The following is a 57671-nucleotide window of genomic DNA, read 5'->3' on the forward strand; positions in this document are numbered from 1 at the left end:
ATTGATCAGTTTTAGGGCGCTCTCGTGGTCCAAGTCGGTGAGTGATTGGTCGAGTCGCACTCCGCTATCGCTGAGATAAGAGTCAAGGCGGTTGACCGTTTGGGTGCAGCGTTTGACTGTTTTACGATGCATGTGGAAGCAATCGCGACGCTCCTGGGTTTTGGGGTCAGGAACCCAGACTCGCTTAGCCGTGCCGGAGAGGAAGGCTTTGCCGATGCGAATAGCGCTGATTTTGTCATTGTTGGCATGGGCTTCCTTGAGCTTGCCCATATGGCAGCTTTCCAACACCAGAGCGGTGCGACCAATAGCTTCCAGTCGTCGTACGACATCAAAGCTATTGCCCGAAGCCTCTAAAACGATGCAGTCCTCCGAGGTGGTGTGTTTCTGAGCCCAGCTCACTAACTGGCCCATGGGCACTTGGTTGAAGGTTTTTTGAGTAATGGCTTCAGCGGGAGTCCGGCCCTGCAGCAGGGCCGCCGTGAAGCTGTCCGGATGGGAATCAAAGCCGACTACGCGGCCTGTGAGGTTTTTGAATATCGTCTCAATCGAGTCCATATGCTTATTTGGAAGAGCAGGCGGACGGAAACGGGTCAGGCGATTTACATGCACTCAGGTATGCGGGGCGGTCCCCATGTAGGTGCTTTTCGCCGATCTCATTCGCTAAGTCGGAGTATTACTCCAAGCGTCCATATCGAGGGTCTCCCGTAATGCCGCCAGCTAGTTAGCAAGACCAACTGGCCCTTATGGTGGCCCCGTTTCCGTCCGTTCTGCAATGCTGCCTGAGTTTTTCAGGACCGCTGGACAAAACTCATACCTACGCGAAGGACGCAATGTGAGATCCGGGGGGGAGATCCGAACACTAAACTCGATTGGATTGGCCTCGATCAACTTTGCCGTTCTTCGGTATCGGACATCGCGTCCTTTGCGTCCATCGCAGTTCAACAGTCTCTCATGGCCCGGCCCGGTTTTCATCGGCGTGGTGGCTTCGTTAACCTGACCTGCTTCTCCGCCTGCTGCGTTCGGGGCTGGGGAATCGTCCAACATGGATGACGCTACAATGTAGTGTGGGCCGTGTCGGCCCATCGGTTTGGGAGCGTCCGAGGTCGGACGTCGCTACAATTCCATTCGTCGAACCGCCTCGGTGGCGGTTCGACGAATGCTAAGCAAAGAGATCCAAGATGGGTTTGCCGTGGCCGTCGCGGGTGACGTAGAAGGGGCGCTTCTCGATCTCGTAGGCTAGCTTCGGGGAGATGCCCATGGCGCGGTAGATCGTGGCATGGAGATCCTCGATGACGACCTTTTTGTCCACATGCTTGCATGGGCGTTCATCCGCTGTCTTGCCATACAGGAAGCCCTTCTTGATGCCGCCGCCAAAGAGCAGCACGCTGCCGGCGTCGGTGAAGTGACGGTGCATCCCGTAATGCTTGATGTCCTCAATCTTCTCCGGCACATCGACTTGATCCTTGATGGGCTTGTCCGGTCTTCCCTCCAAAATGGCGTCGCGGCTGAACTCGCTGGCAAGCACGATGAGCGTGCGGTTCAGCAAGCCTCGTTCTTCGAGATCGCGGACGAGTTGAGCTACGGGAGCGTCGATTTGCTCCTTCATCGCCTTCAGCTTCGTATGGCCATTCTCGTGGGTGTCCCAATTGAGGAAGGGGATGTACTCCGTCGTGACTTCAATGAACCGGGCGCCGACCTCGGTCAGGCGGCGAGCCAGCAAGCAGCCCAGACCGAAGCGGCCGATGTTCTGTTGTTCGTAAGTTCCAAAACGCTCGCGAGCGGCGGCAAACTTCTTTCCCGGCTCATAGCTAGGCGCGTATTTGCGAATGTTTTCCAAGGGTTCCAACGAGAGGTCGAAGGCCTTGGCGGCGGGGGAGCTGAGCAGGCGGTGGGCGTTGTCCAAGGAGCGAAGCAAGGAATCGCGCTGATACTCACTGCCGTTCTGATAAACGGGGTTCGCATCGAGGAGACGCCGGAAAAAGCGGTCGCGGTTGGAAAAGCGATCCGGGCTCATGCCTCCGGGAGGGCGAACCGCCTCGGCGGCCTGATCGGGGAACGGAATGTTGAACGGGCCGAACTCGCTGCCCAGAAACCCGGCCGTGGTAAACGCTTTGACCTCTTCGGATTCACCGATGTCGAAGCGCTGTCCAATGTTGATGAACGAGGGGACGGCGGAATCGCGCGGTCCCAATGTTCGAGCCAGCACGGCACCGATGTGAGGTGCGGCCACGGTTTGCGGCGGCGCGTAGCCCGTATGCCAGTGGAACTGGTGACGAGAATGCAGGATGAAACCCAGGTCCCCGGCAGTGTAAGTTCGGATGAGTGATCCCCGGTCCATGACGCCGGCGATCTTCTCCAGTCCCTGCGAGAATTTGATGTGATCAACCGCGGTGTCGATTTGGGGAAAAGTGCTCAGCACCTTGTTCGGAGCCAGCCCCTTTTCGAACGGGGTGTAGCGCTTGGGGTCGAAGGTCTCGGTATGGGCCATGCCACCGCCCATCCAGAGGATAATCAGCGTGTCAGCCGTGGCGGAGAGCTTTTCGGCATCTTCCGCGAGGACGACCCGTGGGTGCCCCGCCGCCAGGGCCGACAGCGTCGCGGCGCTCGCTGATTTTAGGAAATCTCGTCGGTTCATAGTCGGGTGGAGGGTCGAGGATCGTTATTGCTTGGACTAATAGATCAGCTGGAATTCAGGCAGCATCGCGATGGCCCAGAGCAAGTCTTCCACGTGCTCGGGTTTGACTTGTGGCCCCAGGAGATCGTTCGCCAGTTCCTGCTCTCGTGCCGTGGGTGGACGTCCTAGTCCACGTTGAAAGATCTGCTGGCTCAGCTCGCGCGGGACTGGCCCCGGCTTGGCGGTCCACTTTGAGGCTCCGGCCTTGACCAGGCCGGCCAGGGTTTCTCCGTTAGAAAGTTCGAGGGCTTGGAGCGTCGTGGCCGCGGAGGTGCGGGACGTCATGACTTGCTCGCGGTTGGGGCGTCCCAGGGCGGTGGTCAAAGGATCGGCCGGGACCAAGCTGGCGCGGATGTGGCCATGCGCCGCCTCGAGGCTCAGGGCGCGGGTCAGTGCGGCCAGTCCACCCGTCCAGGGAGTTTGGGACTTCACGATGGAGCCAAGCTCGACGGCGGGGAGCCATGCGGAGGCACCAAAGTCGGGCTTTTTCCAATCGGCGGGATTGTTGGTCGTGCAGGTCCAGGTTCGATCGGTGTAGAGCTCCAGGAGCTGGGTTCCCGTTTCGAGGCGCGCGAAGACGATCACGCCCGCTGGGCTGGCGGGATCCTCGGGCTTCTTGTCTTTCTCAGGCGGCTTGGGTGCAGCGTTGGCGGCCTGGACGGCAATGAGGTTCACACCGACCTTCAGATGCGGCTTTAGGTTCGCGTGGCTGGCGGTTTTAAGGTTCTTGCCGGAAAGCACCTGAGTGCCGTTTACAAACACCGTCCAGGAGTCGTCGGCCAAGGCAACCACCGTCGCTCGATCCGGAAGGGCTTCGAGCGTGAAGGTTTTTCTGAGAAACAGATCGCCGGGCGCCGCCTTGGTTTCCGCCCCGGGATGCGACCAAACCCATTGGGCCTGGGAAGGCACTCGGACCGTTTCCAGGAAGGCTTCGGAGGCTCCCGCGGCCAGATCGAATTCATTGGCCGGCTCGCTATGCCAGACACCCGTTAACGCGCCCAGGGCGTCGCGGAACTGCTCGGCGCTCAGACGGCGAATGGCGGGTCCCTGGAACACGAACTGTGCGTCGGGAGTTTCGCTCAGGTTCACCGCTGGAAGCTGGTAGGCTTGGGACGTGAGAATTCGTTTGAGCGTGTGCTTGAGATTGTAGCCATTGGCGACCAAGTCCTCCGCCAGCCAATCGAGCAGGTCGGGGGACCAAGCTTTTTGCTCCATATCGTCGATGGGCTCCACCAAACCACGACCCAGGAGCCGAGCCCAGATGCGGTTGACGACGGTTCGTGGCAGCCGACCATTCTCCGACTGGGTCATGATCTCGGCCAGCCGCGCCGTGCGATTGGTCTTGGGCAGGTCTCCCGCGATGGCTCCGAGCTGCGGGTAGAGGAATTGGGTGACTGCTTTCTTTCCGATCGGCTTATCACACTGAACCAGTTCCAGGGGTTCGTCCGCATAGAGATTCGCCATGCCATAGCAATCGGCCAGCGCCCAGTCGTCGATAAAACTGTCGTGGCAGGAGGCGCACTTCAGGTTCACGCCCATGAAGATCTGAGATATATTTTGCGCCGCCTGCATGGGAGGGGTTTGGCTCGCGTTGACGACACCTCGCCAGACGATTCCCTTGGTGAAGCCCTCGGTCTCTGGAGTTGGGTGGACCAGCTGTGCTACAAACCGGTCGTAGGGCAGGTTGGTGGCGAGCGCGGAATGCAACCAGGTAGAGATTTGCTTGCGGCCGCCATCGATGTAACCGGTGCCGCGATAGTCATTGCGCAATAGGTCATTCCAGAAGGAGAACCAGTGAGTTGCGTAGGCCTGATTATCGCCCAGCAGGCGATCGACCAAACGCTCGCGTTTGGCGGGCTCCGAGCTGGCCAGAAAAGCGGCCAGCTCTTCGGGTGGCGGAAGGAGGCCGATCACATCCAGGTAGACGCGGCGGGCAAAGGTCCGGTCGTCGACGACTTTTTCAGGATGGATGGCGGCCTTCCGCAGCGAAGCAGCCAGGAGTCGGTCGATCGGATGCTGAGATCCCTCGGCGGTTGGAAGCTCGACCCGGCGAGGCTCGAGGTTGCGAGGTGGCTGTTTGGCAAAGCTAATGTCGGAGTCCCACGCCAGGCCCTGATCGATCCACGCCCGTAGCAGCCCCACTTGGAGCGGGGTGAGCTTGGTTCCCTTTTCCGGCATGATGCTGTCGAGGTTGAAGCCGGAAACCAGTTCGATCAGATAGCTCTCGCCGCTGTTACCGATCACGACCGATGCCCCCGAGTCTCCTCCCTTGAGCAGGGACTCCCGCACATCCAGGTTGAAGCCCCCTTTCGATTTGCCTTTGCCATGGCACTTAACGCAGGAGGTTTCCAGGATCGGCTTGATATCCGCGCGGAAACTCACCGTGCGCGTGGCTGCAGGCGGCAAGGCGGCGATTTTTTCGGCGGAGAGCTTGGCTTGAAGAGAGCCCCCCGTGAGCAGGCCGGTCGCCGCCAGAATCCAGATGAGTTGCCGCGGATGCATGATGAGATGTCGTTCAGCCCCGGAGCGTCGCCCCTAGGCCGGTTTGAAATTGAGCCACCACTTTGTCGTGAGTTATGTTGACCTCGGAATCGGTTAGGGTGCGGTCGGCCGCTCGGTAGGTGAAAGCGTAGGCGACGCTTTTCTGACCAGCGGGCAGGTTCTTGCCGCGGAACACATCGAAGAGTTCCACCGACTCGAGGTTCGAAGGTTTGGTCTGCCGGACAGCTTGAAGGACTGCCTCGTGGGTCACGGGTTCGGGCACCAGCATGGCGATATCCCGCCGGATGCTGGGGAATGCCGGCAGCGGCTTAAACGATTTGGTCGGGTTCCGCTTGGCCAGCAGGAAGTCCAGGGAGAGTTCAGCCAGAAACACGCGATCCCGCAAATCATACTGTTTGGCGAGCAGCGGCGAGAGCTGTCCGAATTCACCCACCACGAGCTTGCCCAGCTGAACACCCGCGCTTTCGAGGTAGAACTCGGAGGACTCGGCGCGACGGATGTAGGCCACGCCGCGGAGCCCGATCTGCTCCAAGAGCTCCTCCAGCAATCCCTTCAGATCGTAAATGTCCTTTTTGGATTCCCGTTCGGATCCGGTCCAAAAGGTGGAAGTTCGAGCACCGGTGAGGGCGATGGCGACGCGTCTCTCTTCCTTGATCTGGCCCTGATTCTGAGTGAACACGCGTCCGACCTCGAAGAGCGCCAGATCATGGTTCTGGCGGTTGAGATTGTGACGCAGGGAGTCCAGCAGTCCGGGTAGCAAACTGGGGCGCAGCACATCCATGTCGCTGCTGAGCGGGTAAGCGAGAGCCACCAGGTTAGCGGGCGCAGTCACTCGTTTCGCGGCGTTTCCGGCGATCAGCGTCTGGCCTTGGGCTTCGTTAAGTCCTAGACCGGTCAGCAGCCGTCGAACCTCCGCGATCTGATCATGGATGGAGTCATACACATGGGATCCCACGCCGCCCCGGGGGGGAGTTGATGGAATCTTGTCGATGCCGTAGAGCCGTCCCACCTCCTCGATGAGGTCATGCTCGCGTTTAAGATCCACGCGGAAGCTGGGGATTTGATAGCGGGTTTCGCTCTCGGAACTCGCGACGACTTTCAGTCCGAGGCCTTGCAATCCGGCCGACTGCTGAGCCAGTGGGATGTCGATTCCCAGCACCGCGCGCGTCTTCTCCGATCGCAGGGTGATTTCTTTGGGCTGGGCGGGCTGTGGATAGGCATCGACAACGCCGCAGGCGACCCGGCCGCCGGCGGTTTGCAGGATCAGCTGCGCGGCTCGCTGGCTGGCCCAGTCGCAGATCCCAATATCAGCTCCTCGCTCGAACCGATACGACGCGTCGGTTTTGAGTCCCAGGGCTTTCGAGGTGGCCCGAACATTCTGCGGTTTGAAGTAGGCGCTCTCGAGCAGAACGTCGCGGGTGGTCGATTGAATCTCGCTGTTGGCTCCGCCCATGAGCCCAGCCAGGGCGATGCCTTTGGAGGTGTCAGCAATCAGCAGCATCTGCGAGTTCAGCGTGCGGGCCTGGGCGTCGAGGGTCGTAAACGTTTCCCCATCGGCGGCCGGGCGAACCACGATGCGCGGTTTGCCGGCACCTTCGCGCGACAGCAGATGATAGTCGAAGGCATGCAGGGGTTGGCCGGTTTCGAGCATCACGAAGTTGGTGACGTCGACAATATTGTTGATGCTGCGCACGCCCACTTTTTCGAGCGTGGTCTTGAGCCAATCGGGACTGGGGCGGACTTCGACGCCCAGCAAGACCCGGGCGGTGTAACGCGGACAGAGCTCGGGGGCCTGCAGCTCGACGTCGACACGATCGGCCGCTGATTCGCCGTCGGTGCTTTCCGGGACTGACAGCGAGGGGAGCCGCAGCGGGTTGCCCGTGAGTGCGCTGATTTCGCGGGCGATCCCGATCACGCTATTCCAATCGGGGCGATTGGGAGTGATCTCGAGATCATAGACCACGTCGCTGCCCGAACGCCCGAGATGCTCGGCGAAGGGCTGTCCCACTTTGGCATCCGCGGGTAGCAGCAGCAAACCCTCGGCGTCCTCGGCCAATCCAAGTTCCTTGGCGGAGCACATCATTCCGTGCGATTCGCAGCCTCGGATCTTTCCGACCTTGATGACAAAAGGCGGTTCGCCCGGAGCGGTCGGCATGATGGCGCCGGGCAGGGCGAGAGGAACTTTGTCCCCGGCCTTAAAATTCTGCGCGCCGCAAACAATCTGGCGCTCCCCCGTCCCATCGTTGACGGTGCACAGGGACAGGCGGTCGGCATTGGGGTGTTGATTGCGGGTAATGACTTGGCCAACAACGATCTGCTGGAAGTCTCCAGCAATCTTGTGCATGGCTTCAACTTCCAATCCCAGCAGGGTCAAGCGTTCGCCCAGCTCTTCCGGCGACCAGGAAAAGTCCACATACTGCTTCAGCCAATTCAGCGTCACTTTCATCGTAAGATCTTCCCGATCATCGGGGAAGGCGACTATCAAAGATCCAGCGATCCAAAGCAAGTCTGAGCAAGAAGGGGTTAGTGGGGTGGGGTAGGTGGTAGGTGGTAGGTGGTAGGTGGTAGGTGGCCCGACGTGCGGAAAAGTATAAAGGGTCACCGCGAGGAGCGAAGTTTCGTACTCGTTACCGAGAGGTCCTTATCGGGCTGCCCCATTGATTGCAGGAGAGCCTCGGGCATTCATGGGCTCGAACAAAGTCTCGCCCTACCATCAGGCAGTGATTAGGTCGACCTCGTGCTACGAGGTTTCGCGGGCTCCGTTTTTAACAAAAATAATTCAAGGAAGCCCACCGCAAGTCGATTTACTTCCTGTCAGGTAGACCAGGTGGCCGGTGACCTGAAGGATCACTCCGGCAAAGGAAAACGGTGGGTGCCTAAGGAAGAAAACCTACCCGCGACAGGACGTCGTGAAAATACCAATCCCTCTTCGGGATTAAACATGGAAGTCTATGGTTATTAATACAAATACCTCCGCCTTAAACGGAGCTCGTCTTCTCGCAGAATCCACCACCATGCTGGCCAAGTCATTGGCCCGATTGTCCTCTGGTTCGAAGATCACTTCGCCTGAGGATGACGCTGCCGGTCTGGCAGTGTCCATGCGGTTCGACGCGCAGATTAGCCGAACCAACGCTGCGAAGAACAACGTTAACAACGCCGTCTCCTTCAGCCAGACCCAGGACGGTTTCATGGGCAAGGTTGCCAAGGCACTCGACCGGATGAGTGAACTGGCCATTCTGTCCCTGGATGTCACCAAGAGTGACAACGATCGAGTGCTGTATAACAACGAATTCTCCACCTTGTCCGCCTACATCACGAATGTGACGACGAAGGATTTCAACGGGGTGAGTTTGTTCAGTTCCACAGCCCTCAACGTCACCATCGACAGCGAAGGCACGACGTTCAGCATGTCGGGAGTCAACCTCGGCAGCGCCACCTATACCGGACTGGCCTCCGCTAGCGTGAGTTCAGCGGGTACTGCCGCCACAGCACTGACGACGGTTAAGAACGCCATCACCCAGCTGGCTTCGGATCGTGCGACTGCGGGTGCGAGCTTGGCTCGGTTGCAATACACCTCAGAACAGCTGTCGGTGTTGCGTGACAACCTGTCTTCTGCGAATAGTAGGATCAAGGATGTAGACGTCGCAGAAGAGAGCACTGCCTACGCAAAATACAACATCCTGTCTCAGTCAGGCACAGCGATGTTGGCGCAGGCGAACTCCGTGCCACAATCGGTTTTGAGGCTAATCTCTTAGTTAGCCTCGTGGAGAAAAAACAAGAGGCGGACCTCGCGTTCGTCGCTTGATCAACACCCCGGGACAGAGGAAGCCAAGGAAGGCTCTGTTCCGGGGTGATTCTTTCTGGCCTACCAGGCCGTCGGACCTAGAACATCGTTCTGCAGGGTGCCCGCCAGGGCTATTGTTCGGTTCTCGGGTTTTTTTGGATGCCGGCCTGCTAGCAACCACCCCGACTCGGAGTCGGGGTGAGGAACCCATCTGATTCTTCAAAACCGCCCGTTTTGCCTCTTTTCATCCCGCTGCCCTTGCCTTTTAGACCGCCCCCACCATCCGGTGCAGTCTCTTGAGGTTGTAGGCCGTGCTCCCCAGCGTCCAATCCAGCTTCGCTTTCTCCAATCCACGCAGCCTGAACCTCCGAAAGCCAAGCACACTCTTGATGACTCCAAACACCGGCTCCACCGTTTGCTGCCTAAGCTTGTACTCCTCCCGTCCCTTCTGAGTCTTCATCTGAGGTCTCATTCTCTCAGTGGCTCGACTCTTTTCCGTAGGAAAAATAGTTAGCAGCCTGCCGCGACGTTTCCTATGTCATTCTTCAGCACAAATGAGGTTCACAGCCGGACTCACGTCCGTTGGGGACAAGTCCGACAGGCTGCTAGGGAGAATCCTTTTGAACATTTCTCGACATGACCGGTCGAAGTTGCAAGCTCTTGACGTCGTGAACGCTGGGACGGGGCCCGCCCTGGTTGCTTGTTGCTGAGGTTAAGTCTTGCCTATGAATTGGTTGTGTTGTTCGGGATTGGCACGCCCCATCATTTTGGGGCGAGGATGTAGTTGGGGCTTCTGGCGGCTCAAGTCGGGGGGCTGTCTGTATTTTGGGTCGTTGTTCGTCCCGAACCTGGGTGCCATGTTTTTTGCCGAACCCAAGGGACATCTTCACGAGTCGGCCTTATGAATTCTTGGACGCTCGCTTCGGTGAGTGTTGCGGTCGTGATCACCGGCATTTTGCCTGCCTTTTTGGGTCGCTCGCGTCGCCTGATCGGAGCTGAGCCTTCCCCCTGCCTGTTGACCTACGTTCTTGTGCTGAGCCCTCGCTGGATCGCAACCGGGGTGTTAGTGATGCAATGCGTCTGTCTGAGCAGTTGGGGGGCAACGCAGCCCGAGTTGGTGCGCTATTTCATGGCCCTGGTGGTGCACGCCCTAGCCGGTTTGGTCTCGTTTTTTTCGATCGCCGCCGGCCCGGCCGACCTGAAGGCGGTTCCCGCCTGGATTTCCCGCGGTTTAGTCGCCCTCGGTTTCGTTCAGCCCTTGGCCTTGGTGGTTCTGTGCGCTTGGTATTTGGAGCGACGGCCGTGGCTCGAAACGAGTGGGATTTGCTTGGGAACGGCGGCAGGCTGGACTTTTCTGGTCTCGCTCGGCTTCGGGGCGGCTGTGTTACTCTGGGCGCTGGCGGCGGATCTTCGCCACCAGGCTCTCGTCAGCCTCAACGCCTCCCGCTCTCCCGCCGGCTCAGGCTCATCGGACGGAAAGTCGACGTCGATACCCTGACACTTCAACCACGGCGACGTTTACGTCGCCGTGGTGGCTCGGTCAGGGTAACTGACGGCGATGTGTTGATGGGGCCCTAGTTCTTCTTGAACATGGGGCTCTTCTCATCGCCCTTCGACAGCAGATAGGCTACCAGGTCCAAGATCTCCTCTTCCTTCAGTGTGTTGATGAGCCCTTCGGGCATGAGGCTGACCTTCGAGGGTTCCATGGACACCACATTGTTGCGATTGACCGAGACGATTTCGTTCGGGTCGAACATGTTCGGGCTGATCATCACGTTATTGTCATTCAAGTTGACGACCCGGCCCGTGATTTGCTCGCCATCTTTTTGGGTGACAACGACTGGAGCATACTGATCGCTCACTTCCTTGTTCGGTTGGACGATGGACTCCAACAGATCTTTGGGGCTGAAGCGGCCCACGACTCCAGTCAGGTCTGGACCGTAAGAACCTCCCTCGTCATTGAATCGATGGCAGGCTGCGCAGGCTACGGCTCCAAAGAGTTCGCGCCCTTTCTGAAAGCTTCTTCCCTTGAGGCCCTTGTCCAGCGCGGGGGCCAAGTCCGCGACGGTCCAATCCCGAGAGGTGGTTCGTCCTGCGAGCGTGCTGCCGGCCATGACATCTAGGGGGGACTTTCGGACCGGCTTCACGTCCAGGATGGGCTTAAGGGCAGCAAGCTCGGTTTCCGACAAACCCTTCAGCGCCTCGGTTTTAATGTTTTTCACGAAACCGGCGAAACTATGTCCACCTCGATAGCTGGCGGCCTTGTTAAACCAGGCAAAGTAACTGGCCCGGAGGGCCGGAGTCCAACCCGACTTCAAGATGCGCAGGGCGTAGACATAGTCCAGCTGTTCCTCCTGGGTGGGAGCCTTGTCAAGCAGAGCCAAGGTTTTGGCGCCGGCCTGGGGGTGTTGGAGGTAGATCTGCATCTTGCTGAGCTCCGCGTTCAGAGCTCGGCTGGAGGCGGGGTAAACCTGGTCGAGCTGATCGCCGACGCGCTGCGCGGTGGCGGCGTCCGGCGCGCCCATTCGAATGAAGGCGAGCGAATAGACACGGAGTAAGGACAGTTGTTGGGCTTCACTCAGTCGATTCCAACGGAGCTTTCCGAGGGAGTTGAGCAGTTCGGACTGCAGGCTTTTGTCTCCGACGCGAGCCAGAGCGAGGAGCGCCTCAAGGGAGGCCTGCGGATTGGTTTCCCGCAGCGCGCGCTGCTGCCACGAGGAGGGATCCTGATGCTCCAGGGCTACACGGGCGGCCCACCGAACGAAGCGGTCGGAGTGCTTGAGGTAGCTCCAGCTCACCTTGACCGCCTCCGGGTTTTTCTGTCCGTGGAAGGCTTCCAGCTTGCGCCGGGCAGCTCGGAGCTTGGCTTCGCCATCCCTGCTGGCCGGTGACGGGGTGGTTTGCGCCAGACTGGCATTCGAGGCTGTGACTCGGTAGAGAGCGGACTGGGTGCGTCGGCCGCCGATCGTGAAATACAGGGCTCCGTCCTTGGGGTTGACGATGACATCCGTCAAGGGCAGGGGGCTTCCGGTTACGAACTCCTCCAATTGTCCTCCAAACGTGGAGCCATTGGGCTGGAGGTGAACTGCATAAAGTTTGCCATAGCTCCAGTCGCAGATGTAGAGCGCATCCTGGTATTTCTGAGGAAAACGCGCTCCGTACCCGAAGCAGACTCCCGTTGGCGATCCGGGGCCGATATTGACGACTGCGGGCAGGCTGTCAGGGTAGTAGATCGGCCATTTTCCGGTGCCGCTGCGCCAGCCGAATTCGCTACCGCTGACTGCGTGACAGACGCGTGTGGGGCGGTACCACGGGGTGTTCATATCCCATTCCATGTCGGCGTCGTAGACGAAGAGTTCGCCTTCTCGGTTGTAGGCGGCATCGAATTGATTTCGATAGCCCATGCTGATCAGCTCCCACTTTTCTCCCTGAGGGTCGGTCTTGGCGATCCAACCTCCGGGCGCCAGGATTCCTACGGCATGGCCACCGGCATCCCACATGCGGGGGATGAGGTGATCTTCACCCCAGACTTGAGGCACCAGTGAGCTGTTGAACGTGGTGGGCTTGGTGTGGTTGCCGCAGACGACGACCAAGGATTTTCCGTCTGGATGCAGCATCACGGCGTGGGGGCCGTGCTCTCCTCCCCCTTCGATCTTGCGCAACATTTTGACCTCATCCAATTGATCGTCCCCGTTGGTATCGCGGACGCGGTAAAGTCCGCTGGTGTAAGTTCTGCCCTTATTGACCACCACATAGAGGCTGTCGAAGGCCCAGAGCAATCCTTGCGCTTCGCCGAGGTCAACGGGGATCTTCTCGATCTTGGTGTCGTTGGATTTGCTACCCAGAGCCGGCGGGGTGACTCGGAACAGTCCGCCGTATTGATCGCTGACGATTAATCTTCCCTGAGGATCGGTGCAGACGTTGACCCAAGAGCCTTCCTTGTCCTTGGGGACCGTGTAGAGCAGTTCCACCTGAAAGCCGGGAGCCACGCGCAGCTTGGAGACTGGAGTGGCGCTGCCGGCGAGACTTTGCGCGGAGATGCTGGCGCTCTGGCACAGGAGCAGAGCGCCCACGATCACTTGGGTGAGCGAGCGGGCCGAAACTTGGTTGAAACCGTACGAGATGCGCATAGACATGTTGAGTTGAGCGTTCTAAGGACGTTAGAGGGGAGGAGATATTCATGGCCAGAACGATTTGCAGCTAGCGACGTCTCCTCCTTCAAAATTGTCACTTGCCGCCGATAGTAGGATGGAGCCATTCTGGGCTCATCGTTGAGATCAGGACTCAAACCATTGCTATGCCAAGCAAAAAACTGCCCGTCAGCTCTCCCTTAGCGACTCGGCGCCGGATCCTTTCTTCCCTTGCCGGATCCTCTTCCTCAAGTGGTCCTCCGCCCTCACATAGCGACAGCCCCTCGGGGCGTCCTCCCCGCCCGCGCTCACGGACAATTCCTTCTCACTGGCGCAAGCTGGGTGGCCCGCTGCTCCCGGCTGTGGCGGAACCGAGATGGGACGGAAGAAAAAGTTCCGGGAAGGTTTCCACTCCGGTAAAGCGTGAGTTGATACGGAAGTGGCTGAGGTTGGCGCTAGCTCCTCATCTCGCGCTAAAAGGGAGGCTGTCCTCGGCCAGAAATCGCCCAGCTGTGCCCGGGCTGGAGGAGGTTCTGGACCAGGCGGTAGGGCGGATTGTGGCTGACCCGAAGTTGGTCGACCAGATCTGGCACCTCAAGCAGTGTCAGTCCTGAACCGGAGAACAGAGGCGGGGCCGTTGCGAAAACTCATTCTTCAGACCGAGCTTTCCCTGGGGGATGTGGTCATGCTGACGGCCGCCGTCCGCGATCTACATCGCTGCTACCCGAACCAGTTCTTAACGGATGTTCGAACCACCTGTGCTGAAGTCTGGGAGAATAATCCTCATCTCACTCCCCTGGACCCAGCCGATCCTGACGTGGAGGTGGTGCGCTGTGACTACCCGCTGATCCAGTGGAGCAACCAGGTTCCGTTTCACTTTGTCCACGGCTACATCGATCACCTGAACGCTCGGCTGGGCTTGGAGGTGAGGGCTACGGAGTTTCGGGGCGATCTCCATCTGTCTGCCCGCGAGCGGAGGGAGCGGAATCCGCTGAGCGCGTGGATATCCACTCGATTCCCCTATTGGCTGGTGCTGGCTGGCGGCAAGCACGATGTCACCATCAAGTGGTGGGACTCAGCTCGCTATCAGGAGGTCGTTGACCAGCTGCAAGGCAAGGTTCAGTTTGTGCAGCTGGGCCAGGCCGGCCACCATCATCCCAAGCTGCGCGGCACCATCGACCTTCGCGGCCGGACATCCATTCGCGACCTGGTCCGCCTGGTGTATGGATGCCAGGGGGTGCTGTGCGGGGTTACTGGACTGATGCACTTGGCTGCTGCCGTCCCGACTCGCCGTCTCGCCGATGGTTTACGTCCCTGCGTCGTTGTGGCCGGCGGCCGCGAACCTTCGCACTGGGAGGCGTATCCAGGACACGAGTTCTTGCACACCATTGGTCAGTTGCCCTGTTGCGCCGCGGGAGGGTGTTGGCGTTCGCGGACCGTTCCGTTGGGCGATGGCGACGGGCGGGACCGAAGATCGAACCGTTGCGTAGATGTCGTCGAGGGCTTGCCGCACTGCATGCACTTAATCACCGCCCGCGAAGTGGTGGGGCGGGTGCAGCGATTTTTTGAGGGGGGGCGGCTTCGTTTCCTGAACCGCCGAGAACTTGCTGCGGCCCACCGCGCGGAGAGCGAGACCCAGGGTAATCCGTTGGACTTGGCGCCGTTGACCGCTGCAAATGTTCGGCCCGCGCTCGAGCGTTTTCTGCAGCTTCTGCCCGGGTTGTCGGACCTGGGCAGAGGCAGAGGCCGCGGCATCGTCCTGTGCGCGGGCGGGGTGCGCTATTTTACCTGCGCCTGGGTGGCTATTCGCATGCTGCGGCTGGTGGGTTGTCGACTGCCGATCGAACTCTGGTATCTGGGGTCGCGGGAGATGACCTCCGAGATGAGGGGACTGCTCCGTCCTTGGGGAGTCCGGTGCGTGGATGCTTTGGCCACTGCGCGGAGGCATCCCGTCAGAAAGCTTGGGGGATGGGAACTCAAGCCATATGCGCTGGTGCACTCCCGGTTTGAGGAAGTGTTGCTGTTGGATGCTGACAACGTGGTGGTGCGTGATCCTGAGTTCCTGTTTGAGACTCGGGAGTTCCGTGAGGTGGGGGCGGTATTCTGGCCCGATAATCCGGGCACGGGATTCAAGCCGGAGGCTGCTCGGTTATGCGGCTTGGCTCAGGCCGGAGACCGTCCCTTTGAGACAGGCCAACTGCTGGTGGACAAGCGCCGGTGTTCGAAAGCGCTGCGGGTCGCACTGTGGATGAACGAGCACTCTGATTTCTTTTATCCCCTCACGCACGGGGACAAGGAGACTTTCCGGCTGGCTTTTCACAAAGTGGGGAAATCGTATGTCATGCCCGGTAGGTCTCCCGACGGGCGCATGCGACAGTATGACTTTCGCGGTAGGCTGCTGTTTCAGCATCGCAACACCGACAAGTGGAGCCTGTTTGTCTCTCCGAAGCGGGTTGCGGGCTTTCGCTACCACCGTGAATGTTGTGGGTTCCTGGAGGATTTACGCCAGCGCTGGACTCCTCGCATCGCTCGGCCGCTCCAGGGGGTGGGCGCCACTCGGGACTGGAGTTCGAAACCTGTGGCCTCGGGGGTGGATGAGCGGTATCGGCGGGTAAAGGCTGTGCCGAACCCGCGGGGATCGGGAACAGCCCAGCCCTTGACCATTGTGATGCTCTATGATGCTCAGATGGCGTGCATCGGAGAATTAACCCGGCCGATGTGGGAGCGCTACGCGTCGAGGCATGGATATGGGTTCGTGTGTTTTGAGAAGACACTGGATCCCGAACGCCCGACGGCGTGGAGCAAGGTTCTGGCCGTTCAGCGAGTGCTGGAGGAACGACACATGGCGGTGATGTGGGTGGATGCCGACACCCTCCCCATGAACCAGCGTGTGCGGGTGGACCACCTTATTCCGGCGGCTTGTGATGTGGCGTTCGCCAGCGATTTCAACGGGCTGAACACGGGGGTCTTCTTAATCCGCAGCACGTCTTGGAGCCTGGAGTTCCTCAAGGCTGTCTATTTTCTGGGGGATGTACGTCGGAATCCCGATGGGTTTGGGGACAAGTGGGAACAGAACACTGTTAAGGCCGTATTACAACACTTCAAGGGTGACTGGTCAAAGGTGGCCATCCTGCCCCAGTCGGTCATGAACTCTTCGCTGGAAACCTTTGTGCCGGGGGAGTTTCTGGTGCACTTGGGCGCTCTGTCCAACCGAGATCGTCTTCGCTATGTGAGGGAACTGGAGCGTCAGGTCATCGATTAAACTCAGGTGGGAAGGGGCTGAAGTCCTCCCGAATCAAGCCGATGAAGACCTGGGAGAAGAGGTTCTCCGATGCTTGGATGTACGTTTTTGAGGCGCAACTGTTTTGTCAAGCCGGCCCAGGTCGCGGGTTGTGGGTGACATTTTTCGGACGGCCGCTTGCCCAAAGGCTCAAGATCGTCCACACTCACTTATCCATGTGGCTCCGGCTGTTATCTGTACGTCGTACCCGCTGCTTTTGCGGTGTCGGTTGCCTGTCGGTTTTTCCCTCCCAACTCTCAACTCACTAACATGCGCACGTTTGTTTCTTGGTGGTCGCTGGTTTCCAGGATGTCACTCATTTTAGGGGGAGCTCTGCTGGGGTCCAGTTCGGGGCTGGCTCAGCAAAACCTGACCAACCTCTTCGTCATTGAGGCGGAAGACTTCAATTATGCCCGGGGCCAGACATTGGCGGTCGCGAACCAGATGCCGTATTTGGGCGGCGCGTTCGCCGGTTTGAACACGGCGGTAATCTCCGTCGATTACAACCGGACGGCGGATGCGAGCAGCCCGCTGTACCGCAACGACTCACGCATCCCCATCCTAGCCAGCACGGATCGGGACCGCGAGGCGTGGACGATGACGACCAATTTTCGGCTTGGGGCTTTGAAAGGAAACGAGTGGTTCAACTACACGCGCAACCTGCCAGTCGGGCGCTATTTGGTTTACGCCGCGATGTCGCACGGGGACACCGGGCCGGACCTCTGCCAGGGCGTGTTTTCGACCATTACTTCGATTGCTGCCACCAACACGAGCCAGACCACCTCTCGCAAGGGAACGTTTAAGGGGCCGGGCACGGGCAGTTACGAAACCAACCGATTGGTCATTCTGCGCGATACCGCCAACCGGGTAGTTATTTTAGACCTCGGCGGCAGCAACCAAACCTTTCGGTACACCGCCACGAGTGGGTTCCTGGACTATCTCAAGCTGGTGCGTGCTCGTCCGCCGGTGGTTGGAGTGCAGCCTGCGGATGTGACCGTGACTGAGAACCGGGCGGCGACCTTCTCGCTCGCGATCGGCTCCGATGATCCGGCCGCTATCCAGTGGCAGACCAACGGTGTTAATGTGTTGCGAGGCACCAACACCGTGCTCAGTTTCGTGCCCAGCTTGGGTATGGACGGCACCCGCGTGCGTTGCGTCCTTACCAACGTGATTGGCACGACTTTGAGCGCAGAGGTGACTTTGCACGTAGTGCCCGACACCGGTAAACCCTCGGCCATCCGGGCGCTGAGCTTGGGATCTGACAAGGTTCGGCTGTTCTTTGATGAGGCGGTTTTTCCTCCCGTCGGCGCGGCGGCCGGGTTCTTTTCGCTCTCCGGGGGAATCGGCGTGACGGCCGCTGAAGCGGGAGCGGATCCGACAACCATCGATCTCACGCTGAGCAGCCCGTTGACCTTCGATCAGAGCTACACCGTGACGCTCTCGGGGGTTCGTGATATTGCGGCGACCCCGAACACGATTCTCGAGGGGACCCAGATCAGCTTCGTGGCGGTTCAGTTGGTTGCCACCGATATTGGACGGCCCACCGCGATCGGCACGTTGAACCGAATTCCGGGGGGCTTCGCCGTCTCGGGTGCGGGCAGCGATATCGGAGGCAGCAGCGACCAGTTTGGTTTTAGCTGGGAGCCGCGCTCCGGTGACTTTGACCTGCAGGGGCGCATCGCCAAGGCCACTATCACCGATGCGTTTCTTCATGTCGGCTTGATGGCGCGCGAGACCTTGGCGACGAATTCGGTCTTCGCCGCCGCGTTGGCCTCCTCCGCCCAGCTGGGTTGTTTCTTCGAGGTTCGGAAAACCACGGGGACCGCCACCACCGTCAGTTCCGCGGGCACTGGCATGCCGGTGAACTATCCCTACACCTGGCTTCGATTGCGCCGCTCGGGAAATCTGTTCAGCGGGTATGCGAGTCTGGACGGCCAGTCTTGGGTGCTCTTGGGAACCAATAGTTTCACCACGATTTCGAATACAGTGCTGGTGGGGCTAGCCCTTTCGAGTCAATCGAGTTCGGCGGCCAGCGAGGCGGAGCTGCGCGACTACGGCAACACAGTGAGCACCAAGGTCGTCACGGAGTTGCCCAAAGTCGAACGTTTGGGACCGTCCAGCCGACGCACGGGGCTGGTGTTCTCGGAAATTATGTATCATCCGAGGTCTTCGGGAGCAGGGGCGCCTAATCTGGAGTTTATTGAGATCTATAACGCGGGGTCCATTTTCGAGGAGCTCACAGGATTCGAAATCACGGGAGGTATTCAATATCAGTTTCCGGCCGGCTATCGGCTTGAGGCAGGTGCCTTCCTGGTGATCGCGGCCGATCCGAGCGCTGTTCAAAACGCTTATGGCTTGGCAAATGTGCTCGGACCGTGGACTGGTTCTCTCAACAACTCCGGCGACTCCGTTCAACTCAAGGACGCTCGGGGCGCCCTGAAGCTGCAGGTAGATTATGCGACGGTGGCTCCCTGGCCGGTTGGTGCGGATGGTGCTGGTCCCTCGCTGGTTCTGCGTCGACCCAGCTATGGCGAGGCAGATCCCCGAGCCTGGGCCTCCAGCGAGATGAATGGAGGGACGCCGGGCCAGATGGAGGCAATCCTGCCCTCGGCTTTGACCTCGATCGTCATCAATGAATTCTTGGCGCACGAGTCGGTCGGACAAGTGGACTTTGTTGAACTTTACAACCACAGCACCGCAGCGGTGGACCTGTCTGGGTGCTACCTCTCGGACGATCCGACCACAAACAAGTTCAAGATTGCGGCCGGGACCTCGCTGGCCGCGCGCGGGTTGATGTCATTTGACAGCGCGCAGTTGGGCTTCGGACTGAATTCGGTCGGGGAGTCTATTTATCTGATCGATTCGACGGGGACGCGGGTGATTGATGCCGTTCGCTTCGGTCCCCAGGAAAAAGGGGTGAGTCACGGGCGAGTTCCCGATGGCGCGACGGTCATCCGTCCCTTGGCAACGGCCACGCCGGGTGCTTCGAACTCGGGATGGAAACCCGAAGCGGTCGTGATCAACGAGATCATGTACAACCCGATTACCCAGGATAGCAACGACGAGTATGTCGAGCTGCACAATCGGGGCACCACGCCCGTCGACTTGGCGGGCTGGAGTTTTACATCGGGCATTGAATACACCATCCCGACGGGCCGCATTCTGGCCCCCGGTGGGTATCTAGTGATTGCCAAAAATTCCGCCCGGTTGCTCTCGAAATATGGACACCTGTCCGCAGCCAACACCGCGGGCGACTATTCGGGCACGCTTGGGAACGGAGGAGACTCCGTGGTTTTGAGCAAGCCTCAGACCTTCGATGTGGGGACCCCACAAAACCCGGCGACGGTGACCCTGCCCGTGGTTGTGTCGGAAGTGACCTATGGGACGGGAGGCCGCTGGGGCAAGTGGGCTGATGGGGGCGGTTCCAGTTTGGAGCTGATCGACCCACGGGCCGACCTTCAGCAGGCTGCCAGCTGGGCTGACTCGGACGAGACCACGAAAGCGGATTGGACCACGCTCGATTTCACGGGTGTTCTCGACAACGGCAACGGAACCTACACTCCCAACCGACTTTTGATCCTACTCCAGGGGGCAGGGGAGTGTCAGGTGGACGATGTGGAAGTAATCAAGGTGGGGAGCACCAATCTCCTGGTCAACGGTTCCTTCGAGGCGACGAACACGACGCAGCGGTGGGAGATGACCGGAACGCACGGCCTCAGCACCATCGACACGAACAACGGCATCGGCGGGAGCCGGAGCCTGCACATTCGGGCGCAGGGCGATGGGGATACGGGCATCAACAGCGTTCGCCGCGCCTTGGCGAATGGTCTGGCCAGCGGAAACACGGGGCGCATCAAGGCCAAGGTTCGCTGGATGGCGGGCTGGCCGGAGATCTTACTAAGGCTCCAGGGCAACTGGCTCGAGCTGGCTGGTAAGATGGACGTCCCTCCCAACCTTGGCTCGCCGGGACAGTTGAACAGCCGTCGGGTGGACAACGCTGGGCCTGCCATCTACCACGTGAGCCATTCTCCCGCATTGCCGCGGGCGAGCGAGCCGGTGGTGGTGACTTGCCGGGTTTCCGATCCCGATGGAGTGGGCGCGGTGACTGTGCGATACCGTTTCGACTCCACGCAGACTCTGACCAACGTCGTCATGCTGGACGACGGAACCGGGGGCGATGAAGTGGCTGGAGACGGGGTTTACTCGGGCACGGTCCCGGGTCGCGCTTCGGGCATCATGGCGTTCCGAGTGGAGGCTCTGGATGCAGCGGCCGTTCCGGCAGGGACAGTTTTCCCGGCTGGTGCCCCCGCCCAGGAATGCCTGGTCCGCTTCAATGACGGCATTCCCTTCGGAAGCTTCGGCCACTACCACCTGTGGAGCACGGCCGCGACCGAGAGCGCTCGGGGAGCTTCCACCGCGTTGAACAACTTTTATCGCGATGCGACGCTGGTTTATGGGAACGGACGCATCATCTACAACGTCGGTTTCCGGGACAAGGGCAGCCCTTACCACAGTGGGACTGGGGACTTCGCCATCACGGTTCCGGCCGATGATCTGTTGCTGGGTGTTCGCGATCGTGTTTTCGGAGCGACGGGCAATGGCGGAGCAGAAGCCAGTGGCCTGCGCGGCCGGGTCGCCAACTGGTTCAGTCGCGAGTTGGGCCTGTCCTACCTGCATGCGCATTACATTTTGTTCTACCGGAACGGGACCCTCCATCAGTCCATCTCCGAGGACGCCGAGCAGCCGAGCAATCCCTATGCGGAGGCTTGGTACCCCTCGGGCGAGGTGGGTGAGTTGTTCAAGATTGCGGTGTGGTTTGAGGACAACAGCACCAGCGGGGCCACCGGGGCTACCATGGAGCAGTTCCGTACCACCGGTGGCGTCTTTGACCTCGCGCGGTACCGGTGGAACTGGCAGCTGCGGGCCAACGACAGCGCCAACAACTACACCAACTTCTTCAAGCTGGTAGAAGCGATCAACGCGTCGGGCGATCACGTGCCCGGACTGATGAATATTGCCGACATGGAAGAGTGGATGCGCGTCTTCGCTTACCACCGCATGATGGGTAATTGGGATTCCTGGACCTTCAACGTTGGGCAGAACATGTATCTCTACCGTCAGCCAGGCGCTAAATGGGTGCTGCTGCCGTGGGACATCGACTTTGTGCTCGGGTTGGGCAATGGGCCGACGGACGCGCTGTGGGGCGGACAAGACCCGGTTATGAACACCCGGGTCTATGACAATCCCACCTTCCGCCGCATGCTGTATCGGGCGTTCTTGGATGGGATCTCGGGCCCTATGCAGCCTTCGCGCTACGCGCCACAGATCGATTCTCGGCGAATCATTCTGAGCAAGAACAAGATCAGCGGCCTGGCCGGGACCGCGGATATTGGGCAGTACATCGACCAACGTCGGGAGTATCTGCGAGCGCAGGTGGCCGCCGCGAACGTGATCGGGCTATCCATTACCAACAACGGAGGTAACAACTTTGTCTCGGCCAACTCCGTGGCGACGATTACCGGCCGCGCTCCTTTTGAAGTGGCCACGATCGAAGTCAACGGGATTCCCTATCCGGTCAAATGGACCGGCTTCACCAGTTACTCCATCAGCGTTCCGCTGGCCAACGGGGCCAACGTGCTCACCTTGGTCGGCAAGGACCTTCGGGGGAATGTGGTATCCGGTGGCAGCGACGTCATCACCGTCACCTACAACGGTGTTCCGCAGCAGCCCAGCGACTTTGTGGTGATTAATGAGATCCACTACAATCCAACCAGCCCTAGGGGTTCATTTGTCGAACTCTTCAACCGCTCCACCACGACCCCCTTTGATCTTTCCGGGTATCGCCTGGATGGATTGAGCTACGTGTTCCCGGCGGGCAGCCTTATCTCCCCCTCGAGCTATATGATTCTCGCGAAGAGCCGCGCTGACTTTGCTCTGGCTTACGGCTCCGGGATTACCGTCTGGGACGAGTTCGCTGGTTCGCTGGATTCCGGCGGGGAGCGTCTGAGCCTGGTCAAGCCGGGTGAGACTCCGGATAACGACCTGGTGATCAATGATGTTCGGTATGACAATGTGCTGCCTTGGCCCGTTCAGGCGGATGGGTTCGGACCTTCTCTGCAACTCGTCGATGCGACCAAGGACACCTACCGTGTCGCCAACTGGGCGGCGACCGCTACCAACGATCTGAATCGAGTCACCCCAGGGCGGACCAATCTCGTGCGTCAGACCCTCCCCGCGTTCCCGCTCGTGTGGATCAACGAGATTTTGCCGAACAACGTGAATGGGGCCACGGACAATGCCGGCGATCGGGAGCCCTTCGTTGAACTCTACAACTCCGGCGATGTGGCGGTTGACTTGTCGAGTTTGTATCTCACCGACAGCACGACGAACTTGACGCGATGGCCGTTCCCGGCGGGAACGACGATTGCCCCCAAGCAGTTCCTGACTCTCTGGACGGATGGCGAGCCCAACGAGACCGCGGCGGGGGCGCTGCACACACCGTTCCGGATTTCGCCCACCAACGGGTTTGTGGCACTGGTGCGCCTCCAGGGTAATCCGTCGGCTCCGGCGGTCATCGACTACATTCACTATCCGGTCCTTCCTAACGACCGGAGCTATGGAAGTTTTCCGGATGGGGAGCCGCGCAATCGGCGGTCCTTCTTCTACGTCACCCAGGGAGGAACCAACAACCCCGTCTATCCGGATGTGAACATCACGCTCAACGAGGTGATGGCCTCGAATCAAAAGACCCTTGCAGATCCTGCTACGGGCAGGTTCAGCGACTGGTTTGAGATTTACAATGGTGGCACCTCGACCGTGGACTTGGCTGGGTATCGGCTGACGGACAACCTGACCAACTCCAACCCATTCACTATCCCGGCTGGCTACGCCATTCCCGCCGGGGGCTTCTTGCTGGTCTGGGCCGATGGGGATCCCAGCCTGAACCAGGCGGCGCGTCCCGATCTGCATGTGGACTTCCAGCTTTCGGCAGGAGGCGAGGAATTGGCGTTGATCGCTCCTGATGATCGATTGGTAGATGGCTTCCGATTTCCGGCCCAGGTTACCGACTACAGTATCGGTCGATTCCCAGACGGTGGTCCGTTGCCTATGGTCTACATGCCGGCTCCGACCCCGCGCAAGAAGAACGACGCGACGAATGCCAACTACCCACCGACCTTGGGTGCCGTTTCTTCGAAAGAAGTGGACGAGCAGACTCTGCTGGCATTCACCGTGCAAGCGACGGATCCGAATGTCACCCAACAACTCAGCTACCGGTTGATCAACAACCCTCCGGCGGGTGCCGCCATCGATGCCACGACGGGTCGATTCACCTGGACCCCCACTGAGGAGCAGGGCCCGGGCAACTTCTTGGTCACGATTGAGGCTGCTGACAACGGGACTCCTTCGTTGGCAGCGACCGTGGAGGTGGCTATCCAAGTTCTGGAGGTGAATACCATCCCTGGACTGGTTGCTATTCCTAGTCAGACCGTGGTGGCCGGATTGCCTCTTCGTTTCACGGCGGTGTCGACGGATTCCGATGTGCCGGAGCAGATCGTGACCTTCGCACTGGCCGGTGGTAGCCCGCTGGGGGCAGGTATCAATCCGGACACTGGCGACTTCAACTGGACGCCTTCGGCCGAACAGATTGGCGAATACACCATGACGATAGTGGTCACCGATCAGGGCGTGCCGCCTCTGTCTCGAAGCGTGAACGTGTCGATCACGGTCAAAGCCCCGGAAGTGGTAGTTCCGCCGCAGCTGAGTGTTGCAACCGCGGAGGATGGTTCGCTCACCCTGTCTTTTGGTGCGGAGAATGGAATTCGCTACCAAGTTCAGTACAGGGATCGACTCGACGAAGCCGCCTGGGCACCTTTTGCTGAGGTGCTGGGTGTCGGAGCCCAGGCTACCTTGAGCGGGATCGATCCTCGTGATGAACCGGAGCGTTACTACCGGGTGGTCGTCCAACCATAAAGAGGGGAAGTCTCTCTGACGAACGGGTGCTGGTCTTTAGCGAGCCGGCCGCTGGACTTAGACTAGTCGTTCTGCGGGTTGTCCACGTGGGGGCTATTCCTCCCTACCTTGGTGACGATTCGGGGTAGGGAGAGACTTGACCACGAAGCGGTCCGATGAGGTTTATAGTTCTGATTTCCGCTCGAGCCCTGATCGGCCCGAGGTGATCGAACCTGTTAGGAGCTGCGTCGGGGAGAGCCAGGGTGTTGACGATCGCCTCTCGGCCCTCGCTGGGTGGCCCCTTTTATTATCCTGAGCCTGGGGCAGGAGTGGGCTCGACAGAGTCTCGCCCTACCTGACTGACGACTCACAACAGCCGTCCCATCGCGCCGGCGGTGGTTGCTGCTAGGCGAGGATCCCTTTGACCAGCTCCCCGTGCACATCGGTTAGGCGGAAATGCCGGCCCTGGAACTTGAAGGTGAGTTTCTCGTGGTCGAGCCCGAGGCAGTGAAGCATCGTGGCGTTGAAATCGTGGATGTGGACCGGGTCTTGCACGATGTTGTAGCAGAAGTCGTCGGTCTGTCCGTAGACCACACCTGACTTGATTCCGCCGCCAGCCATCCACAAGGTGAAGCATCTTCCATGATGGTCACGTCCGTGATTATCCTTGGTAAGCGACCCTTGGCTGTAAACCGTTCGGCCGAACTCCCCGCCCCAGATGACCAGCGTGTCCTCGAGTAGGCCGCGATCCTTAAGGTCCTTAACCAAGGCGGCGCTGGGCTGATCGACGTCGCGGCATTGGCCCCGAATTTGACGAGGCAGATCACCGTGCTGGTCCCACCCCCGATGCATGAGTTGCACAAAGCGGACTCCGCGTTCGACCATTCGACGCGCCAGCAAACAGTTGCGGGCGAACCCGCCATCGGTAGCGCCTTCCTTGATCCCATAGGATTCAAGCACGTGCTTGGGTTCCCCGGAAAGATCGGTCAGCTCGGGCACCGATGCCTGCATCCGGTAGGCCATCTCGTATTGGGCGATCCGGGCATTGATCTCGGGGTCCCCGAAGCTCTGGGCGGCCATGGCGTTGAGCTGACCAACGCTGTCGAGCATGCTGCGTCGGGACTCCTTGTTCAGTCCGGGTGGGTTGCTCAGATAGAGCACCGGGTCGGATCCTGAACGAAAACGGACACCTTGGTGTTGCCCCGGCAGGAACCCGTTGCCCCAGTAGCGCGTGGAGAGAGGCTGGTCTGTCTTGTTGCCGCTGCCTTGGGAGACCATCACGATGAAGGCTGGCATCTGCTGGTTCTCGCTGCCGATGCCGTAGCTGAGCCAGGCACCCAAACTCGGGCGTCCGGCTTGCTGATGGCCCGTCTGAATGTAGGTGACTGCCGGATCATGGTTGATCGCCTCGGTATGCATGGACTTGATCAGGCAGATGTCGTCCACGATTTTGCCAGTGTGAGGCAGCAACTCACTGACCCAGGTTCCGTTCTTGCCGTATTGCTGGAACGAGAACATGGGAGCCACGCAGGGGAAAGAGCTTTGACCGGAGGTCATACCGGTCAGGCGCTGTCCCATCCGGATTGATCCGGGCAACTCTTTGCCATGATGAGCCTTCAGGCCCGGCTTGTAGTCGAAGAGATCGATATGCGATGGCCCACCCGACATGAACAAATAGATCACGCGCTTCGCCTTGGGAGCGAAATGCAGTCCTGGGAGCACTCCATGGCTGGCGGAGGGTTGTCCGGTGGCGGCGAAGACTTGGGGGTTCAGCAGAGAGGCGAGTCCGAGCGTTCCGATTCCTCCGCTCAAGCGCCCGAAAAAATGGCGGCGAGTCAGGAGCGATTGCAGTTCGTAGTGCGGATTCATAGGTCAGCCCTTGGTAATAGTTTCGTCCAGGTTGAGGATCGCGTTGGTGACCAGAGTCCAAGCGGCCAGCTCGGCCGGATCGAGCCCGGGTCGGGTGGGGGATTCACCCACGCCTAGCAATTCCTCAGCAGCCTTGCGGTTCGAACGGTAGCGCTGGAATTGCTCGTCAAACAATCTGCTCAGCACCTTTTTCTCGGCGTCGGTCGGCAGGCGTGAGAGCGCGATTCGATAAGCGAGATTGATTCGCGCGTTTGGATCCGAAGCCTCCACCATCAGTCGTTCCGCGAATTTTCGGGATGCTTCCACGTAGGTGGGGTCGTTCATCAACAGCAACGCTTGCAGGGGGGTGTTGGTGCGTTGCCTACGAACAACGCAGGTTTGCCGATCAGGAGCATCGAGGGTTCCGAGAGCGCTGGGCGGAGATGTGCGCTTCCAGAAGGTGTACATACTGCGGCGGTAGAGGTCTGGGCCCTTGCTCTGGACGTATTTCTGAGCGGTGAACCGGTCGTTGTCCTCGCGCGCCATGAGTTCCTCCCAGAGCCCCGGAGGCTGGTAGGGAAACACGCTGGCTCCCCCAATTTGTGGATTCAGCAAACCGCTGATCGCCAGCGCCTGGTCACGAATCGACTCGGCGGGCAGGCGGAGACGCGGCCCGCGGGTGATCCACTTATTTTCGGGATCCAGCTCCAGGGCCTCGGGGGAGACGGTGGAACGTTGGCGGTAGGCGGCACTGGTGACGATCAGGCGCTGCATCGATTTCACATTCCATCCGCTGGCGACAAACTCGGTGGCCAGCCAGTCCAATAGCTCGGGGTGCGTAGGCCAGTCTGCCTGGGACCCGAAGTTCTCCGAGCTCCGGACCAGCCCCATGCCAAAGTAGGCCTGCCAAAAGCGGTTCACGACCACTCGAGCCGTCAGGGGCTGCTCGGGCGCGACGAGCCACTTGGCCAAGCCCAGGCGGTTCGAAGGCAGACCCTCGGCCAGCGGTGGCAGGGCTCCGGGGGTTCCGGCCTCCACCTTCTCTCCCTTCTTGTCGTATTCACCGCGCATGAGCATGAAGGTCTCGCGTGGCTTCTCGAGTTCGCCCATGACCATGGTATCGGGAATCGACTTGTCGAATTTTTCCCGCTCCGCCTTGGCTGCCGCGACGGCGTCCTTGGCCTGTACCCAATGGGGGGCATGATAGAGCTTATAAAATGCGGCTAGATGCTGTTGTTGATGAGCCGAACGCTTGTCCGGTTCGAGCTGGGCGATCTGGCGAGTGACGCCGGAGGCAAGCTCGCCCGCCTCCTGCGTAGAGAGCTGGCGGTCGTAGATCCGGATATCGCTGATGGCTCCTCGATAGGGATGCTCTTCGGCACGCTTTCCGACCAAAAAGGGAGCACGATTGGCGATGCTGCCAGTCAACGTGTCATGGGTCACCTCTACCGCAGTTTCCCGGCCATTGACGAACAGTTTGACTCCCGATGCCTTCCCGGACCCATCGTAGGTTGCCAACACATGTCCCCAGCTGTCCTTGGGCAGAGAGGTTTTGGCGACGACACGCAGCGCGTTGTCCGGCCACGAGTGGATTAAGTGGAGATGGAGGCGGTTGGCACTGAGGAGGAGATCAAATCCTCGGAGCCGGGGCCCGGAATCCATCTTCGAGAATAGGGTGCCGGTGTGCGCTGCCCCAGGCTTAACCCAGGCACCGAATGAAAAGGGTTGGTCTCGCTCCAAGTCCAGAGACTCGGTGGCGCGCAGGTTTCCGGTCTGCTTGCCATCGAATTCGAGGGCTTGTCCGAGCAAAGCGTCGGCCCACTTCGGGGTCCATCCAGTTTCGTCGCCGATCAGGGAGAACGGCTGATCATTCCGGGTTCCGGAGAGTGACGCGTCGAGAGGGAGGCGCAGCCGGGGTTGTGGAAGTGCGCGAGGGGAATCAACATCGCGCACCATCCGCTTCTCCCAAGCTAACTGCTCGGAGGGGAGCGAGGATTCGATGTCCTTCAGCTTGGCCTCGGCGGTCTGGATGGTCGCATCGAATTCCTGCAGCCGCGCCTTTTGCTCGGGACGCATGACCTTGATCACCGGTGCGGCGTTGCCCTGGCTTCCGTCGAGGCCTTTCTCAGCGATGTTGTTGAAGAAGGCATAGAAGCGGTAGTAATCCTTCATCGTGATGGGGTCATACTTGTGATCATGACACTGGGCACAGGCCATCGTAAGCCCCAACCAAACCGTGGACGTGGTGTTGACGCGATCCATGAGGTAGGCGGCGTGATACTCTTCCGGAATGGCTCCCCCCTCATAGTTGATCATGTGATTCCGGTTGAACCCGCTGGCGATTTGCTGATCGAGCGTCGGTTGAGGCAGTAGATCTCCGGCGAGCTGCTCGATGGTGAACTGGTCGAAAGGCTTATTGTCATTGTAGGCCTTGATGACCCAGTCGCGCCAATGGGTCATGTCGCGTCCGGAGTCGATGTGGTAGCCGTGGGTATCGGCATAGCGTGCGGCATCCAGCCACTCTACCGCCATCTTCTCCCCGTAATGAGGCGAGCTCAGCAACCGGTCGACGAGGTGTTCGTAGGCCCGATCAGAAGTGTCGGCTAGGAAGGCATCGACCTCCGCCGGAGTCGGGGGAAGTCCCGTCAGGTCCAGGCTGGCGCGTCGGATGAGCGTTTGTTTGTCGGCTTCCGGTGCGGGTTTAACCCGATGCTCCTCCAGTTTGCTCAGGATGAAGTGATCGATGCCATTCCGTGGCCAAGCGGGATCCGAAACCTGGGGAAGGGGAGTGCGTGATGGACGGATAAAGGCCCAATGCGATTGGTATTCAGCGCCTTCCGTGATCCACCGGGTGAGTAGCTCGACTTGAACGGGAGTCAATGGGTGACCGCTCTTCGGCGGCGGCATTCGATCGTCCATGTCCTGGGTCACGATGCGCTTGATGACCTCGCTCTGGTCAGGTTTTCCGGGCACGATGGCGATGGCGCCGGACTTCAGCGGTTGGGTACCGGAGCTGGGCAGATCCAGCCGTAGGCCGCTCTTGCGTTTGGCGTCGTCTGGGCCATGACAGGCGAAGCAGTGGTCGGACAGGATCGGACGGATGTCACGATTGAAATCCAATCGCGAGGCCGTGGCGGGGACGGCTTGGATAGGCCGGCTCAAGGCACAGGCCAAGAGGCCTAGGACCAGCGCCAGTGCCCCAGAGATCGATCCTGAGCTCTGGAACCGACTTTTCGGGTTATTACGCAGCATCGATTCTATCATAGCGCTTGGGGCAATTTGTGCACGATCTGGACCCGCCAGCCGCGTGGATTATTCATTAATGTCATTTTGGGACTATCGGGGGCCTTCGCAAGTCTGGTTTTATGGCGGACGGCTACTAGAACTTTTTTGCCGCTTTATACCCCTATTCGCTTGCTTTTACCCCGGCTTTTTCATTAAATGAGAACTTAACCAGAATGTCACAGTAACCCACGCACTGTGTGTGGGCGTTCTGGGGTACACGAAGTGTGCCACTAGTACAGAAACAACAACCATGAAACACAACCCTATCCTTTGTCTGGCTCTGGCAGCGGTGCTGAGCCCGGTCATTGTGTCTGCCGACTCCATCGCCGTGGGTAACCACAGCTTTGAAGCTGAACAGCTGTCCTCCGGCGGCTGGAGCGACGCCACTCCCGCCAGCTGGCAGGAAACCAATCCGAATGGCGGAGAAAGCTTCTCCGAATACATCCCTGGTTTCGTCGCCGACGGCGTGAACCATCAAGGCATTCAGAACGGCGGAGCGGTCTGGCAGGACTTGTCCACCAGCCTCTCTCCGAACACCCAGTACACCTTGACGGTGGCGATCGGCAACCGGAACGCTGGCTTCACCCCTCCGGGAAACCAGACGGTTTTCTCGCTCCAGCTCTGGGACGGGACGACTGCGACCACCTTGGCTACCCAAACGTTTGATGCGTCCACCTTGCCGACGAGCACCTTCGCCGACCAATGGACCACCTATACCACGGGTGACACGGTTGCCGCTGGCAACCTCCGCATTCTGTTGACCCATGTCAACGGAACCGGTCGTGGTCACTTCGACAACATCCGCCTCGACTCGCTGACCGTGCCTGAGCCTGGTACGATCGCCTTGTTGGGTCTGGGTGCCGCTGGATTCTTCCTGCGCCGCCGCAAGGCCTGATTCGATTTTGAGGCCTTGAAAAAGGTTCTTCACAATCTGGGGATGGTCCATCGTGCACGATGGGCCATCCCTTTTTTACTGTCTGGATGGCGGCCGCATTCCTGGGCTGTTCCAGCGCTGGTCGGACTTTTTTTGAGTTGGCACGCGTTTCCGGCCTCTGCCGCCAGCGCCTTAGTGCCGGACCCGCGTAAGGACGGATGGGAGAGCGAAGGGCTTACGGATGATGCGGGCAAGCGTCTCAAGCTTTTGGGGAAGATGTTTGAGCATCCTGAGACCGCAGATCAGGATCATTTGAAGGCCGTATTTGTTTCGGGCTTTCAGGCGGTATTGCAGGAGGAGGCTGCTGCGGATCAGACTTACCAGGATGGCGTGTTCGGTGTGAGACGAACATCGAGCGCGACCCGTGAGTTCAAGGGCGAAGACGCGTCCACTCGGTTCGTGCGCGCTTTGGCGGAACCTTTCGCAGCTGCCAAGCCCGGGACCGTGCGCTCCAAGTTCAAGGTTTTTCAGATTTCGCTGGGGGCGACCAACCATTTCGAGACGCGTCAGTACGTCGCCTTGATCGGGGAGTTGGCGAACGGGATGTTGGAGCAGAACAGTACCTGGCTCATCCGGTGGAGACTGGATCCGACGGAGGGCAGTCCCCGGATCGTTTCGGTGCAGCTGCAGGATTTTGAACAGGTTCGAAAGCAAGGTTCGGCGGGTCCCTTACTTAGCGATTGCACCGAGGCGGTCTTTGCTCAAGTGCCATCCTACCGCGACCAGTTGTGCTACAGTGTGCCGCATTGGCGGCATCGCATTGAGGACTACTTCAAGATTTATCAGTTTGGTCACAACGGGCTGGCTTTGGGGGATGTGAACGGTGACGGGCTGGATGATCTTTACGTGTGTCAGAACGGCGGTCTTCCGAATCGACTCTACGTCCAACAGAAGGACGGAACCTTGGCCGATGTCTCAGCTGACTCCGGTGCTGATTTCCTGGACCAAACGCAAAGCGCTTTGCTGGTCGACCTCGACAACGACGGGGACCAGGATCTTCTGGTAGGGTTGACCTCGGGACTTTTGGTGATGTCCAACGATGGCTCGGGCCGGTTCACGAAGCGTCGTTTTCTGACGGGACTGCTCGACGTGTACAGCTTGGCGGTGGCTGATTATGATGCGGACGGTCGGCTGGACATCTATGCCTGTGTTTATTTTGGAGTAGGAGGGGTTGCTTCCGAGTTGGCCATCCCCGTGCCTTATTTCGATGCCAACAACGGCGGGGAGAATCATCTTTATCGGAACGAGGGTGATTGGAATTTCACTGATGTCACCCGTCAAGTGGGACTCAACGAGAACAATCATCGGTTCAGCTTTGCGGCCGCCTGGGATGACTACGACAACGATGGGGATCTGGATCTCTATGTGGCGAACGACTTTGGAAAAAACAATCTGTATCGCAACGAAGGGGGCCGCTTCCGCGATGTGGCTTCCGAGGCTGGGTTGGATCAGGGGGCATTTGGAATGTCCGCCTCCTTTGGAGATATCAACCGTGACGGACTCATGGACATCCACATGGGGGCGATGTTCTCGGGGGCAGGTAGTCGGGTTACTCGGCAGCCCACGTTTAAGCCGGGGGCGTCGGAGGAGGTCAAGGGGCGGTTCCAGCTTATGGCCCGAGGGAATGTGCTGTTCGAGAATTTGGGCAAGGCTGGGTTTCGTGACGTCAGTGTGGATGCGGGGATTACGATGGGTCGTTGGGCTTGGGCCTCGGTTTTTGCCGACCTGAACAACGACGGATGGGAGGATCTGCTGGTTGCGAATGGGTTCGTAACCGGACCGGATCTGGATGATTTGTGAAGTCTTCATTGGCGGCAGGTCGTGTCGCACTCTCCGGTTACCGGAACCGAAATCCGGTCCGCTGCTGTACCCGACTCTGAGTTTCGGGCTCATCTGGCGAAGGTAAACAAGCTGCTCCGGGATGGTTTGTCGATGAGCGGAGAGGAAAGGAACTGTGTCTTTCTCAACACACGTGGAAGACGCTTTGCGACGATCTCGGCGACCAGCGGGTTTGACTTTCCGGACGATGCTCGCGCGATTGCGATGACAGATTGGGACCTGGATGGTGACCTCGATGTTTGGGTCTCAAATCGGACCGCCCCACGAGTTCGCTTTCTGCGCAACGATTTGCCTCCGGCTGCTCAGCGCCGCTTTTTGGGGCTCCGGCTGGAGGGGCGCACGGTGAATCGCGACGCCATTGGTGCGCGCGTGGAATTGAAGTTCAAAGATCGTCCTGATGTCATCCGGACCCTGCGGGCCGGGGAGGGCTTTCTCGGGCAGTCCAGCAAGTGGCTTCATTTTGGAGTGGGAGAAGCGAATGAGTTGGATCGGGTCGTGGTTCGATGGCCTGGAGCGGAGGCGCAGACGTTTTCGGGTTTGGAACTGGATCAATATCATGTATTGGTTCAGGGAGCAGAGCCCAGCAAATCGATGGCGGAATCCGACTCGCGGTCGCCCTTGAGCCGCGGAAAGCGGAAGCCCTTGGAGCCTTCGGTTCCCAAAGTTCCCAAGGCGACTGAGCAGGCCAGTCTCCTGCTGACGGATCGCTTGCCGGTTCCTCCCCTCAGCATTCGTTCCTTTGCGGGAGAAACCCTCTCGTTGAGCAACTCGCTTCGTCGGCCGGTTCTGCTGAATCTGTGGGCGAGTTGGTGTGCCCCTTGCCTGGCTGAGCTTAAGGAGATGACCGCCCATGCGGATGAACTTAAGGCGTTGGATCTCCAAGTCATCGCGGTGGCCTTGGACGGCCAGGATGAATCTCAGACGACCACTCCCGCGGATGCCCAGGCGTTGCTGAAGCAACTCAACTTTCCGTTCCAGGGTGGGATTCCCACCAATGATTTCATCGCGAGGCTCCAATCCCTTTACGATCTGCCGTTCGCTCAGCACCGCCCGATGCCTGTTCCGACCAGCTTCCTCATTGATAGCCAGGGAATGCTCGCTGCGGTTTACCGGGGTCCGGTGACCCTAGAGAAGTTGCGCAGCGACCTTCGTCTACTGGCTGGGTCCCCGAGAACACTGATCGATCAGGTGCTGCCCTTCCCGGGGAGCTGGCATCGCATCCCTCAACCCCGCCCGGATAAGGCGATCTTGATGGCACTTGAGCTGATGAAGGCGGGGGCGCTTGACGACGCGGTTTGGTATGTCCGTCAGCACGTGTCCTCGTTCAGCGGGCATCCGGAGTATCCGAAGTTAATCGCCTGGGCCGGCGGCGAATTGGCGCGGGCCAAACGGATGACGGAATCGGTCTCCATTTATCAAGCCGGGTTAAGTGTGAGCCCGACGAATCTACTCCTGCTAAACAATCTGGCCTGGGACTTAGCGGCTCATCCCGATCCGGCGATGCGCGATGGAGCGAGCGCGGTTGTGTGGGCGGAGAAAGCCGCACAATTGACGAATCGACGCGACGTCACGGTGCTCGACACATTGGGCGCCTCCTACGCTCAGGCGGGGCGCTTTGCAGATGCGGTGGCGGCATTGAAGGACGCGATCGAGCTCGTTAAGATCTCTGGAGATGAGGGGCGACGGATCAAACTGCAGCGAAACCTCGAGTTGTACGAGAGTCGGAAAAGCTTTCGCTAGCAGCAAACACCGCCGACGCGATGGCACGGCTGTTGTGAGATGCGGAAACCTGTTGGCTTCGCGTCGGCGCTGTTTGCTGCTAGGAGGCACTGCGTGCGGGGCGACAAAACCTCGAGGTCTCTGAAGGCCGTGAACCTCCTGAGATCGCTGCCCGATCGAGAAGGGGTGAAAGCGGGCCCGCAGAAATTCGAGCGGGGACATATTGCCCACGGACGACGCGGACCACACGGATCGGAAGAGGGACTTGCAAAGATCGGGCCGACTGACCCTACTGCTCTTCTGAAAGCCCTCCGAATCCGTGTGGTCCGCGTGTTCCGTGGGCCAAACTCTTGCTTTGAATGACTCCCGACTTTCCCTTCAAGCCCTCTACCACTCGCTTGTCACTGCCGGTCACCCCTGATCCAGCCGGGATCTGAGTTCTGAAGGGAGGGCAATCTCGCTTTGAACTTTGAGCCATCGCAGCGCGCCGGGATGGTCCTGGAACTCGCCCTCGAGTTGGGCTTCGAAGGCGGCGTGGAGGATTGCTCCCATTTCCTTTCCAGGCGACATGCCCAAGGCGAGCAAATGCCGACCGAGCAGGATTCCCTTGGGCGCCTGGTGCTGGAGGCAGAGCTGCCCGGCCTTGGCCCGCAGGTCCACCAGGGTTTGGGGAAGGACCGCCGGTCGCGGGGGGCGGCCGAGACAATCGGCCGCCATGACGACACAGAGGCCCTCGATCGTCTCCGGCTGGAGCCGATTGGCCAACCTTCGCACCGCGCGATCAGTCGAGGCTTGCAGGTGTGCCAGGTGGTTGATCACCAGGGGAAGCACTCGGGCCACAATGTCATTGGGAGCTTTGAGGCGCTCAAGAAATGTCTGGGCCAGCGGACCGCCGGCTGCCTCGTGTTCCGGCGAGACAATTCGCATTTTTCCGTGGCGGAGTTCCTGCCGGGTCGTGCTGGGTTTTCCGAAGTCATGGGCGAGAATGGCCAGCATCCAGGTCACCCGCGATGCTTCGTCGGCCCGCTGCCATTCCGGCAGTGCGACCATGGCATCGCAGCAATGGCCCGTGTGAACGAACACATCGCCCTCCGGATGCCACTCTGGATCCTGGGGCACACTCCGCAGTTGGGCCACTTCGGGGAAGTGCTCAATCCATCCGGTATCACTTAGAAAACGGAGACCAGCTGAAGGTCGAGTGCTTCGACTGGCCCACTTAAACCATTCGTCGCGGATTCGTTCGGGCGCGAGTTCCGTACAGCTGGGGGCGATCTGTCGGCACAGTTCGATAGTTTCCGGCGCCGGGGAGAGATCGAATCGGGAGACGAACTGCATGCCGCGCAGGACTCGCAGCGGATCCTCGAAGAACGCGTTGCTGGTATGGCGAAGAATGCGTTTTTCGAGATCGGCCAACCCGCCGTGGCAATCGATGATCTGACGTTGGCGTGGATCAAACAGCAGGGCGTTGACGGTGAAGTCGCGTCGGGCGGTGGCTTCGGCGAGATCGAGGCTGGGATCGAAGCTGGTTTGGAATCCTTTGTGCCCGGTCCCGACCTTGGAGTCGCGGCGCGGGAGTGAAAAGTCGAAAGTCTGGCCGGGACGCGTGGTGAGCTTGATCACACCGAACGACTTGCCGACCAGGTCGAGTTTCCCGAAAGGGGCCAGGAGGCGTCCGAGCGAATCGAAGCTGTGGCCGAAGACCTCGACATCGAAGTCCTTGCAGTCGCGACCGATCAGCGCATCGCGAACGCCGCCGCCGACAACATAGGCTCGTTCGAGGCCGGGAGTGTTGCAGAGGATCTCGCGCAGGTCCGCGGGCAGCGAAATATCGATCGAATGCGTCAGGCACGGCATTGGCGCCGATTAAACCCGGGCCGAGCCAGGGTAGCAAGCGTGTGCGAGGCTCACCTGCTAGGACGGAACTGATTTTTTCCGAGTGAGGGCAGCGGGTTTTCCCTCCGGGGAGCCGGGGCTCTGGTCTTCACCTCCCAAAATGGGTACTAAACAAGTTGTAGGGGATCTTCACGTGTTCGCGTGAGTTCCTGAACCCGAAACCGAGAACGCGCAGGGTTCAAAGAGATTACGGGGCGTGGAGCGCAGCGACACCCCCGGTCTTTCGGCTCCTAAATAAACAGCACCCTGAAAGGCGTGCCACCCGTCGGCCAATGGACTGACGAACTGAGGAGGTTCCTTAAAGCGGTTGACGCAAGTCTCAGAAGCCAGTGGCATCGCTGCGCGATGCTCCGTACTTTCAACAGTTCCGGGGGTGCGAGCACCCCCGGCTATTCTCTTTGAACCCTGCGGGTTCGAGCCCTTCCGACAAGTTGGGAAACACCGGTATCAGCCCACTTGTGTGGTCCCCATTTTTGGAGGTAAAGATCAGAGTCACACCCCGCTAGAACTAGGGTGTGACTCACGGTTAATCTGCCGTTAACCCCTAGTTTATGGGATTGTTTGATCCGGGTGAGCTGGCAGGCTCAGGAGAGAATGTTCGATACCACTCCAGTGAACGATCGCAGGCGCGAGGCGGCCGAGAGCCTCCGCTTTGGCGGGTGTTCCTCGACGGCGTGGAGCCTTGGGTTCCTCTCCCTTCTCTTCATACTCTCCGGACTCATTCCAGCGGTTGCAGCCGAATCGTCTTCTGCGCACTCCCTGACGACGAGGGTTTTGTATGACGCCGATGGCCAGCGGGTGGGGAAACAGACGGTTCGATGGGATGAGGTTCAGCAGCGATGGCGAACGAACCTGACGCGATTCGTTATCGACCCGCAGCATCCGAGTGGCTATGCGCAGCGACTGGCTGAGCAGGGGGAGGGTGGGGAAGGGGACCGTGCCTACCTTCATGGCGTACATCCCATCACGGAAGTGGGGCGAGATGGAGCGCGTTACGCGGTGGTAGATGGACATCACTCCGTGCGAGGGCAAGTGGAGGAACGAGGAGAGCTCGCTGGACTACGTAATTACGATGCTTTTGGCGGTGAGTTGCCTGGCGGAATCGCGACGAAATGGGAGACGGATTGCGAAGCGGCCGGTTATGCCGGCGAGTTCTATGACTCGGCCAGCGGGTTACTGGATCTGCGCGCCCGGCACTATGAACCGCATCTCGGCCGATTCCGAACGATGGATTCCTATGAGGGCCGACCGGAGCTTCCGGCGGGTCTCCACAAATACAGCTATTGCGAGAATGAGCCGGTGAATCATACCGATCCGAGCGGACATGAGTCCCTGGGAATGCAGTCTGTCACCTCGGGTGGTATCGGGACCGTGGCTCGGATGGCGCTTCCGACCGTCGGCCGAGCTTTCGTTCATTCACGGAATCTGATCGGTAGATCCCTGGTGCAGGCGACGAGACTGCGGAGGGGCGATCCGATGGAGTATTTAACCGGCCGCGGAGTCGGTGCACTTGCTGGTCTCGCCACGGTAGCGACGGGGCTGGGGTTGGGACTTGCTTTTGAGGATGATGACGAGACTGAAGGAAGGATTCTTTATCGAGGGATGTCCGGCCAGTCCATGCCAGACTTACTGCCTGATGGGGAAACCCAAGTTGGGTCGTATCTTGGGATTCGTCCGAAGGATATTGAAAATGTTCGCGATGGTATGGTGATGCCAACGGATCAGGGCCTCTCGGTTACCCCGAATAACCCTTCACTCATGCACCCGTTCATTCTAGGAAAAATCGCCAACGGGAAAGCTCGAGTTTGGGGCATATACGAGGGCCTCGTAGATCCTCGTTTGACGGTCAGGCCTGACCCCAAAGACTTGGAAGGGCATGCTTTTATAGGAGTTTCTGCCCCGATGCCGGTCGCTGAGTTTAAGAGGCGGATCTATGAGACGCAGCCGCTGTGGTCACCATTAACACCGTGAAGTGAAGGAGGGGAGAGAATGGCTATACTGTTTATGCTGGTTGCGGAATGTGGCTCCGACGAACCCAGTGCCCATCGGATCGTGGAGCACTTTCTTCAGGTGAGTTGGGTGCTTTCAGACGGTTCGCCCATGTTCTTCAAATCAGACTCGAACGACGTATGGTGCCGAGGCGGTGTGTTTTGGTGCAGTGTCTTTCCCGACGGAGTGAGCGCGAGTGGGGCAAGCCAACGCATCACAAGCGATGCCCTGAGAGTTGAAATTGTAAAGCGGGGCTATCAGGAATTGAGAAGGGTGGATCTCTTTCGTTTTGCGCTCATTGGTTGGGAGGCTGCAACACAGTGCGATTTGGATGAAATCCTGCAGGCTATGGTTGATCCTGACTCGTTGCCGCGGGGTTTGGTGATCAACGATGATCTGTGGTCAAAACTTGGCTCCCCGCGCGCGTTTGAGCGGTTTGGTCAGCGCTCCTGGTGGAGACCATTGAGGGATCAGGATTACCTCAACTTGGTGAGCACTCGCAGGCGGTGAAGGGTCTGTCGTGTGTTTCACGCTGAGAAGGAGAGAATCACCATGGCTTTCCTATTCATGCTGGCGGCGGAGTGCGGACAACATCGGAGGTCTGCCGAGCTCATTGTTCAACACTTCGAGAGCATCCGATTCGAGTTGTCGGATGGCAATAGTATTGGGTTTAGCCACGATCCAGGGGCTATCTGGACCCGGGGAGACGTGATCTGGTGCTGGGCGATTCCGGACGGAGTCAGCGCGGGTGGACTCCCACAACGGGTCTGCACGACAGCTGCAAGAGTAGAACTTACAAAACTTATCCATGCGGAGCTAAGATTGCTTAAGGGATTCCGGTTTGCGTTGGTGGGATGGGAAGCTGCTTTAGGCCCGGACTGGAACGAGATCGTGAAAGAGGTAGCGACTCCCGAGTTGCTACCGCCTGGGCTTATCATTGACGACGATCTCTACAGGACTTTGGGTTGTCCTAACGGGTTCGAGCCCTTCGGGGAGGGAACTTGGTGGCGACCCGTGTCCGACGAGGTTTATACCCAGATCATCGCATTCTAAGGACTTCCCTCCGGGGGAGGCGGGAAAGCGGTAGAGGGCTCTCATCTTCGCTTCCAGAAATGGGGGCTACACAAGTTGTAGGGATCCTCACGTGTTCGCGTGAGTTCCTGATGCCGAAGCCGAGAACCCGTAGGGTTCACAGAGATTATACGGGGCGTGGAGCGTAGCGACACCCCCGGTCTGTCGGCTCCTGAGTAAATAGCACCCTGAAAGGCGTGCCAACCGTCGGCCAATGGACTGACGAACTGATAGATTCCTTGAAGCGGTTGACGCAAGTCTCCGAAGCCAGTGGCATCGCTGCGCGATGCTCCGTACTTTTAACAGTTCCGGGGGTGCTGGCACCCCCGGAGGCGTCAAAAAACACGGAGCATCGCGCAGCGATGCCACCGGCTTCTGGAGCTTGTTTCACGGCTATTCAACAAACAAGAGCCTTTCGTCAACCTACGCGCCTGCGGGTGGCACGCCTTTCAGGGTGCTGTTCCATAGGGGGATGACAGACCGGGGAGGCAGGTGCCAGAGGGACCCGAGTTATGAGTTGAAGTGAGTTATGAGTTGCCCAAGTGGGATCGTCCGGGCACGGACGATCAAAGCGGGGGCGAATACTCACGCTCCCAACTCGTCACTCATCATTCATGACTGCTTACGTCGTCTCCTACAGTTTCAACCCCCTCGTGGATCACTCGGCGAAGCGGGCGTGGATGGCTTTCGCGATGGTGGCGAAGGCTTGGGCCGGGGCTTCCTTCGGAGCGGAAACCGTCACGGGCGTTCCTTGATCGCCACCGATCCGAATCGCGGTGTAGAGGGGGATCTCACCTAGGAACGGAAGATGAAGTCGCTCGGCCTCCGTTTTCCCGCCGCCATGACCGAAAATCTCCAGTCGCTCGTTGTTAGGGGTCACGAAATAGCTCATGTTCTCCACGAGCCCCAGAATGGGCACGTTCACTTTCTCGAACATCGCGATCCCTTTGCGGACCACTCCCAATGAAGCCTCCTGAGGCGTGGTGATCACCACCCCGCCATCCAACGGCACGGTCTGACACAAGGTCAGCTGGGCATCGCCCGTGCCGGGGGGGAGGTCGACGAGCAGGTAATCCAGGTCGCCCCAAGCTACCGAAAAAATGAACTGCTGGATCGTTTTGACGATCATGGGCCCACGCCATATGACAGGGGCGTCGCCGTCGAGCAGGAAGCCCATGCTCATGAGCTTCACGCCGTGGTTGGAGACGGGCACGAGCTTCTCCTCGTCATTCACCGTCGGACGTTCTTTGACGCCCATCATGAGGGGAATGCTCGGGCCGTAGATGTCGCAATCCAGAAGTCCAACCTTGAGTCCCAGTTGGCTCAGCGCACAGGCGAGGTTGACGGAGCAGGTGGACTTGCCCACGCCGCCCTTGCCGCTCGCCACCGCGATGATGCGCTTGATGCCCGCCACCCGGCTCTGATTCGACCAGGGGTTTGGACCGGCAGCAGCTTGGGCTGTTCCCGCGGCAGGCGATGGGCCGGCGGGCAGTTTGACTTCGATGTGGGTATGGGAAATGCCGGGAATCGACTTCAGCACGCGTTCGCATTCCGCTTTCAGCTGGGCCGCAATCTCGGCGTTCGGAGTCGTGAGCGCGAGCAGCAGACTGACGGCTCCCTGGTTGGCCGCTACGTTCTTGACCAGGCCAAAGGAAACGATGTCGCGGGAGTAACCAGGATATTTAACTGCTTTGAGCGCCTCGGTGATGGTGGAGGGATTCAAGTCCATGGTGCGGTAGTCTAGTCTTAGGCGGTCAGTGGGCGGCTTTACCAGAGACGGCGGCGGCATGCGCTGAAAACGACACCCCTCGGCCGGTTGGATTGATGACGGAATCGATCACTCCGCTCTCGAACTCCTCCCACATGGGCGACATGGCCCGCAGTTTGGTGACGATCTTGGAGAAGGATTCCACGACGTAGTCAACCTCCTCCTCCGTGTTGTCCTGGCCCAAAGTCATGATGATGTTTCCCTGCGCCAGGGCATGGTCGAGTCCAATGGCTGCCAACACATGCGAGATCTTCAGCGATTTGCTCACACAACTTGACCCGCTGGCCACGGCGATTCCAGCGACATCCAGGCTGAGCAGCTGTCCTTCGCCTTCAATAAACTCAGTGCTCAGGTTCAGGTTGGTGGAGATCCGCTCGGGCCCGGGCTCCGGCCCGTTGAGCTTGATGTAAGGAATCTTCTCTTTGAGCCCCTTCCATAGACGAGCTTGGAGGCGCGCCGTGTGGGCTGCGCGGGCAGGCATTTCGCGCACGGCAATCTCGGCGGCCAGGCCGCCACCAACGATTGCGGGCACATTTTCGGTTCCGGCGCGGCGTCCGCCTTCTTGGACGCCACCATGCAGGATGCTCACGAGTCGGGCTTTCCGATTCCGATACAGGATCCCGACGCCCTTGGGCCCGTAGAAACGATGCGGGGAAAAGGAGACCAGGTTGGCTCCCATGGCCTGAACATCGATGGGTAACCATCCGGCGCTGGCTTCGCAATCGACGTAGAACGGGATCGACTTCTCATTCAACAGCCGGCCGATCTCGGCGATGGGCTGGATCGTGCCAATGTCGTGGTTCACGTGGTGAACCGCCACCAGCACGGTCTTGTCGGTGAGCGCGGCAGCGACATCCGCCGGTTTGATCCGGCCTTCGGCATCGACCGGCACGCGGGTGCAGGTCCAACCCTGTTTCTCCAGAAACTCCACCGAATTGACGACGGAGGGATGTTCGGTTGCGGAAATCACCAGGTGCTTGCCGCGACGCTCGTTCGCATAGGCAACGCCTTTGATGGCCAAGTTCGCCGACTCGGTGCCATCCGAGGTGAAGAAAATCTCTTCCTCGCTTTCGGCGTTGATCATCGCCGCGATGCGCGCGCGCGCCTTCTTGAGTGCATCCCGAACCTGAAGTCCGTAGTGATGGAGCGAGCTGGGATTGCCGAAGGCCTCGGTGAAAAAGGGTTTCATCTCCTCGAAAACCTCGGGGAGGAGGGGCGTTGCCGACTGATGATCGAGAAACACGTGTTTCATAGCTGTGTAAGGCTCTACTGCGAAGTGCCAAGGGTGACGAGAAAGTTTTTTCTTTCCTGCGGGAAGGATTCACCTTTCGCAGGTCGCGAATTGTCCTATCGGACGCAAGAATGCTCCAGCAACGGCGCGTCGAAGGCTGAGACCCCTGGAACCATCAGGTTCTCCGGGGCGTACGAAGGAGGCGAGTGGAGCTCGCGAATCAGACCGTGGCTGCGGTCTTGGCGGTCTCGGTGGATTCCGGATTCTTTTTGACGTAATCCTCGAGAGCGGCCTTGAGGGCTTCCTCGGCGAGCACCGAGCAATGGATCTTTACCGGGGGGAGGCCTCCGAGGGCATCCACGACCTCTTGATTGGAGAAGCTCATGGCCTCCTCGATAGTGCGACCCTTGATGAGTTCGGTGGCCATGCTGGAACTGGCGATCGCGGAGCCGCAGCCGAAGGTCTTGAACCGCGCATCCTCGATGCGGCCGTTCTTGATCTTCAAACTGATTTTCATGATGTCTCCGCAGGCGGCAGCGCCGACTTCGCCGATACCATCGGCGTCCTTGATGTCCCCCATGTTGCGGGGATTCAGGAAGTGATCCATCACGGTTTGATTATACAGAGTGTAGGTTTCGCTCATGTGGCTTGTCCTCGTTGAAATTGTTGTCAGTTCTTTATTGAAAGGGCTTCGGTCGCCTCGCGGGCTTTGGCGCGCGCACGGGCGGCGCCGGCGGGAAGGTGTTTCTTTTCCAGGTCCGCAATCGTGGTGCGGGCGAAGACATCCTTCACCTGGTCCTGGGCTTGCTCGAACACGCTGCACAAGGCGCAACCTTCCTGGCGCTCACAGCTGGAGGCACTTTGAAGGCAGCGTTGGAGAGCCATCTTGCCCTCGATGGCTTCGAAGACTTCGAGGAGAGTGATCTGTTCGGCGGACCGGGCGAGGGTAAACCCGCCGCCGGAGCCGCGAACCGACCGAACCAATCCCGCTCGTGCCAGGCTCTGGAAGATCTTGCTCATGAAACTTGGCGGAGCGTCTTCCTCCTGGCTAATCTCCTCCACCATGACCGTTTGCCCCGGCGCTCGGCGCGCCAGGCAAATGAGCCCCATGGCTCCGTATTCGACTGCTCGAGTAATTTGCATAAACCCAATACAGGACTAAATCGGTCCTATTGCTCCTCAATGTAGGAACGAAGTTGGAGAGAGTCAATGGAGAGTTAAGATTTAGTTGAGGAGAGGGTGTAATTTGAAGTGGGGGAGATTCAGGTTGAATTGAGCGGGTAACTCCCTGCGATGGTGCGGGCTTTCAGCCCTTAGCGCGTGTCGGGTGAAGAATCCTGGGGTTGTCACCCCAGGCTGGGATGGTGCTGGGCCTGTGGCCCGCCGACTCCAACACGACTGATCCATTCCATTCGAACCTGGGCTCACTGGTCTAGGCTGGCTTTGGTATTGGGTCGAAGGCTCGTCGGGCTTGAGCATCAACGGTGCGTCCTATCCCAGCCTGGGGTGACAACCCCAGGTTACGATCCACCTCCCATCCAGGGCTGAAAGCTCGGCATCAGGCTGCCGAGTCCGTCCCGCCTTTACCACCTCTTTAACCCGGAATTGATCTTACCCCTTGGCAGCTGGCACAGCGCCCAGCCGCTCGTAGAGCTTGGCTAGCCGTCGAGCGTGTTCGTCGTAGGCCGCTTCGAACAGCTCCGTGGCTCGAGGCGTTCCGACCAAAGCGCTGGCGGTCAGGACTTTCGGAGGGTGTCCAGCTTGGGTGAGCCGTGCGGCTACCTCGGCTTTGACACTATTGATCAGGAGGCAGCCTCCGATAGTCGACCCCGGGGCTACGGGGGTGTCGAGATCGGGGACTCGCACCATGGCATCGCCCACGGGGGCTCCGGTGTCGAGAACCAGATCGGCGAAGTCCTGCAGCTTTTTCCCGCCGGGGTGACGAGTTTGGCTCGCGTCCGAGTGGCGTTGGCTGACGACGGCCACAACCCGGATTCCTCGAGCCTTAAAGCCTTCGGCCATCTCGATGGGTACCAGATTGCATCCACTGGAGGAGGCGACCAGGGCGGTGTCGACTGGGGACAGGTCAAAGTTCCTCAGGATGCGAGCAGCGAGGCCAGGGACGTTCTCCAGGAACATGGCTTGGCGTTGCCCGTTGGCACCCACGACCAAGTTATGGAAGCTGAGGCTGAGTTCCACGATGGGGTTGAAACCTGGAAAGGATCCATAGCGTGGCCACATTTCCTCGACCAGGATGCGGCTATGGCCGGATCCGAAGAGATGAACCATTCGACCAGCCAGGATGGTGGCAGCGAACCAATCGGCGGCTTGGCGGATGGCCGACGACTGGGCTTCCACCCGGTCGACGATTTGTCGGCATTGTGTTAAGTAGTCGAGGCTCGGAGTCATGTTAAGGGAAGGAGAGTAAGGAAGGCTGCCGCCTCACGAAAGTGCAAAGTGGGGGGGATCGCTGGAGTGCGAGGTGGTAGGTGGTAGATGGTAGGTGGTTCGGCAGTTGGTGAACCACACAAATGCTTTTCCATCCGAGTCATCCGAGAAATCCGTGGTTACAACTGCCATTTTCAGGATAAACCTCGTCGGATCGATCTTCGATCAAAGCCCGCCTTACCGCTTATGATTTTGGGGCCCACTCGTTCAGGGCGCGTTCGGGCAGTGACGGTCCTTCAGCGGGCTGGAGCAGCTCGAGCGCTTGGCCGACCAGGTACAGGGAGCCTGCAATCACTGAGAGCTCGGCATCCCGGGTTGACCGCAGCGCTGCAGCTACCGTGTCCGCCTTTTCGATGCGGAGTTGTGGGGCACGCGATCGACAGAAGGGCTCGAGTTCATCCGGTGTGGCGGTGCGGTTGCTGTCCACCCGCACCAAAACCAGTCGCTTCATGAGCGGGAGCAGGACCTCGATCATGGTTTCCCAAGCTTTATCCTTGAGCACTCCGAGGACGAAGACAGCCTGTTGACCTGGGTATTCTGATTCCAGTGTGTCCCGAAGCACTTGGGCTCCATCCGCGTTGTGTGCACCATCTAAAATATGGATGGTTCGGGGGGAGGCGACCCGCTGAAACCGGCCCGGCCAGGTCGTCTGTTCGAGCCCTTGCTTTCGGGCCGCCAGCGAGACGGGCAGCTGATGGTTGAGCGTTTCGACGGTGGCCAGTGCGACGGAAGCGTTCTGCCGCTGGTGCGGGCCTGGCAACGGAAGCTGGACGCCATGGAGCCCCGGTGACTCGGCCGTTTCCGTGGTCAGCAGACGCAGTGGGGCGCTCTTCAACCGGCAAACCTCCCGCAAAACCAGTTCCACCTCCGGTTGCTGGGGGGCGCTGACACAGGGGATGGCTGGTTTGATGATCCCGGCTTTCTCGGCGGCGATCTTGGCCACCGTGTCTCCGAGCCATTGCTGGTGATCGAGGCCGATGCGCGTGATCACGCTCGCCAAAGGAGTGACAATGTTCGTGGCGTCCAACCGACCTCCGAGGCCGGTTTCCCAGACCACCACATCGCAGCGCTCGTCTGCAAAGTGGAGCAGGGCCATGAGGGTTACCACCTCGAAGAACGTCGGATGATCCGGCTCGCTCAGTTTCGTCAAGGCTGGCCGTATTCGGTTCAACAGATCCACCACTGCTGCTTCCGGCAGAAGCCGACGGTTGATCTGGATGCGCTCGCCGAAGTGCACAAGGTGGGGTGAGGTGAAGAGGCCCACCTTGAGTCCACTCGCCCGATACATGCTCTCCAGGAAGGCACAGGTTGAGCCTTTGCCGTTGGTTCCTGCCACATGGATGAAACGCAGCCGTTCCTGCGGTGAACCCAGTTCGGCCGCGAGTTGGACGGTGCGTTCCAGTCCAAGTCGCATGCTGAACTGGCCCAACCCGTGGAGGAATTGGATCGCTTCCTGATAGGTCATCGCCCCGACGATGCCCCAGGCGGACGCGAAGGTCCATCCCCGGTTAGCCGAGCTTGTCGATGCGTGACTTGAGCTCGGTCGCCAGCAGCTGGACGTAGGGTTCGACCAACATGGCGTGGGGATTCACGGGTAGTTCGACCGGATCGATTCCACCCTTGGCTAGATCCCCCCAGCCCATCTTGGGATCTGGGTAGTAGTCGTAATTAACCTTAGGTTTGAAGAGCGTGAGGGTGCCGGCATAGGGCTTCGGCTCGTAGCGATCGCAGGCAGCGTCGTTGCTCGCCTGGACGGAAGCCTCGCGAAGTTGTGTGGGTTCGTCGGAACCCGGGGATGCCGGCTCGGCCGGCCCTTTGCGACTCAGGAGGTTCGCCAGTTCCCCGTCCCGCGCGACCCGGGCCTTCTCCTTGATGTATTTGACCATTTCGCCCGGGCTGAGCTTCACGAAGTTTCCGACGTGGAACTTCATTTTCTGCAAGAGGTGGCTGGTTGAATTCGTTTTGAGTGCGAGCCCGAAATTGTAGGTGTCGAGCATCGCCAATAGCCTGGTGGTCTCACCGGCCTTCAGAAGCATCTGGGCCATCTCGTAGGCGATGGTTCCGCCCATGCAATATCCGCCCAGCAAGTAGGGGCCCTTGGGCTGGATTTTCCGAACTTCTTTGAGATAGAGCGCCGCCATTTCTTCGAGGCTGTTAAGCGGGGGCGTTTTCGCGTCGAGTCCCTGCGACTGCAAGCCGTAGAGCGGGTAGTCCGGCGCTAGGTGTCGGGCCAGAGCCTGATAGAGCAGGACATTGCCGCCGGCTCCGTGGACTAGGAACAGCGGGCGCTTGTTGCCGCGAGGTTGAATGGGCACCAGCGGCGACCAGTTCTCGTCCGTTGACTCCTCCACCTCACCGGTCAGCGCTCGAGAGAGTTGTTCGATGGTTGGTGATTTGAACAGCGTGGCGAGCGGCAGTTTCTTGCCGAATTCCTTTTCGATCCTCGCGAAGAGGGCGACGGCACGGAGCGACTGTCCGCCCAGGTCGAAGAAATTGCTCCGGATGCTGATTCGCTCCAGCTTGAGGATCTCGCTCCAGATCTGGGCTAGTTTCTTTTCGGTCGCGTTCCGCGGAGGTACGAAGTCGTCCGCGGTATGGTCCTGGCTCGGTCCGGGATGCGGCAAAGCCCGGCGGTCGATCTTCCCATTCGGCGTTTGGGGCAGCTTGGGCAGAACCACGAAATGACACGGAACCATGTATTCGGGCAGGCTGGCTCGGAGGAGAGCTTTGAATTCTGCGCGGGCGCTGGCCTCGTCGAGTGATCCTGGTCCCCCGTTGGGCACGATGTAGGCAACGAGGGCCGGGTGTCCGGGAGACTCATCGGTTAGAATCACGGCGGCTTCCTTGAGTTTGGGGGAGGTCAGCAGCACGGTTTCGATTTCACCCAGTTCAATGCGATGTCCCCGAAGCTTGACCTGAAAATCGATGCGGCCGAGGCATTCAATTTCCCCGTTCGGGAGGAAACGAGCCAGGTCGCCGGTGCGATAGACTCGCGGGCTTGAAGCGGAGCTGAAGGGATTGGGAATGAACTTCTCCTCGGTCAGCGCCGAACGGTTGCGATAGCCGCGCGCCAGGCCCAGACCTCCGATCAGCAACTCTCCGGCAACGCCGATGGGGACCGGCTGGAGTTGGCTGTCCACGATATAGGTCTGGGTATTGGCTATGGGCTTTCCTATGGAGATGGGCTGGTCCTTCTTCAGTTGGACGGCAGTGGACCAGATCGTGGTTTCCGTTGGACCGTAAACGTTCCAGAGGGATCCGCAGCGGCTCAGGAGTTTTTCTGCCAGATCGGCGGCCATCGGTTCTCCCCCGCAGAGCAACTTAAGCTTAGGACCGCCCCGCCAATTTGAGGCGGCCAGCATGCGCCAGGTTGTGGGTGTCGCCTGCGCCAGGGTGATTCCGGTGCGGCTGATCAGGTCACTGAGGATGGCCGGATCGAGGGCGGCAGTCCGCGGAGCGATCACGATCTTGGCCCCGCTGATTAACGGCAAGAACACCTCCAGGCCCGCGATATCGAAAGAGAGCGTGGTCAAGGCCAAGACCACATCTTCTGGAGTGATCCCCGGCTGCCGCCGCATGGAGATCAGGAAGTTGGCGAAGGCGCGATGGGTTATTTCTGCGGCCTTCGGGGTTCCTGTGCTTCCTGAGGTGTAAATGGCATAGGCAAGGTCATCTGGATGAATCGGGCGCGAAACGGGACCCTGGCTTTCCGCTAGCAGCGCATCGCGTTGGCCATCCATGGATATGACTCGGATCTTGGTGGAGCCCAGTCGAGCCTGGAGGGATTGTTGCGAGAGGACGATCTTGGCCCCGGAGTCGCTGAGCATCGACGTGATGCGCGCGGTGGGCACCTCGGGATCGATCGGCACATAGGCGGCTCCTGCTTTGAGGATGCCAAGCAACCCGATCACCATATCCAAGGAGCGCTCGAGGCAAACCGCCACCACCGAGTTGGGAGCGGCCCCTACTTTCGCCAAGTGGTGAGCCACCTGATTCGACCGTGCATCCAGTTCGGCGTACGAGAGCCGCTGGCCCTCGAACTCCACCGCAACCCGCTTGGGCGTCTGTCGTGCTTGCACGGTGCAGAGTTCAACCACGCTCGCCTGCTCCGGCAATTCCAGCGTGGTTTGGTTCCATTCGACCAGGATCTGGTGCCGCTCGGCCTGATTCAACAGGGAGAGCTGGCCAATCGGAGTCGCCGGGTCTGCGACGATCGATTCCAAAAGAGTTTGGAAATGTCCGACCCAGCGGCGGATCGATTCCGCATCGAACATGTTGCGGTTGTAATCGCACTCCACCAGGAGGTGATCGCCCTCGTCGACCAGGTTAAAGCCGAGGTCGTATTGGAAGAAGAAGCGGGGCCCCGCCGTGATCTTCTGACTGAGTCCGGAGAACCTGACCTTGTTGAGCGGCGGGTCCAGGTTAAAGAGCACGGAAGCCAGTGGGATACGGCTGGGATCGCGCGGGATGTCCAGTTTTTGAGCGATGGATCCGAATGTGGTGTTCCAGTTTTCCTGGGTGTCGAGGACCAACCCCAGAGCGTTCTTCAGAAGTGTGTTGAAAGGTTCCGCTGGGTTTACCGCAGCCCGAAGCGGCAGCGTGTGCACGCATTGCCCCACCAGCGTTTCGCTGCCCATGGCGCTCTGGCCTGCATACGGCACACCAATCACGATGTCGTTCAGCCCGCTTAGGCGATGCAGCCAAACCTGATAAGCGCCCAGCAGCAGCGCGAAGGGGGTGTTGCGTTGCGACTGCGCAGTTTTCTTGATGGACTGGAAGAGACTGGCAGGCAGGCGCAAGCTGTGGCGCTCGCCTTCATAAGTGCGGTTCTTGGGGCGCGGGCGGTAAGAGGGCAGATCCAGCGGCGCGGGGACATCGGGAAATCTGGCCAGCCAGAAGGCCTCCGACTGAACGGCGATCTCCTGTTGTTCGGGGCGGCCGAGCCACTCCGCATAGTTGCGCATGGGGACGATCGGACGCAGGGAGGGGACACGATCCTCCACATAGGCCGAATACAGCTCACTGATCTCCTCTAGCACGACGTTGTAGCCCCATCCGTCGCAGACAATCATGTTCAGGCTGAACACCAGCATGTGCTCGGATTGGGACAACTTGATGATATGGAAGGTGACCAACGGCCCTTCATTCAGATCATAGAGCCGCTGTCCCTCCTGTTGGAGAATCTGGGCCGTTTCCGATTCTCGTTCGACTTGAGGCAGGTCGCTGAAATCATGGACCGGCACATCGATCGTGATCGACGGGTGGATCAGGATGCACATGCCGTCGGCACTGAAGGTGGATCGAAGCGCCTCATGGCGGTCGATGATCTGGTGGATGGCGCGGCGCAGGCACTCGATGTTGAGCGGCCCGCGCAACTGCACGACATTGCTGGCATTGAACGCGCCGGAGGCCTCCGGCTGAATCTGCGTCGAGAGCCACATCTCCTTCTGGGAATCGGTCAGGGAGCAGCTTCTGGTTCCGGGTGGCAGGCCGGGAATTTCCTGGGTGTCCGGGCGCGTGCGGGCAGAGACCGTGGTCGGGGTGGCACCCGAGGGCGGAGGAGTGGGTGCTCCCGGGGGAAGCGTTGCCTGCGTGCTCGCGATCTGCGCGAATTCAGCATCGCTGGTGCCGGGCAGGAAGCCGCCCAATTGCATCTCGGCGACCGCCTCCTTAAACGCCCGCGAAACGTAACTCAGATCCGCCTCGGTGTGTGCCAGTGTGAAATAGCAGGGCCTCCCTTCCCAGACATGAACCCCCTTCAAGCGCATGAAGTACCAGAGCAGGCTGATGAACTCGAGGTCATGCGCGTGTTCGATGTTCGCGAATGCGCAGAAGTGCGGGAAACGGATGGGTACCTGGTTACGTTCGAAGTATTGGTTCAACTCCGTGCAGAATTTGGTCACTCGGTCCGTGATGCCTAACTGAAGCTGCGGGCCTTCTTGCTGGAGTTTCTTCAGGATGGTCCAAGCGGCACGGATCGCCAAGGGATGTCGGACGAACGTTCCTGCAAAGAACGTGACGCCCACTTCGGGGAAGGAATCATCACCGTAGTTCCAGGCGCCGCCATCGAGCGCGTCCATATATTGACGCTTGCCGGCCAGGACTCCGATTGGGATGCCTCCCCCAATGACTTTGCCGTAGGTCGCCATATCCGCTTCCACACCAAAATACGCCTGCGCGCCGCCCGGGTGGCAGCGGAAACCGGTGACCACTTCGTCGAAGATGAGCGCGGCTTCGGCGTCGCGCGTGATCTGGCGCAGCGCCTTCATGAACTCCTTCGGCTGGAGCCCCGGGGAGCGGCTCTGAACAGGCTCGACCAAGACGGCGGCGATCTCGTGGATGTGGGCTTTGATGACCTCGAGCGACTCAGGGACGCCGTACTCGAGGATCAGCATGTTCTCGACGAGGCTGGACGGGATTCCCGGGGCGATGGCCTGGGCTCGGTATTCCCCGTTGACCCAGGCGCCGCGAACGAGCACCTCCTCGAACATCCCGTGGTAATCGCCCGTGAAGTAAACCACCCGTTTGCGACCGGTGATGGTGCGCGCGAGCCGGATCGCGGCCATGACCGCTTCGGAGCCAGTGTTGCAGAAGGTGGCGCGGTCCATCCCGGTGAACTCGCAGATCATTTTCGCCACCTCACCGGCCAGGGCTGACTGTGGCCCGATTTCTATGCCGGTATCCAGCTGGTCGTGCAGCGGCTGGATGAGCCAGTCGGGCGAATGCCCGAAGAAGTAAGTGCCGAACCCCATCGTGATGTCGACATACTCGTTCCCATCGAGATCCCAGATTCGGGAGCCCTTGGAGCGCGTGGACACAATGGGGTAGACCATCTCCTTCCAATTGCGCTTGAACCCGGCGACAGCCCGGGGGTCGGCGAAGTGCGGCCGGTGCTCGGCGGTGTACTTCTTGGAGCCGCCAGTTTTCGCCTGGTATCGGGCGAGTAGCTGATTGAGCGCTCCCTCCTGAACGGCGGTTAGACCACCTTTCTGTCCCTTCTCGATGGGCTTGTAGGGGCCGAAGCGTTTAAATTCCTGCTGGGCCGTCGCCACGGCGTGGGCGGGAGGTTTCGCTCCCGGCCAGCGAATGGTTGGTAATGAGCTGGCTGGACTTCCGGACGTGCTCGTCCCTGCGGGGATGGCGGCCGGTGTGGGCGCAACCTGGCCCTTCTGCTGGGCCAGTAGCAGCTGCATGAGCTGGATCTGTTGAGCCATCAACTGCTCCATCATGTTGCCGCCGGCAGGCGCCGCAGCAATCGGAGTCGCGTTGAGCGGCGAGGAATTCATGCTCAGTGCTGTCGGCGGTGGCGTGGCCGCCGGGGCTGCTGAGGCACTGGCGGCCGGCGTGACCGGAGCGGGAGCGGGAAGCGCGTCGGCGGGCAGCTTGTTGTCAATGTAGCTGGCCAGGGCGTCGACGCTCGAGAGATCCCCCAGCATCTGTCGGAAAGTGAGCTTGAGGTTGAATTTTTGCTGAAACGCCTGGCTGGCTTGCGTCAGGAACAAGGAGTCGAAGCCCAGTTCCATGAAGGAGGCGCTATCGTTTGTGACATCGACTCCCGAGAGCTCTTTCACGATCGCGCGCAGTTGCACTGCAATTCGATTGCGGCGCGGCTCGGCGGGGGGAAGGGCGGGCACAGACATAACAACAGGGGGAGGAGACACGCTGGCGGGCGGAATCGCGATCGTTGGCGACGTCGCTGGCATCGGCGACGCCAGGGGGAGGGGGGCTGGCATCGCTGGGACGGAGACTGGGATGGAAACCGGGGCTGGGCCCGCTGAGGCTGCCGGGTTTACCGGTGCGACCCAGAACCGCTGACGTTCGAATGGGTAGGTGGGCAGGGCGACCCGTCGGCGGGACTCTTCGCGACTAAAGTCACTCCACCCGACACGAACCCCGCTCGCCCAGAGTCGGCCGAGCGCACTCAGCATCGAGTTGAGATCTCGGCCAGGGGCATCGGTCGGACCCAAACTGCCTGCGATGACGAGCCCAGAGGGCTTCGCCGGATGCTGCCGAGCCAGCTGGCTCAAGGTTTGTCCGGGACCGATCTCCAGAATAATGTTCTTCTCATCCCTGATCACCGTTTCCAGGGCCTCTACAAATCGAACTGATTGGCGAAGTTGTTTTGCCCAGTAGGTGCCATCCTGCAGGTCGCTTGGTGACAATGCCCGGCCGGTGCAGGTGGAGATCCAAGGCAATTGAGGAGCTTGATGGGGAGTCTTCGCTGCCAGTGCGGTGAACTCGGCCAGCATGGGATCCATCATGGACGAGTGGAAGGCATGCGAGGTGGGGAGGAAGCGAGAGGCGATCTTCTTCGCTTCGAGCGTTTTCTGGAATTCCTCGAGCGTGGGAGTTGGACCCGCCACGGTGCACAGCTTGGGACTGTTAAACGCCGCGATCGAGGCGTCACGAGGAAGGAGGGGTGCCGTTTCTTCGCCGCTTAGCCGAACCGCCAGCATGGATCCTGCGGGTAGGCTCTGCATGAGCTTGGCTCGCGAGGCAAGGAGGTCCAAAGCGGCTTCCAGAGTGAAGGTCTCAGCCAGAACGGCGGCGACGTACTCGCCGATGCTATGTCCGATGAGTAGGCTGGGCTTAATTCCCCACGAGAGCCAGAGCTGGGCAAGGGCATATTCCACCACAAAGATGGAAGGCTGGGTGATCCAGGTTTTATTGATCTCTGTCTCCGCCGCCGGGCGCTGGTCTGGCGAAGGATAGAGGACGCGCCTAATATCCAGTCCCAGGCGGTTCTGGAGAATGCTGGCGCATTGATCGATCGCTGCGCGAAAGGCGCTTTCGGTTTCGTAGAGTTCCCGCCCCATGTCGACGTATTGAGCCCCCTGTCCGGGAAACAGAAATACAACCGAGGGTTCGGCTGAGGATGCTTTCGATTGGTGATCCGTCTTGGCATCGGGTTGGCGGAGATGAGCTGATGCCTCCTGGTGGTTGGAGACCACGACGGATCTGCGGTAGGTAAAGCCTTTGCGGCCCTGCTGCAACGTGAAAGCGACATCGGGCAAGGGCACGGAGGGGGAGGCGTCCAGGAACGCCGCCAGCCTCTCAGACATGGCGCGAAGGGCTGTTTCGGTCTTGGCCGAAAGAACGAGCAGCTGTTGCCGGCGTGATGGGCCGCCGGGTGTTCGGAGGGGGGCTTCCTCTACGATCACATGGGCATTGGTGCCGCCGACACCGAAAGCGCTTACGCCGGCTCTTCGCGGCTGGGCCCCCCGCTTCCATTCCAGCGGACGGGTGACTGGATAGAATGGGCTGTTGGCAAAGTCGATTTTTGGATTGGGTGCCTTGAAATGGAGCAGCGGCGGGATCAATTCGTGCTGCAGCTGCAGCACTGTCTTGATCAGCCCGGTGGCGCCTGCAGCCACGTCCAGATGTCCGATGTGAGTCTTTCCGGTGCCGATCGCGCAGAATCCCACTTTGGTGGATCCGCCCTCACGAAAGGCTTTGGTCAAAGCGGTGATCTCGATCGGATCGCCGAGGGGCGTTCCGGTTCCGTGGGCCTCGATGTAGGAAATCGATTCCGGATCCACGCCGGCGGCGGCCTGAGCCAACGCGATGACATCGGCCTGGGCGTTGATGCTGGGCGCGGCATATCCGATCTTGGCTGAACCATCATTGTTGATGGCGGTTCCTTTGATGACCGCGAGCACCTGGTCTCCATCGGCCACCGCATCGGCGAGCCGTTTGAGCAGAACGACCGCCACTCCATGACCGAAAACGGTTCCGTGCGCGGAAGCGTCGAAGGTTCGGCAAGTGCCATCGCCGGAAACCATGCCTTCCTCCTGATAGAGGTAGTTGCGCTTTTGCGGGAAGCTGATCGAGGATCCACCGGCCAGCGCCATGTCGCACTGGTAGGTCAGCAAGCTGGTGCAAGCTTGGCTGATCGCCACCAAGGAGGTTGAGCACGCGGTTTGGATCGACATGCTTGGTCCGCGCAGGTTCAGCTTGTAGGACACCCGAGTGGGAAGGAAATCCTTGTCGTTCCCGAGCATCACCTGATAGGCACCCACCTGATAGTTGCCCGAGAAGTTGGCGGCGAACTCCCGGTCTCGGCACAGGTTGCTGAGCAAGTAGGTATTCAGGCTCAACCCACCGTACACGCCGATCATTCCGGGGTACGACTCCGGATCGTAGCCAGCTCCCTCGATGGCTTCCCAGGAGCATTCGAGGAACAGGCGGTGCTGCGGATCCATGATCTCAGCCTCCTTGGGATAGATCCCGAAGAAAGCCGCGTCAAATTGGTCGACCCCTTCGAGTATGCCCCGGGCGGCGACAAATTTCTGGCCCTGCGCCTTGGCCTCCGGGCTCGCCACCGAAAATTCTAGTTCCTCCTCCGAGAACACGGAGATGGTCTCACGGCCCGCCATCAGATTGTCCCAGAACTCTTGGACTGACCGCGCCCCGGGGAAGCGGCCGGACATGCCCACAATGGCGATGCCTTCGAGTTGGCTTGGATCGATTGAAGTATTACTGGACATGCAATTCCTTTAGCGTCGCCCGCGTTTGTTAGCCGCCGCGAGCGCTTCGCGTTGACGACGAGCCCTATCTTGGAGCGTGGCATTTCCGGCCGCCGCTGCGTGGGGAAGACCTAGAAACTCTGCTTGAGTGCGGACCGTGGTAGCGGCGAAAAGCTGCGTCAATGGGAACTCGCGTCCGACCAGGGCCTGCAGGCGCGTATGGAGTTGCGCCAACCGGATCGAATCCCCATCGACGTCGAAAAAGCTGATGTCGTGCCTGACATCGGATCGCGACAGAATCTCCCTCCACAGCGCTGCGATCTGGCCCTCCAGGTTCCCTCCGTTGGGGACAGGGGCCGAAGGTGAAGCGTCCGGTGCGGCGCGCTCGGCCAAAGCCCGGCGATCCACCTTCCCGTTCGGGGAGAGGGGAAACGAGTCCAGCACGCTCAGGGTCGACGGGACCATATAATCCGGTAGCCTGTCCCGTAGAAACTGTTTCAGGCTGGCCGAGTCGGCCGACGCGCCATCCTTGAGTGTCACGTAGGCGGCGAGGGACTGCGCGCCTTCGTTCTCTTGGCGCCGGCAGGCGACCACCACGGGTTCGCGCACGGAAGGATGAAGCTGGAGCGCGTTTTCGATTTCACGCAACTCGACGCGGTAGCCTCGAACCTTGACCTGATGGTCCAGGCGTCCCAGGAACTCGATCACCCCGTCGGGGAGCCAGCGCGCCTGATCCCCCGAGCGATAGATAAGACTTCCTTCGATCTCGGGCAGGGGGTTGGCGATGAAGCGCTGCTGGGTGAGGGTGGTATCATTGACGTAGCCAGCGCCTATCCCGGTTCCGCCGATGCAGAGTTCCCCCGGCGTTCCAATGGGACAGGGCCGAAGCTCGGGATCCAAAATTGCGATCTGGGCATTGTAGATGGGGCGGCCCAGTGGAACAAAGTCGTAACGGTCCAGGTTGTCACGAGTAAGCCGGTAGAAGCCGCAGATGTCGGTGCACTCCGTGGGGCCGTAGGTGTTCGCGACTTCGGCTCGTGACTTGGGATGAGTGATCCAGGTGCGCAACCGGGGTATCGAGATCGGTTCCCCGCCCAGACATACCACGCGCAAGGAACTGAGTCGGTTGGCCGTTTCTTCGGTGAACGGCTCGATCAATGGGTAGAACGCGCTGGGCGTGCAGTTGATGTAGGTGATCCCGTGTCGGGCGATCAGGCGTCCAAGCAGGGAGATATCATAAGGGCCCGGTGGATAGAGATGCAGGGTGCCACCCCGGATCAGCGGCGCATAGAGATTCTTTTGAGTCAGGTCGAAGCTAAGGGAACTGACCAGCAGCACGTGGTCCCGACTGTCGAAGTTGAACTCGGAGACGAACCAATGGATGAGGTTCGTAAATCCACGATGATAGACAGCTGCCCCTTTGGGAGCTCCGGTGGAACCGGACGTGAAGATCACGTAGATGAGATCATCTGGAGTGGAGCCGGGCGTGGGGTTGTCGCTGCACTCCGAAGCAAATGCCGCGTCGCTCTCGTTCAGAGTCATTAACTCCAGATCAGGTCGGGAGGAAAACCTTCCCGCCAAGGCAGGGGAAGTCAGCAGCAGACGCAGCCTTGAACCTGAGATCATCGCGTCCAGCCGTTCGGCGGGGTAGGTGGGATCCAACGGAACGTAGGCACCGCCCGCTTTCAGAATCGCGTAGATGCCGACCAGCACCTCAATCGACCGCTCGAGTGAAACTCCGACCAGAGAATTGGCCTGAACGCCTTTCCGACGGAGGGCATGGGCCAGTTGGTTCGCCCGTCGGTTGAGCTCGCTGTAGGTGAGCGTCTTACCCTCAAACTCGACCGCCACCGCCTGGGGTGTTCGAGCGACCTGCTCCTCGAAAAGCTGGTGTACGCAGGCATGCCGGGGCCAATCAACCCGGGTGGCGTTGCTCTGAATACGTGGGTCGCTCATGACACAATCCTAGCCAAGGTGTTCTCTCATCCAAGGCGTGCCGTCGGATCCCCCTTCGGTTGTGAGTTTCCTCACGCGCTGCAGGCTCCTAGCTTCCAGCAACACCACTTTGCTCCTCTTCAGGCCTCTTAGGCGATTCCATGCAGGCACATTCATTGAACTTAACGATAACCTTCTATCCATTATTCGGCTCGAAAACTCAAAGCTTTATGGTGACTCTTGGCAAGTCCCGGTGCGCAGGCGTTCGACGACTTCCATACCGAAGATTCGCGCTCCCAGTTCCACCCGCTCAACATCAGCTTTCTTAAAGAAATTAAAAGTAAAACGTTACGGACGTGGTGTGCTAGGAAATAATTTCCTAGCCTCGCGCGGCGGTGTTACTTGTGGGGAATTGGCTGGCCCGCACTACGATTGTGGCGTCGTCCGTCCGCGGACGGTTCCCCAGCCCTGGAGCGCAGCGGGTCTAAAGTTCGCGGATCCACAGGTTGCGGAACTTGACCACGGCTTGGGCATCATGGTTTTGGAGGCCGATGTAGCCTTCGAGGTTCCGTTGGGAGTCATGCTGAACGATCATCGTTCCGTTGAGAGTCACGGTAACGTGGTTGGCTTGGCACCGGATCGTTAGTTGGTTCCATTCTCCGGCTGGGCGAGACATGTTCTTGGAGGGAGCGACGACATCGTAGAGCGAGCCGGAGGTGTATTTCTTGGGTTCCTTGCCGTGGTCATCCAAGATCTGGACTTCATGACCCGTGAACGCCGGGTTTTTGTCCAAGCCCGAGTGGAAGAAGACGCCGCTGTTGCCCTTGGCATTGATGGAATACTCCAGCTCCAGTTCAAAATCGCGGTAACTCTTTTCGGTGCGCAGCCAGGATCCGCTCTTCTCGGGATTGGTCGTCCAATCGAC

General features: G+C 59.7%; 28 protein-coding genes (1 of these 28 running past the window's edge). 10 read left to right on the forward strand and 18 right to left on the reverse strand.

What is annotated here, in order from left to right:
- From JNN07_25805 to JNN07_25820, 4 genes are all read right to left on the reverse strand, one after another.
- Positions 1-555: hypothetical protein (locus JNN07_25805; protein ID MBL9171173.1), on the reverse strand; the 555-nt coding region annotated here is incomplete at its 3' end.
- A 604-nt stretch (positions 556-1159) separates the two neighbouring features.
- Positions 1160-2635, reverse strand: coding sequence for a DUF1501 domain-containing protein (locus JNN07_25810; protein ID MBL9171174.1), 1476 nt, complete (start codon positions 2633-2635; stop codon positions 1160-1162).
- A 36-nt stretch (positions 2636-2671) separates the two neighbouring features.
- Complete coding sequence (locus JNN07_25815) at positions 2672-5176, reverse strand: DUF1549 domain-containing protein (GenBank protein MBL9171175.1); 2505 nt, start codon at positions 5174-5176, stop codon at positions 2672-2674.
- A gap of 13 nt (positions 5177-5189) precedes the next feature.
- A complete protein-coding gene (locus JNN07_25820) occupies positions 5190-7622 on the reverse strand; it encodes a phenylalanine--tRNA ligase subunit beta (protein MBL9171176.1) in 2433 nt (810 codons plus the stop codon).
- A 505-nt stretch (positions 7623-8127) separates the two neighbouring features.
- Here JNN07_25820 and JNN07_25825 point away from each other — a divergent pair.
- The gene (locus JNN07_25825; GenBank protein ID MBL9171177.1) at positions 8128-8931 is read left to right on the forward strand and encodes a flagellin; all 804 of its coding nucleotides are present in this window, start codon (positions 8128-8130) and stop codon (positions 8929-8931) included.
- A gap of 294 nt (positions 8932-9225) precedes the next feature.
- Here JNN07_25825 and JNN07_25830 read toward each other — a convergent pair whose 3' ends face one another.
- A complete protein-coding gene (locus JNN07_25830) occupies positions 9226-9477 on the reverse strand; it encodes a transposase (GenBank protein MBL9171178.1) in 252 nt (83 codons plus the stop codon).
- 384 nt (positions 9478-9861) lie between these two features.
- On the opposite strand from JNN07_25830, the gene JNN07_25835 reads away from it, so the two are divergent.
- Positions 9862-10458, forward strand: coding sequence for a hypothetical protein (locus JNN07_25835; GenBank protein ID MBL9171179.1), 597 nt, complete (start codon positions 9862-9864; stop codon positions 10456-10458).
- A 76-nt stretch (positions 10459-10534) separates the two neighbouring features.
- On the opposite strand, the gene JNN07_25840 is transcribed toward JNN07_25835, so the two are convergent.
- On the reverse strand, positions 10535-13090 hold the full coding sequence (locus JNN07_25840; protein MBL9171180.1) for a c-type cytochrome: 2556 nt from the start codon (positions 13088-13090) through the stop codon (positions 10535-10537).
- Between the two features lie 637 nt (positions 13091-13727).
- Here JNN07_25840 and JNN07_25845 point away from each other — a divergent pair.
- A complete protein-coding gene (locus JNN07_25845; protein ID MBL9171181.1) occupies positions 13728-16352 on the forward strand; it encodes a hypothetical protein in 2625 nt (874 codons plus the stop codon).
- Positions 16353-16679: 327 nt separating this feature from the next.
- The gene (locus JNN07_25850; GenBank protein MBL9171182.1) at positions 16680-24341 is read left to right on the forward strand and encodes a lamin tail domain-containing protein; all 7662 of its coding nucleotides are present in this window, start codon (positions 16680-16682) and stop codon (positions 24339-24341) included.
- Positions 24342-24725: 384 nt separating this feature from the next.
- On the opposite strand, the gene JNN07_25855 is transcribed toward JNN07_25850, so the two are convergent.
- Positions 24726-26189, reverse strand: coding sequence for a DUF1501 domain-containing protein (locus tag JNN07_25855; protein ID MBL9171183.1), 1464 nt, complete (start codon positions 26187-26189; stop codon positions 24726-24728).
- A gap of 3 nt (positions 26190-26192) precedes the next feature.
- A complete protein-coding gene (locus JNN07_25860; protein MBL9171184.1) occupies positions 26193-29420 on the reverse strand; it encodes a DUF1553 domain-containing protein in 3228 nt (1075 codons plus the stop codon).
- 283 nt (positions 29421-29703) lie between these two features.
- Here JNN07_25860 and JNN07_25865 point away from each other — a divergent pair, with 283 nt between their 5' ends.
- The 3 genes from JNN07_25865 to JNN07_25875 all read left to right on the forward strand — a co-directional run bounded on the left by JNN07_25865 (position 29704) and on the right by JNN07_25875 (position 33966).
- A complete protein-coding gene (locus JNN07_25865; GenBank protein MBL9171185.1) occupies positions 29704-30348 on the forward strand; it encodes a PEP-CTERM sorting domain-containing protein in 645 nt (214 codons plus the stop codon).
- A gap of 132 nt (positions 30349-30480) precedes the next feature.
- On the forward strand, positions 30481-32187 hold the full coding sequence (locus tag JNN07_25870) for a VCBS repeat-containing protein (protein ID MBL9171186.1): 1707 nt from the start codon (positions 30481-30483) through the stop codon (positions 32185-32187).
- Positions 32188-32208: 21 nt separating this feature from the next.
- A complete protein-coding gene (locus JNN07_25875; GenBank protein MBL9171187.1) occupies positions 32209-33966 on the forward strand; it encodes an ASPIC/UnbV domain-containing protein in 1758 nt (585 codons plus the stop codon).
- A 390-nt stretch (positions 33967-34356) separates the two neighbouring features.
- Here the strand turns inward: JNN07_25875 and JNN07_25880 are convergent, their stop codons facing one another.
- Complete coding sequence (locus tag JNN07_25880; protein MBL9171188.1) at positions 34357-35799, reverse strand: hypothetical protein; 1443 nt, start codon at positions 35797-35799, stop codon at positions 34357-34359.
- Positions 35800-36432: 633 nt separating this feature from the next.
- Here JNN07_25880 and JNN07_25885 point away from each other — a divergent pair.
- From JNN07_25885 to JNN07_25895, 3 genes are read left to right on the forward strand one after another with little or no spacing between them, the layout of a single operon-like run.
- The gene (locus JNN07_25885) at positions 36433-37809 is read left to right on the forward strand and encodes an RHS repeat-associated core domain-containing protein (GenBank protein MBL9171189.1); all 1377 of its coding nucleotides are present in this window, start codon (positions 36433-36435) and stop codon (positions 37807-37809) included.
- Between the two features lie 18 nt (positions 37810-37827).
- Entirely contained in the window at positions 37828-38337 is a 510-nt protein-coding gene (locus JNN07_25890; GenBank protein MBL9171190.1) for a hypothetical protein, read from the forward strand.
- A gap of 42 nt (positions 38338-38379) precedes the next feature.
- Entirely contained in the window at positions 38380-38880 is a 501-nt protein-coding gene (locus tag JNN07_25895; protein MBL9171191.1) for a hypothetical protein, read from the forward strand.
- 676 nt (positions 38881-39556) lie between these two features.
- Here JNN07_25895 and JNN07_25900 read toward each other — a convergent pair.
- From JNN07_25900 to JNN07_25940, 9 genes are all read right to left on the reverse strand, one after another.
- Complete coding sequence (locus tag JNN07_25900; protein MBL9171192.1) at positions 39557-40627, reverse strand: Mrp/NBP35 family ATP-binding protein; 1071 nt, start codon at positions 40625-40627, stop codon at positions 39557-39559.
- A 25-nt stretch (positions 40628-40652) separates the two neighbouring features.
- Positions 40653-41918, reverse strand: coding sequence for a cysteine desulfurase (locus JNN07_25905; GenBank protein MBL9171193.1), 1266 nt, complete (start codon positions 41916-41918; stop codon positions 40653-40655).
- Positions 41919-42117: 199 nt separating this feature from the next.
- The gene (gene nifU, locus JNN07_25910; protein MBL9171194.1) at positions 42118-42540 is read right to left on the reverse strand and encodes a Fe-S cluster assembly scaffold protein NifU; all 423 of its coding nucleotides are present in this window, start codon (positions 42538-42540) and stop codon (positions 42118-42120) included.
- 26 nt (positions 42541-42566) lie between these two features.
- The gene (locus JNN07_25915; GenBank protein ID MBL9171195.1) at positions 42567-43040 is read right to left on the reverse strand and encodes an Rrf2 family transcriptional regulator; all 474 of its coding nucleotides are present in this window, start codon (positions 43038-43040) and stop codon (positions 42567-42569) included.
- Positions 43041-43508: 468 nt separating this feature from the next.
- Positions 43509-44306 carry an SIS domain-containing protein gene (locus tag JNN07_25920; protein ID MBL9171196.1) on the reverse strand — a complete coding sequence of 266 codons (798 nt, stop codon included), beginning with the start codon at positions 44304-44306 and terminating at the stop codon, positions 43509-43511.
- Between the two features lie 223 nt (positions 44307-44529).
- Positions 44530-45810, reverse strand: a complete 1281-nt coding sequence (locus JNN07_25925) for a bifunctional folylpolyglutamate synthase/dihydrofolate synthase (GenBank protein ID MBL9171197.1) — start codon at positions 45808-45810, stop codon at positions 44530-44532.
- A gap of 43 nt (positions 45811-45853) precedes the next feature.
- Positions 45854-54832 carry an amino acid adenylation domain-containing protein gene (locus JNN07_25930; GenBank protein MBL9171198.1) on the reverse strand — a complete coding sequence of 2993 codons (8979 nt, stop codon included), beginning with the start codon at positions 54830-54832 and terminating at the stop codon, positions 45854-45856.
- Positions 54833-54841: 9 nt separating this feature from the next.
- Entirely contained in the window at positions 54842-56767 is a 1926-nt protein-coding gene (locus JNN07_25935) for a non-ribosomal peptide synthetase (GenBank protein MBL9171199.1), read from the reverse strand.
- 463 nt (positions 56768-57230) lie between these two features.
- A protein-coding gene (locus JNN07_25940; GenBank protein ID MBL9171200.1) for a DUF1080 domain-containing protein crosses the window boundary here: on the reverse strand, positions 57231-57671 show its 3' portion. It continues 177 nt past the right edge of the window; 441 of the gene's 618 nt are visible here — the last part of the coding sequence; its start codon lies beyond the right edge, outside the window; it ends in the stop codon at positions 57231-57233.

Source organism: Verrucomicrobiales bacterium (assembly GCA_016793885.1).
Classification (GTDB): Bacteria; Verrucomicrobiota; Verrucomicrobiia; order Limisphaerales; family UBA11320; genus UBA11320.

What these genes read in the sequence shown, in the direction of transcription:
- JNN07_25890 (MBL9171190.1), top strand. Translation starts at nt 37,828, where the DNA reads ATGGCTATACTGTTTATGCTGGTTGCGGAATGTGGCTCCGACGAACCC.
- JNN07_25840 (MBL9171180.1), bottom strand. Translation starts at nt 13,090, where the DNA reads ATGCGCATCTCGTACGGTTTCAACCAAGTTTCGGCCCGCTCGCTCACC.
- JNN07_25825 (MBL9171177.1), top strand. Translation starts at nt 8,128, where the DNA reads ATGGTTATTAATACAAATACCTCCGCCTTAAACGGAGCTCGTCTTCTC.
- JNN07_25920 (MBL9171196.1), bottom strand. Translation starts at nt 44,306, where the DNA reads ATGACTCCGAGCCTCGACTACTTAACACAATGCCGACAAATCGTCGAC.
- JNN07_25820 (MBL9171176.1), bottom strand. Translation starts at nt 7,622, where the DNA reads ATGAAAGTGACGCTGAATTGGCTGAAGCAGTATGTGGACTTTTCCTGG.
- JNN07_25935 (MBL9171199.1), bottom strand. Translation starts at nt 56,767, where the DNA reads ATGAGCGACCCACGTATTCAGAGCAACGCCACCCGGGTTGATTGGCCC.
- JNN07_25855 (MBL9171183.1), bottom strand. Translation starts at nt 26,189, where the DNA reads ATGAATCCGCACTACGAACTGCAATCGCTCCTGACTCGCCGCCATTTT.
- JNN07_25810 (MBL9171174.1), bottom strand. Translation starts at nt 2,635, where the DNA reads ATGAACCGACGAGATTTCCTAAAATCAGCGAGCGCCGCGACGCTGTCG.
- JNN07_25905 (MBL9171193.1), bottom strand. Translation starts at nt 41,918, where the DNA reads ATGAAACACGTGTTTCTCGATCATCAGTCGGCAACGCCCCTCCTCCCC.
- JNN07_25885 (MBL9171189.1), top strand. Translation starts at nt 36,433, where the DNA reads ATGTTCGATACCACTCCAGTGAACGATCGCAGGCGCGAGGCGGCCGAG.
- JNN07_25930 (MBL9171198.1), bottom strand. Translation starts at nt 54,832, where the DNA reads ATGTCCAGTAATACTTCAATCGATCCAAGCCAACTCGAAGGCATCGCC.
- JNN07_25865 (MBL9171185.1), top strand. Translation starts at nt 29,704, where the DNA reads ATGAAACACAACCCTATCCTTTGTCTGGCTCTGGCAGCGGTGCTGAGC.
- JNN07_25850 (MBL9171182.1), top strand. Translation starts at nt 16,680, where the DNA reads ATGTCACTCATTTTAGGGGGAGCTCTGCTGGGGTCCAGTTCGGGGCTG.
- JNN07_25925 (MBL9171197.1), bottom strand. Translation starts at nt 45,810, where the DNA reads ATGACCTATCAGGAAGCGATCCAATTCCTCCACGGGTTGGGCCAGTTC.
- JNN07_25815 (MBL9171175.1), bottom strand. Translation starts at nt 5,176, where the DNA reads ATGCATCCGCGGCAACTCATCTGGATTCTGGCGGCGACCGGCCTGCTC.
- JNN07_25895 (MBL9171191.1), top strand. Translation starts at nt 38,380, where the DNA reads ATGGCTTTCCTATTCATGCTGGCGGCGGAGTGCGGACAACATCGGAGG.
- JNN07_25880 (MBL9171188.1), bottom strand. Translation starts at nt 35,799, where the DNA reads ATGCCGTGCCTGACGCATTCGATCGATATTTCGCTGCCCGCGGACCTG.
- JNN07_25900 (MBL9171192.1), bottom strand. Translation starts at nt 40,627, where the DNA reads ATGGACTTGAATCCCTCCACCATCACCGAGGCGCTCAAAGCAGTTAAA.
- nifU (MBL9171194.1), bottom strand. Translation starts at nt 42,540, where the DNA reads ATGAGCGAAACCTACACTCTGTATAATCAAACCGTGATGGATCACTTC.
- JNN07_25915 (MBL9171195.1), bottom strand. Translation starts at nt 43,040, where the DNA reads ATGCAAATTACTCGAGCAGTCGAATACGGAGCCATGGGGCTCATTTGC.
- JNN07_25835 (MBL9171179.1), top strand. Translation starts at nt 9,862, where the DNA reads ATGAATTCTTGGACGCTCGCTTCGGTGAGTGTTGCGGTCGTGATCACC.
- JNN07_25860 (MBL9171184.1), bottom strand. Translation starts at nt 29,420, where the DNA reads ATGCTGCGTAATAACCCGAAAAGTCGGTTCCAGAGCTCAGGATCGATC.